37 protein-coding genes (1 of these 37 running past the window's edge) are annotated in these 57671 nt (G+C 63.3%); 30 read left to right on the top strand and 7 right to left on the bottom strand.

Annotation, left to right across the window (positions count from 1 at the left end):
- On the top strand, positions 1 to 706 hold the 3' portion of the coding sequence (locus tag ACF8Q6_RS25970; protein ID WP_392489803.1) for an aspartate aminotransferase family protein. The gene continues 686 nt to the left of window position 1, outside the view; only the last 706 of its 1392 coding nucleotides appear in the window; the start codon falls outside the window, past its left edge; the stop codon is at positions 704 to 706.
- A 74-nt stretch (positions 707 to 780) separates the two neighbouring features.
- Here the strand turns inward: ACF8Q6_RS25970 and ACF8Q6_RS25965 are convergent, their stop codons facing one another.
- The 3 genes from ACF8Q6_RS25965 to ACF8Q6_RS25955 all read right to left on the bottom strand — a co-directional run bounded on the left by ACF8Q6_RS25965 (position 781) and on the right by ACF8Q6_RS25955 (position 4619).
- The gene (locus ACF8Q6_RS25965) at positions 781 to 1902 is read right to left on the bottom strand and encodes a cupin-like domain-containing protein (RefSeq protein WP_392489802.1); all 1122 of its coding nucleotides are present in this window, start codon (positions 1900 to 1902) and stop codon (positions 781 to 783) included.
- Positions 1903 to 1966: 64 nt separating this feature from the next.
- Positions 1967 to 3256 (bottom strand): aminotransferase class V-fold PLP-dependent enzyme, encoded by a 1290-nt coding sequence (locus ACF8Q6_RS25960; protein ID WP_392489801.1) that lies wholly within the window; start codon positions 3254 to 3256, stop codon positions 1967 to 1969.
- A gap of 16 nt (positions 3257 to 3272) precedes the next feature.
- Entirely contained in the window at positions 3273 to 4619 is a 1347-nt protein-coding gene (locus ACF8Q6_RS25955) for a dipeptidase (RefSeq protein ID WP_392489800.1), read from the bottom strand.
- 182 nt (positions 4620 to 4801) lie between these two features.
- On the opposite strand from ACF8Q6_RS25955, the gene ACF8Q6_RS25950 reads away from it, so the two are divergent.
- From ACF8Q6_RS25950 to ACF8Q6_RS25925, 6 genes are all read left to right on the top strand, one after another.
- Positions 4802 to 6427 carry a twin-arginine translocation signal domain-containing protein gene (locus tag ACF8Q6_RS25950; protein WP_392489799.1) on the top strand — a complete coding sequence of 542 codons (1626 nt, stop codon included), beginning with the start codon at positions 4802 to 4804 and terminating at the stop codon, positions 6425 to 6427.
- Positions 6428 to 6548: 121 nt separating this feature from the next.
- The gene (locus tag ACF8Q6_RS25945; RefSeq protein WP_003254241.1) at positions 6549 to 7025 is read left to right on the top strand and encodes a sigma-70 family RNA polymerase sigma factor; all 477 of its coding nucleotides are present in this window, start codon (positions 6549 to 6551) and stop codon (positions 7023 to 7025) included.
- Between the two features lie 168 nt (positions 7026 to 7193).
- Positions 7194 to 7673, top strand: a complete 480-nt coding sequence (locus ACF8Q6_RS25940) for a hypothetical protein (RefSeq protein WP_012051716.1) — start codon at positions 7194 to 7196, stop codon at positions 7671 to 7673.
- 72 nt (positions 7674 to 7745) lie between these two features.
- Positions 7746 to 9071: an MFS transporter gene (locus ACF8Q6_RS25935; protein ID WP_004573659.1), complete on the top strand. Its 1326-nt coding sequence runs from the start codon at positions 7746 to 7748 to the stop codon at positions 9069 to 9071.
- 94 nt (positions 9072 to 9165) lie between these two features.
- The gene (locus ACF8Q6_RS25930) at positions 9166 to 9462 is read left to right on the top strand and encodes a type II toxin-antitoxin system MqsR family toxin (RefSeq protein ID WP_010954960.1); all 297 of its coding nucleotides are present in this window, start codon (positions 9166 to 9168) and stop codon (positions 9460 to 9462) included.
- Between the two features lie 2 nt (positions 9463 to 9464).
- Positions 9465 to 9866 carry a type II TA system antitoxin MqsA family protein gene (locus ACF8Q6_RS25925; protein WP_003254235.1) on the top strand — a complete coding sequence of 134 codons (402 nt, stop codon included), beginning with the start codon at positions 9465 to 9467 and terminating at the stop codon, positions 9864 to 9866.
- A gap of 71 nt (positions 9867 to 9937) precedes the next feature.
- Here the strand turns inward: ACF8Q6_RS25925 and ACF8Q6_RS25920 are convergent, their stop codons facing one another.
- Entirely contained in the window at positions 9938 to 11620 is a 1683-nt protein-coding gene (locus tag ACF8Q6_RS25920) for an electron transfer flavoprotein-ubiquinone oxidoreductase (RefSeq protein WP_392489798.1), read from the bottom strand.
- A 535-nt stretch (positions 11621 to 12155) separates the two neighbouring features.
- Here ACF8Q6_RS25920 and ACF8Q6_RS25915 point away from each other — a divergent pair.
- The 9 genes from ACF8Q6_RS25915 to ACF8Q6_RS25875 all read left to right on the top strand — a co-directional run bounded on the left by ACF8Q6_RS25915 (position 12156) and on the right by ACF8Q6_RS25875 (position 19040).
- A complete protein-coding gene (locus tag ACF8Q6_RS25915; protein ID WP_003254232.1) occupies positions 12156 to 12905 on the top strand; it encodes an electron transfer flavoprotein subunit beta/FixA family protein in 750 nt (249 codons plus the stop codon).
- Positions 12906 to 13835, top strand: a complete 930-nt coding sequence (locus ACF8Q6_RS25910) for an electron transfer flavoprotein subunit alpha/FixB family protein (protein WP_392489797.1) — start codon at positions 12906 to 12908, stop codon at positions 13833 to 13835.
- 75 nt (positions 13836 to 13910) lie between these two features.
- Positions 13911 to 14732, top strand: coding sequence for an ABC transporter substrate-binding protein (locus ACF8Q6_RS25905; RefSeq protein ID WP_012051719.1), 822 nt, complete (start codon positions 13911 to 13913; stop codon positions 14730 to 14732).
- Between the two features lie 9 nt (positions 14733 to 14741).
- Positions 14742 to 15095, top strand: coding sequence for a DUF4398 domain-containing protein (locus tag ACF8Q6_RS25900; RefSeq protein WP_003254227.1), 354 nt, complete (start codon positions 14742 to 14744; stop codon positions 15093 to 15095).
- A complete protein-coding gene (locus ACF8Q6_RS25895; RefSeq protein ID WP_392489796.1) occupies positions 15092 to 15904 on the top strand; it encodes an OmpA family protein in 813 nt (270 codons plus the stop codon). The genes ACF8Q6_RS25900 and ACF8Q6_RS25895 overlap by 4 nt, the downstream gene beginning before the upstream one ends.
- A 171-nt stretch (positions 15905 to 16075) precedes the next feature.
- The gene (locus tag ACF8Q6_RS25890; protein ID WP_003254223.1) at positions 16076 to 17518 is read left to right on the top strand and encodes a PLP-dependent aminotransferase family protein; all 1443 of its coding nucleotides are present in this window, start codon (positions 16076 to 16078) and stop codon (positions 17516 to 17518) included.
- A gap of 64 nt (positions 17519 to 17582) precedes the next feature.
- Positions 17583 to 18017 carry a hypothetical protein gene (locus ACF8Q6_RS25885; RefSeq protein ID WP_019750834.1) on the top strand — a complete coding sequence of 145 codons (435 nt, stop codon included), beginning with the start codon at positions 17583 to 17585 and terminating at the stop codon, positions 18015 to 18017.
- A gap of 129 nt (positions 18018 to 18146) precedes the next feature.
- Entirely contained in the window at positions 18147 to 18401 is a 255-nt protein-coding gene (locus ACF8Q6_RS25880; RefSeq protein WP_019437847.1) for a YkgJ family cysteine cluster protein, read from the top strand.
- Positions 18402 to 18434: 33 nt separating this feature from the next.
- Positions 18435 to 19040, top strand: coding sequence for an START domain-containing protein (locus tag ACF8Q6_RS25875; protein ID WP_180690147.1), 606 nt, complete (start codon positions 18435 to 18437; stop codon positions 19038 to 19040).
- Positions 19041 to 19257: 217 nt separating this feature from the next.
- On the opposite strand, the gene gltA is transcribed toward ACF8Q6_RS25875, so the two are convergent.
- The gene (gene gltA / locus ACF8Q6_RS25870; protein WP_003254218.1) at positions 19258 to 20547 is read right to left on the bottom strand and encodes a citrate synthase; all 1290 of its coding nucleotides are present in this window, start codon (positions 20545 to 20547) and stop codon (positions 19258 to 19260) included.
- 352 nt (positions 20548 to 20899) lie between these two features.
- Between gltA and sdhC the strand changes: the two genes are divergently transcribed.
- The 11 genes from sdhC (at position 20900) to ACF8Q6_RS25815 (ending at position 34938) form a co-directional block, all read left to right on the top strand.
- Positions 20900 to 21286, top strand: a complete 387-nt coding sequence (sdhC, locus tag ACF8Q6_RS25865; protein ID WP_008091902.1) for a succinate dehydrogenase, cytochrome b556 subunit — start codon at positions 20900 to 20902, stop codon at positions 21284 to 21286.
- Positions 21280 to 21648 carry a succinate dehydrogenase, hydrophobic membrane anchor protein gene (sdhD, locus tag ACF8Q6_RS25860; RefSeq protein ID WP_003254214.1) on the top strand — a complete coding sequence of 123 codons (369 nt, stop codon included), beginning with the start codon at positions 21280 to 21282 and terminating at the stop codon, positions 21646 to 21648. Before sdhC ends, sdhD begins: the two co-directional genes overlap by 7 nt.
- 3 nt (positions 21649 to 21651) lie before the next feature.
- Positions 21652 to 23424, top strand: a complete 1773-nt coding sequence (gene sdhA / locus ACF8Q6_RS25855; protein WP_003254213.1) for a succinate dehydrogenase flavoprotein subunit — start codon at positions 21652 to 21654, stop codon at positions 23422 to 23424.
- 11 nt (positions 23425 to 23435) lie between these two features.
- Entirely contained in the window at positions 23436 to 24140 is a 705-nt protein-coding gene (locus tag ACF8Q6_RS25850) for a succinate dehydrogenase iron-sulfur subunit (RefSeq protein WP_003254212.1), read from the top strand.
- A 246-nt stretch (positions 24141 to 24386) separates the two neighbouring features.
- On the top strand, positions 24387 to 27218 hold the full coding sequence (locus tag ACF8Q6_RS25845) for a 2-oxoglutarate dehydrogenase E1 component (protein WP_003254210.1): 2832 nt from the start codon (positions 24387 to 24389) through the stop codon (positions 27216 to 27218).
- Positions 27219 to 27260: 42 nt separating this feature from the next.
- Positions 27261 to 28484 carry a 2-oxoglutarate dehydrogenase complex dihydrolipoyllysine-residue succinyltransferase gene (gene odhB / locus ACF8Q6_RS25840; RefSeq protein ID WP_003254209.1) on the top strand — a complete coding sequence of 408 codons (1224 nt, stop codon included), beginning with the start codon at positions 27261 to 27263 and terminating at the stop codon, positions 28482 to 28484.
- 93 nt (positions 28485 to 28577) lie between these two features.
- Positions 28578 to 30014 carry a dihydrolipoyl dehydrogenase gene (lpdA, locus tag ACF8Q6_RS25835; RefSeq protein WP_010954949.1) on the top strand — a complete coding sequence of 479 codons (1437 nt, stop codon included), beginning with the start codon at positions 28578 to 28580 and terminating at the stop codon, positions 30012 to 30014.
- Between the two features lie 171 nt (positions 30015 to 30185).
- Positions 30186 to 31352 (top strand): ADP-forming succinate--CoA ligase subunit beta, encoded by a 1167-nt coding sequence (gene sucC, locus ACF8Q6_RS25830; RefSeq protein WP_003254205.1) that lies wholly within the window; start codon positions 30186 to 30188, stop codon positions 31350 to 31352.
- Positions 31352 to 32236 (top strand): succinate--CoA ligase subunit alpha, encoded by an 885-nt coding sequence (gene sucD / locus ACF8Q6_RS25825; RefSeq protein WP_003254203.1) that lies wholly within the window; start codon positions 31352 to 31354, stop codon positions 32234 to 32236. The genes sucC and sucD overlap by 1 nt, the downstream gene beginning before the upstream one ends.
- A 403-nt stretch (positions 32237 to 32639) precedes the next feature.
- Positions 32640 to 33953: a branched-chain amino acid transport system II carrier protein gene (gene brnQ / locus ACF8Q6_RS25820; RefSeq protein ID WP_392490201.1), complete on the top strand. Its 1314-nt coding sequence runs from the start codon at positions 32640 to 32642 to the stop codon at positions 33951 to 33953.
- 235 nt (positions 33954 to 34188) lie between these two features.
- A complete protein-coding gene (locus ACF8Q6_RS25815; protein WP_003254200.1) occupies positions 34189 to 34938 on the top strand; it encodes a DUF599 domain-containing protein in 750 nt (249 codons plus the stop codon).
- 27 nt (positions 34939 to 34965) lie between these two features.
- Here ACF8Q6_RS25815 and ACF8Q6_RS25810 read toward each other — a convergent pair whose 3' ends face one another.
- Entirely contained in the window at positions 34966 to 35508 is a 543-nt protein-coding gene (locus ACF8Q6_RS25810; RefSeq protein ID WP_004573639.1) for a hypothetical protein, read from the bottom strand.
- Positions 35505 to 36701 carry a PepSY domain-containing protein gene (locus ACF8Q6_RS25805; RefSeq protein ID WP_003254197.1) on the bottom strand — a complete coding sequence of 399 codons (1197 nt, stop codon included), beginning with the start codon at positions 36699 to 36701 and terminating at the stop codon, positions 35505 to 35507. The genes ACF8Q6_RS25810 and ACF8Q6_RS25805 overlap by 4 nt, the downstream gene beginning before the upstream one ends.
- A gap of 248 nt (positions 36702 to 36949) precedes the next feature.
- Between ACF8Q6_RS25805 and ACF8Q6_RS25800 the strand changes: the two genes are divergently transcribed.
- The 3 genes from ACF8Q6_RS25800 to ACF8Q6_RS25790 form a co-directional block, all read left to right on the top strand.
- The gene (locus tag ACF8Q6_RS25800) at positions 36950 to 52642 is read left to right on the top strand and encodes a non-ribosomal peptide synthase/polyketide synthase (RefSeq protein ID WP_392499695.1); all 15693 of its coding nucleotides are present in this window, start codon (positions 36950 to 36952) and stop codon (positions 52640 to 52642) included.
- On the top strand, positions 52642 to 56031 hold the full coding sequence (locus tag ACF8Q6_RS25795) for an amino acid adenylation domain-containing protein (RefSeq protein WP_392494256.1): 3390 nt from the start codon (positions 52642 to 52644) through the stop codon (positions 56029 to 56031). The genes ACF8Q6_RS25800 and ACF8Q6_RS25795 overlap by 1 nt, the downstream gene beginning before the upstream one ends.
- A gap of 12 nt (positions 56032 to 56043) precedes the next feature.
- Positions 56044 to 57671 (top strand): condensation domain-containing protein (locus tag ACF8Q6_RS25790; protein ID WP_392499693.1); only part of this gene is annotated, 1628 nt, incomplete at its 3' end.

Raw genomic sequence — 57671 nt, 5'->3', positions numbered from 1 at the left:
CGTGCCGCTGCCCGCCGCCGTGATCCTCGAAGTGGTACAGGGTGAGGGCGGGGTAATTCCGGCCGACATCGAATGGCTCAAGGGCGTGCGGCGCATTACCGAGCAGGCGGGCGTGGCGTTGATCGTCGATGAGATCCAGAGTGGCTTCGCCCGTACCGGGCGCATGTTCGCCTTCGAGCACGCCGGCATCGTGCCCGATGTGGTCACCTTGTCCAAAGCCATCGGTGGCAGCCTGCCGCTGGCGGTAGTGGTCTATCGCGACTGGCTGGACACCTGGAAGCCGGGTGCACATGCCGGTACCTTCCGTGGCAACCAGATGGCCATGGCGGCGGGTTCGGCGGTGATCCACTACCTGGTCGAGCATCGCCTGGCCGAGCATGCCGAGGCCATGGGGCTGCGCCTGCGTCAGCACTTGCAGCAATTGCAACGTGACTATCCGCAATTGGGTGATGTACGCGGGCGTGGCTTGATGCTTGGGGTCGAACTGGTGGAGCCGCAGGGCGAGCGGGATGCCTTGGGGTATCCACAGGCCAACCGAGAGCTGGCGGCCAAGGTGCAGCGCGAGTGCCTCAAGCGCGGGTTGATCCTGGAACTGGGCGGGCGGCATGGCGCGGTGGTGCGCTTCCTGCCGCCGTTGATCATCAGCGCTGAGCAGGTCGATGACGTGGCGCAGCGCTTTGCAGAGGCGTTGATCGCGGCAGTCTGAACCTTTGTCAGGGCCGCATTGCGGCCCATCGCCTGCGCCAATGGCCCATCAAGATCAGGTTGCCGTCACGCCGGTTACCAGCCGCGTCCGGAGTCTACCCAGAAGTTCACGGACAGCGACGTGGACACTGACTCTACCTGGTGGAACCAGCCCTCGGGCAGGAACAGCAAGTCGCCGGCCTGCAACACCACGCGCAGGAAGGGCACCTTAAGGGCTTCGGGGAAGCGCTCGTAGTCGGGGGCATCGGGGTTGAAATCGCAGCCGTCCAGGCCGCCCTTCGGGCTGGTTGACCAGGTGCCCAGTGCGGCGCGATGGTGCGGTGCTGCCAGAATGAACGATTTCTGCCCCCAGACCTGGGCGAACAGGTTATCGGTGTCATCCCGGTGCAGGGGTGTAAGGGTGCCTTTGGGACCGATCCAGATGCGCGGTGGAATGAAGCGCTGGCGATCGAAGTAGTCCGGGTAGCGGATCAGAGCCTGCAGCTTTTCCGGCACGATATTGTTGCCCATGTAGGCGGGCGGCTCGCCGGGCTTGGCCGGCTTGTCGAGCGAAACGATGAAGTCGGCCATGGAGGTGGCGCGGAAGTCGCGGTCGGTAGAGAAGGTCTTCTTCACGTAGTCACCATGCCGGGTGATGCCCTGTAGCTCGGCAAAGTGGGCCAGCGAAGCGTCACGGCCCATGGTGAACAGCGGCCAGTCGCCAAGGGCGTCGCTCAGCACCACTGGCACGCCCGTTGAAAGGTGTTCATGGTGAAACCGCGACGGCGGCATTTCGGCCCGTGACAGGCGTTGTACCTCATGCAGCACGGGTTGGGCTGCCGAGACCTCCTCGCTGTAGCGTCCTGGCGTGGGGTAGCGCTGGTTCATTGCTGCCTTGCTGGTGGTCGCGCCTTGCCGCGCGCTGCTGATAACCTGCGGCAGCAGGGTCGCCAGGCCCATGTTGCCGGTTATTTTCAGGCGTCCACTGGCGAAAAGCTCCTCTACGTCGACAGCGCCCGCCATGATGCCGAGGAAGTCATCTTGAGCCACTTCGATCGTGACATCCGGAGCCTCATGCCGGCCACCCCCCGTGCAGGGGTTGTCGCATACCTCGGACCAGTAGGCGAGTCCCTGGCCGAAGTCGAACTGGAACACGCCTTCGATGCCGACGGCATGGGCATTGACGAATAGTTTTTCGAGTATGCGCTGAAGGTCCACGGTAAGCCTCGTCGGTTGTCGTTGTGCAGGGTTGGCATGGGCGCGTGTGACCGGGCCCGGGTTGTCAGGCGCGCAGGCGTTGGCGCAGTACGTCGACCAAGCGGTCGATTTCCGCTTCGGTATTCAGCAAACCCGGCGCAGTGCGCACCACTGGCCCGGCATCGCGCGAGACGGCGTCGACGATGATGCGTTGGCTAGTCAGGTACCTGGCCAGCGCGTCGGCGTCCTGGCCTTTGCCGCGAAAGAAGGTGAAGCCCGCCGAATGGGTGCTGCTGCGCGGCGTCACCAACTCGATGGCAGGCAGGCTTTCCAGCTGTTGCTTCAGGTAGTCGTTCAGGGCGTGGATGCGTGCCTGCACGGCAGCCTTGCCGGTTTGCAGGTGCAGTTCGAACGCCTTGCCCAGGGCCCAGCGGTGCTCGAAGGCGTGGTAGCCGCCCGGGCTCATGATGGTGGCGAAGTCTTCGTTTTCCGAGAAGGTGGCGATGCTCGGTTGCAGCTGCCCCAGTGCCGAGGATGCGGCGCAGATGATGCCTGTCCCGCGGGGGCCGAACATCCACTTGTGGGTCCCGGATATGAAGTAGTCGCAGTTCAGGTCGGCGAAGCGCATGTCCTCGACGCCAAAACCGTGAACCCCGTCGATGACATACAGGATATGGTCGCGTTCGTCCCTGTTCTGATTGACCTCGCGTACGAGCGCACCGATTTCGCCAACCGGCAGTTTCACCCCGCTGCCCGAATGTACCCAGGTCATGCCCAGCACGCGCGTTTGTGGGGAAATGGCGGCCCGCACGGTACCCAGCACCTGGTCGGTGCTCACCTGCCAGGGTTGCTCGAACAGGCGTAGCCTGCGTACCGGGTTGCCATCGCGGGCGCTGCGGTAGTTCATGGTCTGCCGTGCGGCGGAATGCTCGTGCACCGTGGTCAGGATTTCCTGGCCGGGCGCCAGCTTGATGCCGCCATAAATCAAACCCAGGCCCTCGGTAGTGCTGCCCGTCAGGGCAATCTGGCGTGGCGCCACCTCCAGGTAGCGTGCCGCCCATTGGCGTACCTCAGCCTCATGCTTCCACTCCGACTGGGCATCCCAGTCGACCATCAGCGCCGGGTGACGGTCGAAACGTACACGCAGGGCCTCGATGGCTTCGCGTACCGGCCTTGGATGAGAGGTGATCAGAAAGTTGGCGAAGTGCGCATAGTTTGGGTCGAGTTCGAACAGGCGGCGAAAATCGGCCCATCGTTGGTTGCCGGCGCTCGGTATCGGCGTGGCGGCCTCGGCAACGGGTAGCAGATGGCTGGCGAGGGGCAGGCCGGCGGCGAGGATGCCGGCCCTTTTGAGAAAATTGCGGCGGTCGTTCATAAAGGTGCCCAATGGCTTAGCGCAGTGAAGTGTCGGTACCGCGGGCGGCGCTCTGTACCTGTGCCCAGACGCGCAGGAAGTTGCCACCCCAAAGCTTGGCGATATCGGCTTCGGAGTAGCCGCGGGTAATGAGTTCGGCCGTTACGTTGCGTGCTTCGCTGGCGTCGTGCCAGCCGTCGATGCCGCCGCCTTCGTTGAAGTCCGAGCTGATGCCTACGTGGTCTATGCCGATCTTGCGCACGGTGTAATCGATGGCATCACCGTAGTCCTTCAGGGTCGCTGGCGGCTCCTGTTCCAGGATTGCATAGAGTTCGTTGGCATATTGCCCGACCTTCTGCTCGGGCCAGCCGGCTATGACCGGGTCGCCAGGCATCAGCGCGTAGTTCAGGTCAGCCAGTGGCGGCAGCGCGTAGCGGGCACGCAAGGCATTGAGCTTTTCCTGGGTCTGCGCGCTGAGCGGCTTGAGGTAGCTGGAGAACGCGACCAGTTGCACGACCCCGCCGCCTTCCTTGATCAATTGCATTTCCTTGTCGGACAGGTTGCGGTTGATATCGACCATGGCCCGTGGTGCCGAGTGCGACGCCACCACCGGAGTACGGCTGAGCTGAATGACCTGGTTCAGCGCCTTGCTGGACATCTGCGAGACATCGATGATCACGCCCAGGTCATTGAGCCGCTGTACGGCGCGCTTGCCGATGGGGGACAGACCCTCGAGCGCATCGACAGTGTCATTGAAGAACGGCAAGGGGCGAGACGAGTCGGCCCAGCTGTTGTTGCCGACGTAGCTGAAGCCGAACATGCGCACCCCGCGCGCCGCCCAGCGGTCGAGCTGGTCGATATCGTCCCCCAGCGCATACGCATTGAGCATGCTCAGGAACACCGCGAACTTGCCTTCGCCGTGCAGGCGCCGCATGTCCTGTGGGGTGTAGGCGATGGCGACGCGTTCGGGGAAGTCGCGCACCATTGCGGTGATGGCGTTGTAGCGCACTTCCTGGGTGTGGCGGGCGGCCTCGACGAAGCCTGGTGTGGGGCGATGCGGGCTGTTTGCGCCCGTCCAGGATTCGGGCCAGGCAAAGATGGTCAGCGCCGCGCCAGACAACCGCCCTTGGGCAGCCTTGGCCAGGTCGAAGCGGCCCGGCCCGTCCTTGTCGGCTTCGCTGCCTTCGTTGCCGAAGTCCAGCGGCAAGGTGATATGGCTGTCGAACGAGATGATCCGTTCCTGCAAGTCGTTGGCTTGACGAACGACTTCCCGGGCGTAGCCGCCAGGGGCCGCGAAATGGTACCAGGCAGCCAGACCGGCACCCGCGGCGACTGCCGCAGCCAGGCTGATGTACAGGGCTTTTTTCCAGCGTGGTGTCGTCATCTTGGTCTCGGTAGGTTCGCCGTCGAAGGAGGGCACAGAGGCCGTCGCTACCTGGGGTGAACGAGTCGACGCGGAGGAAATTTAGCCGCCCCGGCCGCGGCGTTAAATTTCAGTGCAGGTACAACGTTCTAGCCTTGGACGGGCCGTGCTCCATGGCCGCAATGAAGGCGCAGGTAGTTGCAATGACGATTTCTCGACGCGGGTTCATCGCTGCTGTGGCATTGACGGGCGTAGCGGTACCCGGAGCGCTGTATATGCAGCGCCAGCGGGATGCCGAGGCGTTTCCGGAAACGCCTGGCGAGGCTGTTGTCGAGTTGGCCGATACCCGCCTGCAGCAGCTGGGCGACACCCTGCGGGGCATCTGGCGCTGGACTGCACATGGCAAGGATGCCCAACTGCTGGGTTTGCCCGACGGGGAGCTGGAATTGTTTCTGGATGTCGCCAGCAATGGCCGGGGGCTGCGAGGTTACCTGGACACCGCCGAACGCCTGCGCAGTGAGCAGGAACCCCGTTATCGGGTCATGGGTGACTTGCTGACGGACAAGCCCGGGACGTTGCGCTGGCGGCTGTTTTCAACCGAGCCCGGTGCAGGGCAGGCGCGCTATGAATGCCATGTGGTGCTCGATGAGGTCTGGGGTGCCTATGGCAATGCCGGGCCGGCAACGCTCAATGGTCGTATCTCGGCCCTGGACCGCGCCCTGTCTCTGCCTATTCTGGACAACGGCTTCCTGGCCTTGAAGCGGCCTTTCCCGGAGGCTCGCGAACGTACGCCGCTGTCGCCACAGCTGCTGGCTTGGCTCATTTCGCCGGAGCATCGGCTGTTCCACCAGCTATGGCACGCATCGCGGGACAAGTGGCACAAGCTGGAAGAGGACAAGCAATCCGCCCTGCGTGGCTTGGGCTGGCAACCCGGGCCGCGTGGCCAGGAGCGTGATGCGCGTGGCCGGCACAAGGATCGCAACGGTTCCGGAGAGGACTTCCTGTTCATGCACCGGCACATGCTCGGCAGTGCCAGGGCCCTGCAGGAACTGCCTTCGTGGACGCGGTTCCCGCTGCCTCAGCCGGAGCTCGAGCGTGACCGCATCGGTTTCGCCCGTTACTTCGACAACCACGACGGCAATGCCTTGCCACCGACCTGGCTGGCCCATGACGACCAGGAGTACACCCAGTGGGTACGCGACATCAAAAGCCCGGATACCTTCCACGGCAACTTTCAGGTCTGGGAGTCGCGCTACAGTGATCCGGAATACCTGAGCAAGCTGACCTTGGGGCAGTTCGGCTCAGAACTGGAGCTGGGCCTGCATGACTGGTTGCACATGCGTTGGGCGGCGGTGCCGCGCGACCCGTCCAACGGTATGCCGGTGCCTGCTGCACGTACCCCGGGTGATTTCGCTGAGCGCTGGTTCGAAGCACGCAACGATTTTCTCGGCGACCCCTTCTCGTCACATGTAAACCCGGTGTTCTGGCATTTTCATGGCTGGATCGACGACCGAGTCGACGATTGGTTTCGAGCCCATGAGCGGGTCCACCCGGGTGAGATCCGCCGCTTGCAGGTGAACGGCGTGCCCTGGTTCGCACCCGGGCGTTGGGTGGCGGTGGCTGACCCGTGGCTGGGTCCCGATACCCATGGCTGTTCGACGGTGCCGGGCTTGCGGCCCGGTCGAAGCGTCGAAATGGACCCGGAAACCATGAAGCTGGCGTTGCGCATCATTTATGGCAACGAAGACCTCTTTGCCCGGCTGCAACCACGGGTGCCGCAGCGCCCCTGGTATGCCCGCAATCTCAAGGTTGTGCGGGCGTCGGGCTGACGGTGAGCACAGCGCAGGTGTACGTTGCTGAGAATCATTATATTTTGTAAGATCGCACGCTGATATCACTCAGTTCTGCATCTGCCCCAGCGTGGGTGTGCAGACGATTCCAGGTGTGTTTGTGGAACGTTACTATCGTGAGTTGGTGAGTTTCCTGTCTGCGCGCTTGGGTAACCGTCAGGCGGCAGAGGATGTTGCCCACGATGCCTACCTGCGGGTACTGGAGCGAACGGACAACGGGCAGATCGAGCATCCGCGCGCATTCCTGTACCGTATCGCCCTGAACCTGGTGATCGACCGTCATCGTCGCCATCTGGTGCGTCAGGCCGAACCGCTTGAGATACTCGACAGTGATGAGGGCGGGCATGTGCCGGCGCTGGCGCAGGAACTGCAGCTCAACCAACGCCTGGCCCTCATGCAGCGGGCACTTGACGAACTGACCGGCCCCTGCCGCGAATGCTTCCTGCTGCGCAAGATCGAAGGCCTTTCACATCTGCAGATCGCCGAGCGGCTGGGCATCTCCCGCAGCCTGGTGGAAAAGCACATCGTCAATGCCATGAAGCACTGCCGGGTGCGCATGCGGCAATGGGAATCCTGATTGCCAGGTTAAAGGCAAATGCAAATTCCGTCAGTCAATCACTTGATTTATGCGGCTTTCCCGACTTCTATCAAAGAAGACCGTTGCCGGGCATGGCCTTGGCATTAGCCGTTACTGGCGCAGTAGGGTCATGGAGCGTGCCCATTTTCCAATGGCCCAGGTCCGACCATGGTAAACAAGACCCTGCGCATTCTCATCGCCGATACACACCCGTGCCAGCGCCTGCAGCTGGAGCGGTTGCTCAATGGTTTGGGCTATTACCGGATAGCCCCAGTGGCCAGCTTCGAGGAGCTGCAGCGCCTGGTGCAGTGCGCCTTGCAGCCCTTTCACCTGTTGCTGGGCAATATCGAGCTGGCCAGCCATTGTGGCGTCGATCTAGAGCGCTTCTGCCGTGTCAGCACACAGATCCAGCATGCCCTGCTTTACCATTCCAGCCAGTTGAAAGTGCCAGCAGTGCCGCAGGCCGAGCGCCAGGCGGTCAGCCTGAGCCTGCCTCAGGCGCCCGATAACGAGGCGCTGGAGACGTTCATGGCAATCATCGACGCACCGATGGTGGTCGGCAGGCTACCGCTGCCGGGCACCCTGCCGGCCAGTACAGCGCGGCCACGGCCGCGAGCCAACTTTGCGCATACGGTGTTCAACCGCTAGCGGTACCACCGGCGGGGCAATCGGGCAGCTATTTGTTATGCTCTTGCCCTTTGCCGATCTGCGGACCCTGCCATGACTGCCATCGATACCGCTCGCCCGCCCCGGTTCAGCCGCGGCGACCATCGGACCCTGGGCCTGGCGGCGCTGGGTGGCGCGCTGGAAATCTACGACTTCATCATTTTCGTGTTCTTCGCGCTGACCCTCAGCCAGCTGTTCTTCCCGCCCGAGATGCCCGAATGGCTGCGCTTGCTGCAAAGCTTCGGAATCTTCGTCACCGGCTATCTGGCGCGGCCGCTGGGCGGCATCCTGATGGCGCACTTCGCCGACCACCTGGGGCGCAAGCGGGTATTCAGCCTGAGCATCCTGATGATGGCCCTGCCGTGTCTGCTGATCGGGGTGATGCCGACCTATGCCGACATCGGCTATGCCGCCCCGCTGATCCTGTTGGCCTTGCGCATCCTCCAGGGGGCTGCCGTAGGCGGTGAAGTGCCAAGCGCCTGGACGTTCGTTGCCGAGCACGCGCCCAACGGGCGGCGCGGTTATGCCCTGGGCTTTCTGCAGGCCGGGCTGACTTTCGGCTACCTGCTGGGGGCGCTGACCGCCACCTTGCTGGCGCAACTGTTCACCCCGCAGGAAATCCTCGATTACGCCTGGCGCTACCCGTTCCTGTTGGGTGGGGTGTTCGGTGTGGTGGGTGTGTGGCTGCGCCGCTGGCTCAGTGAAACACCGGTGTTCCTCGCCCTGCGCGCGCGCCAGGAGCAACCTGTGAGTTTTCCGCTGCGGCGAGTGCTGGGTGAACACCGCCGGGCATTGATCCCTGCTGCGTTGCTGACCTGTGTGCTGACCTCGGCGGTGGTGGTGCTGGTGGTGATCACGCCGACGGTGATGCAGCAGCGTTTCGGCATGACTGCCGGGCATACCTTCGCCCTGAGCAGTGTGGGCATCGTCTTCCTCAACATGGGCTGCGTGCTGGCCGGGCTGCTGGTCGACCGTGTGGGTGCCTGGCGCGCGCTGATGCTGTATAGCCTGTTGCTGCCGCTGGGTATTGGCGCGTTGTACGCCAGCCTGGTGGGGCAGTGGGGCATGACCTGGCTGGCCTATGCGCTGGCGGGGTTGAGCTGTGGCGTGGTGGGGGTGGTGCCCTCGGTGATGGTGGGGCTGTTCCCGGCGCAGATCCGCGTATCGGGCATTTCCTTCACCTACAACGTGGCCTACGCAGTGTGGGCCAGTACCACGCCGCTGGCACTGATTGCGCTGATGCCGTGGAGCCCATGGGTGTGTGTCGGGTTTTGTCTGATCATGGGCGCGGTGGGGCTGCTGACGGCCTTGTATTTCGGGCGTCGTGAGCCATTGGTGTTTGCGGCGGAGCCGATGCCGGTCATGTGTGGCGACAAATGAGCCGGTAACGGCTGCGGGGCATTGGGGCAGACTTCCAGGTGGGGGCTATTGGAATAACCTATTAGCCAAATTTAACCTGGAAGGTTAATTTCTCATGGAAAAGAGAATGCCTCATTGCCCGCTGGAGCGGGTAAAAGCCCTGGCTGCGGCAAGGCGAATCCGCCCTACGGGTGCTGCATTGAAAGGCGCCAAGGCGCTGGGAATGGATTTTCCGGGCATGCTTGAGGTGATCACCAGCTTGAAGCGCACTGATTTCTACAAGAGCATGACCAGCCATATTGACCACCGGGTTTGGCAGGATGTGTATCGCCCGCTTACAGCAATTGGGTACGTTTATTTGAAATTGTCCGTGGTAGACGACGTGCTCATCGTGTCTTTCAAGGAGTTGTAACCATGAGATGTCCAATATGCGGCGGCTCGGAGCTTGCACCTGACATTCAGGGCATGCCCTATAGCTACAAAGGCGAGATGACAGTGATCCCTGAGGTAAGTGGCGATTACTGCTCCGCATGTGGTGAATGTGTACTGAGTCATGATGAAGCCATGCGCGTCAGTCACTTGATGACGGCATTCGAGCGCCAGGTCAACGCAAATGTTGTGGATCCTTCCTTTATTGCCTCCATACGCAGAAAGTTCGACCTCGACCAGCGTGAAGCGGGGGAAATTTTCGGTGGTGGGGTCAATGCGTTCTCCCGTTATGAAAACGGCAAGACCACCCCGCCAGTGGCGTTGGTGAAACTGCTCAAGCTGCTGGATCGCCATCCAGAACTCTTTGAGGAAGTGCGTACTGCCTGATAATGGCAGCCAACAAAAAGCCCCCGGCTCATGAGAACCGGGGGCTTTTTGTTGCCGCAAGGGCAGGGGCCTTACATGTTCGGGTAGTTCGGCCCGCCAGCGCCTTCAGGGGTGACCCAGGTGATGTTCTGGGCCGGGTCCTTGATGTCGCAGGTCTTGCAGTGCACGCAGTTCTGCGCGTTGATCTGGAAACGCTTGTTGCCGTCTTCCTGGGTGACCACTTCGTACACGCCTGCCGGGCAGTAGCGCTGGGCAGGCTCGTCGTACAGCGGCAGGTTGCTGGCGATCGGTACGTTCGGATCGGTCAGCTTCAGGTGGCAGGGTTGTTCCTCTTCGTGGTTGGTGCTGGAGAGGAATACCGAGCTGAGCTTGTCGAAGCTGAGCTTGCCGTCCGGTTTCGGGTAGTCGATCTTTTTCGAGTCGGCGGCCAGCTTGAGGCAGGCATAGTCCGGCTTGGTGTCGTGCAGGGTGAACGGCAGCTTGCCACCGAACCAGTTCTGGTCGACATAGTTGAACGCCGCGCCCAGCAGCGGGCCGAACTTGTGCATGGCCGGGCCGAAGTTGCGGCTGGCGAACAGTTCTTCGTACAGCCAGCTTGCCTTGAAGGCGCTGACATAGCTGTTCAACTGATCACCGCCTTCGCTACCGGCGATCAATGCGTCGGCCACTGCTTCGGCAGCAAGCATGCCGGACTTCATCGCGGTGTGGCTGCCCTTGATCTTGGCCACGTTCATGGTGCCCAGGTCGCAACCGATCAGCGCGCCACCTTTGAAGGCCATTTTCGGCAGCGAGTTGATGCCGCCCTTGGCCAAGGCGCGGGCGCCGTAGCTGATGCGCTTGCCGCCTTCGAGGTATTGGCTGATCACCGGGTGGTGCTTGAGGCGCTGGAATTCGTCGAACGGCGACAGGTAGGGGTTGGCGTAGGACAGGTCGACGATCAGGCCGACCACCACCTGGTTGTTTTCCAGGTGATAGAGGAACGAGCCACCGGTGTTTTCCTTGGCCACCACGTCCAGCGGCCAGCCGGCGGTGTGCACCACCAGGCCCTGTTCGTGCTTGGCCGGGTCGATTTCCCAGATTTCCTTCAGACCGATGCCGTAGTGCTGGACGTCGGACTCGCTGTCGAGGTTGAAGCGCTTGATCAGCTGCTTGCCAATATGGCCACGGCAGCCTTCGGCGAACAGGGTGTACTTGGCGCGCAGCTCCATGCCCGGGGTGTACAGGCCGTCCTTGGGGTTGCCTTCACGGTCGACACCGAGGTCGCCGGTAACGATTCCGCGGACCACGCCGTCGTCGTCGAACAGCGCTTCCTGGGCGGCGAAGCCCGGGTAGATCTCTACACCGAGGTTTTCGGCCTGCTGGGCCAGCCAGCGGCACAGGTTGCCCAGCGAGATGATGTAGTTGCCATGGTTGTGCATGGTCTTGGGCACGAACAGGTCAGGCACCTTGGTCGCGCTGCCGGCATCCTTGAGCACGTAAATGTCGTCGCGCTTCACTTCGGTGTTCAGCGGTGCGCCGAGTGCTTTCCAGTCGGGGAACAGCTCGTTCAGGGCGCGGGGCTCGAACACTGCGCCAGAGAGGATGTGGGCGCCGACTTCAGAGCCTTTCTCCACCACGCAGACGCTGATTTCGCTACCGGCTTCGGCGGCCTTCTGCTTCAGGCGGCAGGCGGCGGACAGGCCCGCCGGGCCGGCGCCGACGATGACCACGTCGAATTCCATGTATTCGCGTTCCACTGGTTCTCTCCTACTCATCAAGGCTCGTGCTGTTGCTTTGTCTTATGGGTGCGGGGCATTCGCAGCGGTTCTACGCAACGGCGGAACTGTAGCTGGGCAAATGACGGACTACACCGTTTTGTCTTGGCCGCGCATTATATCTACACCACTTGGCGGGTCCAATACAAACGTTTGTTTGAATTTGCCGCAGGCCAGTAAAATCACAGGAACGCGGCTGGAGGGTGACCGATTTGCCGTATTGACCGGAATGGGTGTTACGGTCAAGATACGAGCGGTTTTACGTTCGCCGTAGGCTTGCAGCCGGGCGCAGGTACACCTCTAAAGACCAGGTGTGGAGCAGGGTTTTGCGGGCTTAGGCCGGTTTGTAGTGGAGTTTACACGCCACGACAGGAAATGACCCGTGAGGATTTGTCGCAAGAGTCCGAACAAGACTGTTTGGTCACTGTGAAGTTGCTGCCTCCCGATACGTCTTTAGAGGTGCCCTTGTACCCACGCGCATCGCAGGGCTCTGCCCCAGGCGACTATCTATTCACCGGAGAGTAACGAGGAATCCATGAAGGTTCTTGTAGCTGTCAAACGAGTGGTCGACTACAACGTCAAGGTTCGCGTCAAAGCGGACAACTCCGGCGTCGACCTTGCTAACGTCAAGATGTCCATGAACCCCTTCTGCGAAATCGCCGTCGAAGAAGCCGTGCGCCTGAAGGAAAAAGGCGTTGCGACCGAGATCGTCGTCGTTTCCGTCGGCCCGACCACTGCCCAGGAGCAACTGCGTACCGCCCTGGCCCTGGGTGCCGACCGTGCCATCCTGGTAGAAGCCGCTGACGAACTGAACTCCCTGGCCGTGGCCAAGGCGCTGAAGGCCGTTGTCGACAAGGAGCAGCCGCAGCTGGTCATCCTCGGCAAGCAGGCCATCGACAGTGACAACAACCAGACCGGCCAGATGCTGGCCGCGCTGACTGGCTTCGCCCAGGGCACCTTCGCTTCCAAGGTCGAAGTCGCTGGCGACAAGCTGAATGTCACCCGTGAAATCGATGGCGGCCTGCAGACCGTTGCGCTGAACCTGCCCGCGATCGTCACCACCGACCTGCGCCTGAACGAGCCACGCTACGCGTCGCTGCCGAACATCATGAAGGCCAAGAAGAAGCCGCTGGAGACTGTTACTCCAGACGCACTGGGCGTTTCCCTCGCCTCCACCAACAAGACCGTGAAGGTTGAAGCCCCGGCTGCCCGCAGCGCGGGCATCAAGGTCAAATCGGTGGCCGAACTGGTCGAGAAGCTGAAGAACGAAGCGAAGGTAATCTAAATGACTATCCTGGTTGTCGCTGAATACGAGGCCGGCGCCGTAGCCCCGGCCACCCTGAACACTGTCGCTGCAGCCGCCAAGATCGGTGGTGATGTGCACGTCCTGGTCGCTGGCCAGAACGTCGGTGGCGTTGCCGAATCCGCTGCCAAGATCGCCGGCGTTGCCAAGGTGCTGGTGGCTGATAACGCCGCCTACGCCCACGTCCTGCCGGAAAACGTCGCGCCGCTGATCGTCGAGCTGGCCAAGGGTTACAGCCATGTGCTGGCCCCGGCTACCACCAACGGCAAGAACATCCTGCCACGTGTTGCCGCGCTGCTGGACGTGGACCAGATCTCCGAGATCATCTCGGTCGAGTCCGCCGACACCTTCAAGCGCCCGATCTATGCGGGTAACGCCATTGCCACCGTGCAATCGAGCGCGGCCATCAAGGTGATCACCGTGCGTACCACCGGCTTCGACGCCGTGCCCGCCGAAGGTGGCTCGGCTGCCGTCGAGGCTGTTGGCGCTGCGCACAACGCCGGCATTTCGGCTTTCGTTGGCGAAGAGCTGGCCAAGTCCGACCGCCCAGAGCTGACCGCTGCCAAGATCGTCGTTTCCGGCGGCCGTGGCATGGGTAACGGTGACAACTTCAAGCACCTGTACAGCCTGGCCGACAAGCTCGGCGCCGCTGTCGGTGCTTCGCGCGCCGCGGTCGACGCAGGCTTTGTGCCGAACGACATGCAGGTCGGCCAGACCGGCAAGATCGTTGCGCCACAGCTGTACATCGCCGTCGGTATCTCCGGCGCGATCCAGCACCTGGCCGGCATGAAAGACTCCAAAGTGATCGTGGCGATCAACAAGGATGAAGAAGCGCCGATCTTCCAGGTGGCTGATTACGGCCTGGTTGCTGACCTGTTCGAAGCGGTGCCGGAGCTGGAAAAGCTGGTCTGATCCGCCTGCTTCACTTATAAAGAACCCGGCCCTCGTTTTGAGGGTCGGGTTTTTTTATGGCTTGAGGGGTGAGGGATGACGTTGCGCGGAACGGGCAGGGTGCTGGCATGTGTGGCGCTGTTGGTGTCACCACTGGCCATGGCCGCAGGCAAGTGCGAGCGCCTGGTGGCGACCGGCAGCCCTGATGCGCCGCCCTATTCGTGGCAGGACCCGAAAGACCCGAAGCACCTGATCGGCGCCAACGTTGACCTGTTGCGCCAGGTGGCGGAAGAGCTGGGTGTGAAGGTCGAGGTGCTGAGTGCCGGTCGCCGTGATCAGGCGCTGGAAGAGGTGCGCAGCGGGCGCATGGACCTGCTGCTCGACACCCCCATGCAGGTGGAGCAACTGACCGCGCTGGACTACATCCATCCGCCGTTGCAGCTCAATGAGTACCTGGTGTGGACCCGCCATGATGCAGCGGTGACCTTTGATGGCCCGGCCGATCTGGCCAGGTACCAGGGCAGTTTGTCCGAGCGTGCGCGCCTGACCCCGGCCTTTACTGCGTTCGCCAAGGCCCAGCTCAAGCTGGTGCCGGCGCAGAACCTGACCCAGGCGTTCCAGAAACTGGTACTCGGCCAGGTGGATTATGTGCTGGCTGGCCGTTACTCCGGTATGGCCATGGCCCAGAGCCTGGGTATGAGCAATGACCTGATAGCCCGCGGCTTGCCGGTGGACAGGCCGGGCCTGTACCTGGCGCTGTCGCACAACTCGGCGTGCAATGACAGCTGGTTGCGTGGGCAATTGGCAAAAAAACTGACAGAATTGCCGATCTCTGGTGCATCCGAAGCTGTGCTGCAACGTAATGTCGAGCGCTGGAAAGCGCAGTTGCACGTGCCTGCGGACGCCCCCAAACACTAGGAAGATTGCGTGAGAACCCAACCACTAATCCTCGCCCTGGCCGTGCTCGGCTTGGCTGGCTGCGCCAATGATCCGGCCCCTGACGAGCAGATGCGCATTTCCGAACAGGCTCTGGACCAGGCCAAGGCCGTCGGCGCCACTGAGCAGGTAGAAACGCTGAAACTGGCTGAAGACAAGCTGGCCCGCGCCAAGGCCAACATGCTTACCCAGGACTATCGCGATGCGCGCATGCGCGCCGAGCAAGCCGAGCTGGATGCGCGCCTGGCCGAGGCCCAGGTGCTGAACCAGAAGAGCGAAGAGCAGCTGCAGGTGCTGCAGTCGCGGGTCAAGCGCTTGCGCAAGCAACTGGAGGTGCAGCCATGATCCGTCGTACGCCTTTGGCTGCACTGGCATTGTTGGCGCTGACGGCAGGATTGCAAGGTTGCGCCAGCCAGCGCAGCAGTGCCGCGCTGGATGAGGCCACCGTCGCCTTCCAGGGGGTCAAAGATGATTCCGATGTGCTGCGCAGCGCGCCGCGTGACGTGATTCGGGCGGGTGAATCGCTGGCTCGCGCCGAGCGCCTGTCCAGTTACATCGGCACCGGTTCTGATGTGCGGCATTATGCTTACCTCAGCCAGCGCTACAGCGAGATTGCCCGCGAGCATGCCAAGCTGGCGCTGAACCAGGAGCGCCAGGCCAAGCTCGACCTGGAGCGCCAGCGCCTGCAGTTGGCCTTGCGTGAGGCCAAGCTGGCCAGCGTGCAGCAGCAGGGCAAGTGGGTCGAGTCGCAGATTGCCGCGTTGGCGTCGGAGCAGGCCGATCGTGGCTTGGTGATGACCTTGGGCGATGTGCTGTTCGATACCGGCAGTGCCGACCTGAAGAACTCGGCCAGCCGTACTGTGCTCAAGCTGGTGCAGTTCCTGCAGCTCAACCCGCGCCGGGTAGTGCGTATCGAGGGCTATACCGACAGTACTGGCACGGGCGAGGAGAATCTCAAGCTGTCGCGCGACCGGGCGCAGTCCGTGGCCGACATGCTTGTGGACCTGGGCATCGATGAAAAGCGCCTGCAGGTTGAGGGCTATGGCGACCAGTACCCGATCGAGGCCAATGCTTCGGAGCGGGGCAGGGCGCAGAACCGTCGAGTGGAGATCGTATTCTCCGATGACAAGGGTCGGCTCGCGCCAGCGCGCTGAGTCTTGTCGAAACGGGCCGCTTTGCGGCCCGTTTTATGTCGGTTTAATCGTTTCGATAGCGGTCACGCTGTTGTATTGTCGACTATGTTGCAATCTGTCCCAGTACACTTTGCAACTGTTACGGTATTCTCTACCGTCAGTGACCCGTACAAGAATAACGAGCATGTCGACATGACCAACCTGCTGCTGTACCAGCGTATCGCCCAGCAACTGGCCGATGATATCCGTCGCGGTGTCTACCAGCCAGGCGAGCGGGTACCCTCCGTGCGCAAGATGAGCGCCCAGCTCAACGTCAGCCATGCCACGGTGTTGCAGGCCTATGCCAATCTTGAGGACCAAGGGCTTATCCGGGCGCGGCCGCAGTCTGGCTATTACGTGCACCAGACCCCTGCCTTGACCGCGCAAACCCCGGACATCGCCCGGGTGGAACGCCCCGGCCTGGTCACGCGCGCCAGCATCATCCAGCAGGTGCTGACTGAGGCGCGCCGCGATGGTGTGTTCCCGTTTGGCGCTGCAGTGCCGCATGTCGACTACCTGCCAGTGCGCGCCCTGCATCAGCAAATCGCCAAGGTGACGCGCTTCCACAGCCCGCGCGCCTTCAGCTACATGTTCAGCCCCGGTTTCGAGCCGCTGCGCCGACAGATTGCCATACGCATGCGCGATGCCGGCGTGCTGGTCGACCCGCGCGAAGTGATCGTGACCCATGGGTGTGTCGATGCCCTGCAGATGTCGCTGCGGGTGCTCACCCGCCCAGGTGACCTGATCGCCGCCGAGTCGCCGACCTATTACGGCTTGCTGCAGCTGGCTGACCTGCTGGGTTTGAAAGTGATCGAAATCCCCAGTGACCCGTCCACCGGTATCAGCCTCGAAGCCTTGCAACTGGCGGCTAACCAATGGTCGATCAAGGCGCTGGTGCTCACTGCGCGCTTGAGCAACCCGCTGGGCGGCACCGTTCCCGAAGAGCGGCAAAAGCAATTGCTGCGCCTGGCCTCGGACTTCGATATCCAGATCATCGAGGATGACATCTACGGTGAGCTGATGTTCGAGCAGGGCAAGACCAAGGCGCTGAAGGCGTTCGACCGGCTGGACCGGGTGATCTACTGTTCGAGCTTCTCCAAGACCCTGTCCCCTGGGGTGCGGGTGGGCTGGATGATCGCCGGGCGTTACCAGGACGAGATTCAGCGCCTGCAGACGTTTACCACCCACTCGGCCTGTAGCGTGACGCAGATGGGCGTGGCAGCCTACCTGGAGAATGGCGGCTACGATCGGCATCTGCGCTACATACGCCAGGAATATCGCAAGAACCTCAGTGCCTATCAGCTGGCAGTGCAGCAGCACTTCCCCGAGGGTACCCAGATGACCCGGCCGACAGGCGGCTTCATTCTCTGGGTGAGCCTGCCGGGTCGGGTCAATACCCAGGAGCTGCATGTGCGTGCGCTGGAGCAGGGCATCAGCATTGCGCCAGGACTGATATTCAGTAACACAGAGCAGTTCAACCACTGTGTCCGACTCAACTGCGGCATTCCTTGGAATAAGGAGGCCGAGCGGGCTGTGATTACGCTCGGTTTGCTGGCGCAGCAGTTGTGCAGGGAGACTGCGGTTACGCTTTTGTAAGGCTTGCAAGCTGCCTGTGGAACAGGGAGCATACGCATTTTTCCTGCCAGTCTGTCCATTTGCCATGAACGTTTTGCGCTGCTTTGTTCTGATCGTGTGCCTTTTGCCGTTTTGCTGCCCGGTCGCCCCTGCCTTGGCTGCGCAGCCGGCAAGCGAGGTTCAGGCGGCTCAGGGCAAGCACGTGCCAAAAAAGGCGACAGCCAAGCCCGCGCACAAGCCGGTCAGCAAAGCGGTTGCCAAGCCATTGCCCAAGACAGGGCTGGACCTTAGCTTGCCCGTCGAGATGGTCAACAACCTTGAGCCGAATGTGGGCACGCTTTCCCCAATCCAGCGGCGCAAACCTTTGTTGCCGCCCATGTTCACAGAAAAGCCAGAGACCAATGACAGCCCGTTCCAGCTCAATGGCCGGCTGATCAACAACGAAATGCAGCTGCAACTGCGCAATGATAGCCGTCGTGAGGTGGAGGGCGCTGCCATCGATTTCGAGTATCGCCAATAGGTGAGTACTGACTGCTGGGTCACAGCAGATTTCATCGTGCCAGCAATTTCAAACGACTGTTTGAGCGGTTACTATCCAGGGGCGTTCGTCCCGTTTTGTTCCAGGGAGTCCTGATTTTGGTGAATAGCCATGCAATGCCGTGAGGGCTGTGGTGCCTGCTGCATCGCCCCGTCCATCACTTCTGCGATGCCGCGAATGCCCAATGGCAAGCCGGCGGGTGAGCGCTGCCTGCACCTGACTGCGGCCAACCTTTGCGACCTGTTTGGCAAGCCTGAGCGGCCGGCGGTGTGCGGTGGTTTCAAGGCAGATGTCGAGGTGTGCGGCAGTGATCGTGACGAGGCAATCAGGATTCTTGGCTGGTGGGAGCAGATGACGGCGGCGTGACAGGCTGGATCTTCGACAACAAGGATAAACATGATGAGATCGTTCAAGCGTATTGCACTGCTGTGTGGCGTGGGTGTTCTGCTGTCGCCTGTGGCCTGGGCTGAGAACTGGCAGGTGGCCAAGGACGAGGACGGGATCAAGGTATCCCTCAGCGAAGTGGCCGGTTCCAAGTACAAGGCCTATCAGGGTGTTACCGTGATCAAGGCGCCGTTGGCCAAGGTGCAGGCGCTGCAGGAAGACGTGGCCGGTGCCTGTGCGTGGATTCACGAATGCAAGTCGCAGAAGCTGCTCAAGCACGAGGGCGACCAAAGCTGGACCTACACCCAGTTCAACACGCCTTGGCCGGTGACCCCGCGTGATTCCGTGCTGCATATCACCACGGTGAAGGGGGCTGATGGCAGCCTGACCCGTAACTTGGTCGAAGAGCCGACCTATGTCCCGGAAGAGAAGGGCTTTGTGCGGGTGGCAAAGGTCCAGGGCTTCTGGAAGCTGGTGCCCAAGGGCGACAGCACCGAAGTGACTTACCAGGTGCACACCGAGCCGGGTGGCAGCGTGCCGGCGATGGTGGCCAACAAGTTCGTGGTGGATGCGCCGTTCAATACCCTGAAAGGGCTGCGCGAGCGGGCTGAGAAAAACTGAGGTTTAACGCGGCGCGCGGTCTCTGTGGGAGCGGCCTTGCGTCGCGAATGGGGCGCGCAGCGGCCCCCAAATCTTAGGCTACCGCAATACTGCGTAGGCTGCTTTGCAGCCCTTTCGCGATGCAAGGCCGCCCCCGCAAAGATCGAACTGCTAACGGCAGGATTTACAATAAAAAAGGCTGCCCGAGGGCAGCCTTTTTGCGTTCGGCGATCAACGCTTACTTGCGGTCTTTCAGAGCAACGATGTCGCGCTTCTGCTCGCCGGTGTACAGCTGGCGCGGACGGCCGATCTTGTACGGGCTGGAGAGCATTTCTTTCCAGTGCGAGATCCAGCCCACGGTGCGTGCCAGGGCGAAGATCACGGTGAACATGCTGGTCGGAATGCCGATCGCCTTGAGGATGATCCCCGAGTAGAAGTCGACGTTCGGGTACAGCGAACGCTCGATGAAGTAAGGATCGGTCAGGGCGATCTCTTCCAGGCGCATGGCCAGTTCCAGCTGCGGGTCGTTCTTGATGCCCAGCTCGCGCAGGACTTCGTCGCAGGTCTGCTTCATCACTGTGGCGCGCGGGTCGCGGTTCTTGTACACGCGGTGACCGAAGCCCATCAGCTTGAACGGGTCGTTCTTGTCCTTGGCCTTGGCGATGAATTTGTCGATGTTCGAAACATCGCCGATTTCATCCAGCATGGTCAGTACGGCTTCGTTCGCACCGCCGTGGGCCGGGCCCCACAGTGCGGCGATACCGGCGGCGATACAGGCGAACGGGTTGGCACCCGACGAGCCGGCCAGACGAACGGTGGAGGTGGAGGCGTTCTGCTCGTGGTCGGCGTGGAGGATGAAGATCCGGTCCATTGCCTTGGCCAGTACCGGGCTGATCGGTTTGATCTCGCACGGGGTGTTGAACATCATGTGCAGGAAGTTTTCCGCGTACGACAGGTCGTTGCGCGGATACATCATCGGCTGGCCCATGGAGTACTTGTAAACCATCGCAGCCAGGGTCGGCATCTTGGCGACCAGGCGCACCGCGGAGATTTCGCGGTGTTGCGGGTTATTGATGTCCAGGGAGTCGTGATAGAACGCCGACAGGGCGCCGACTACGCCGCACATCACCGCCATCGGGTGAGCGTCGCGGCGGAAGCCGTTGAAGAAGGACTTCAGCTGCTCGTGAACCATGGTGTGGTTCTTGACGGTGCTGACGAACTGGGCCTTCTGCTCGGCATTCGGCAGTTCGCCGTTGAGCAGCAGGTAGCAGGTTTCGAGGTAGTCGGACTGTTCGGCGAGTTGCTCGATCGGGTAGCCGCGGTGCAGCAGGATACCTTTGTCGCCGTCAATATAGGTGATCTTCGACTCGCACGAGGCAGTCGCCATGAAACCTGGGTCGAAGGTGAAGTGACCAGTGGCCCCTAACCCGCGGACGTCGATTACATCAGGACCAACGGTGCCGGTTAAAATGGGCAGCTCGACGGGGGCAGCGCCCTCGATGACCAACTGCGCTTTTTTGTCAGCCATGTGGCCTCCTATTAATGCTTGAAATCATCAGACAGGCCCCCCACGCAGGGCCCGCACCACTATAGAGGGATAAATTCAGATGTCAATTTGCCTAAAGGCTTGTTGAATCAGGCATTCAAGCCTGATTTTTCCCGAAATTCTCGCCCATTTACGCCTTTTGTTCATTAAAGGCAATGCGCTATTTGGGCTACCCCGTCACGTTGTCATAAGCAGCCTAACTGTCTATACTCGGCACCCGACCGCCAGGGGCTTGCAAGCCCGAACTGCTGGGGGTCGCCGTTCCCTGGGTGGTGGGTACCTGACCAGTACACTTACCAACAACTTTGCCCTGATTCGCTAGGGGCTCTTCAGTGTGAAAAAAGCCGTGAAAAGCCAACGACCTGTAAACCTAGACCTAAGGACCATCAAGCTCCCCGTCACTGCGTACACGTCCATCCTGCACCGTATCTCCGGCGTCATCCTGTTCATCGGCCTTGCCATCATGCTTTATGCACTGGGCAAGTCGCTGGGTTCCGAGGAAGGCTTCGGTGAGGTGAAGGCGTGTCTGACCAGCCCGCTGGCCAAGTTCGTGACCTGGGGTCTGCTGTCCGCCCTGCTTTATCACCTCGTGGCAGGTGTTCGTCACCTGATCATGGACATGGGTATCGGTGAGACGCTGGAAGGCGGCAAGCTGGGCTCGAAAATCGTGATCGTCATCTCCGTGGTGCTGATCGTTCTGGTGGGAGTTTGGGTATGGTAACCAATGTCACGAACCTGTCGCGTTCGGGCCTCTATGACTGGATGGCGCAGCGCGTTTCTGCGGTCGTTCTCGCGGCTTACTTCCTCTTCCTGATCGGCTACGTGGTCGCCCACCCAGGCATCGACTACACCCAGTGGCATGGTCTGTTCTCCAACAACGCGATGCGGATCTTCAGTCTGCTGGCCCTCGTTGCCCTGGGCGCTCACGCCTGGGTCGGCATGTGGACCATTGCAACCGACTACCTGACGCCTATGTCGTTCGGCAAGTCGGCAACTGCGATTCGTTTCCTGTTCCAGGCGGTATGCGGCGTTGCGATGTTCGCTTACTTCGTCTGGGGTGTGCAGATTCTCTGGGGTATCTGATCCATGGCTAGCATTCCAACCATTTCCTTCGACGCCATCATCATCGGTGGTGGCGGCGCCGGCATGCGCGCAGCGCTGCAACTGGCTCAAGGCGGCCACAAGACTGCCGTAGTCACCAAGGTCTTCCCGACCCGTTCGCACACCGTATCCGCCCAGGGCGGCATCACCTGCGCCATCGCTTCGGCCGACCCGAACGACGACTGGCGCTGGCACATGTACGATACCGTCAAGGGTTCCGACTACATCGGTGACCAGGACGCTATCGAATACATGTGTCAGGAAGGCCCGGCTGCGGTCTTCGAACTGGACCACATGGGTCTGCCGTTCTCGCGCACTGAAACCGGCCGCATCTATCAGCGCCCGTTCGGTGGTCAGTCCAAGGACTTCGGTAAAGGTGGCCAGGCCGCCCGTACCTGTGCCGCTTCGGACCGTACCGGTCACGCGCTGCTGCACACCCTGTACCAGGGCAACCTGAAAGCGGGCACCACGTTCCTCAACGAGTACTACGCAGTTGACCTGGTGAAGAACCAGGACGGCGCATTCGTGGGTGTGATCGCCATCTGCATCGAAACCGGCGAAACCCTGTACATCAAGTCCAAGGCCACCGTACTGGCCACTGGCGGTGCAGGCCGTATCTACGCGTCCACCACCAACGCCCTGATCAACACCGGTGACGGTATCGGCATGGCCCTGCGTGCAGGCGTGCCGGTGCAGGACATCGAAATGTGGCAGTTCCACCCGACCGGTATCGCCGGCGCCGGTGTACTGGTCACCGAGGGTTGCCGCGGTGAAGGTGGCTACCTGATCAACGCCCACGGCGAGCGCTTCATGGAGCGTTACGCGCCGAACGCCAAAGACCTGGCCGGCCGCGACGTGGTTGCCCGCTCCATGGTCAAGGAAATCATCGCCGGCAACGGCGTGGGCCCGAACAAGGACCACGTACTGCTGAAGCTGGACCACCTGGGCGAGGAAGTGCTGCACAGCCGCCTGCCAGGTATCTGCGAGCTGTCCAAGACCTTCGCCCACGTCGACCCTGTGGTCGCGCCGGTGCCGGTGGTTCCAACCTGCCACTACATGATGGGCGGCGTTGCCACCAACATCCATGGCCAGGCCATCACCATGGACGCCGACGGTCAGGATCACATCATCCCGGGCCTGTTCGCCGTAGGTGAAGTGGCGTGCGTATCGGTTCACGGTGCCAACCGCCTGGGCGGCAACTCGCTGCTCGACCTGGTGGTGTTCGGCCGTGCTGCCGGCCTGCACCTGGAGAAGGCGCTGAGCGAAGGCGTGGAATACCGCGACGCCAGCGACACCGACGTCGATGTTGCCCTGAACCGCCTGAACAAGCTCAATGAGCGTACCAGCGGTGAAGACGTTGCCAGCCTGAAGCGTGAGCTGCAGAGCTGCATGCAGAACTACTTCGGTGTATTCCGTACTGGCGAATACATGCAGAAGGGTATCGAGCAACTGGCCGGTCTGCGTGACCGTATCGCCAACGTCAAGATCAACGACAAGTCCCAGGCCTTCAACACCGCGCGTATCGAAGCGCTGGAGCTGCAGAACCTGCTGGAAGTTGCCGAAGCTACCGCCATCGCGGCGGAAGCCCGTAAAGAGTCCCGCGGCGCTCACGCCCGTGAAGACTTCGAAGACCGTGACGACGAAAACTGGCTGTGCCACACCCTGTACTACCCGGGTGAGAAGCGCGTTGCCAAGCGCGGCGTCAACTTTGCGCCGAAGACTGTTCCAGCCTTCGAACCAAAAGTCCGGACTTACTAAGGGTGGCTGCTATGTTGAAAGTCGAAGTTTATCGTTACAACCCGGACACCGACTCGGCGCCAAAAATGGAGTCGTTCGACGTCGATACCGGCGGCAAGGACCTGATGGTGCTGGATGTATTGGCGCTGATCAAGGAAAAGGACGAGGGTTTCTCGTACCGTCGCTCCTGCCGTGAAGGCGTTTGCGGTTCCGACGGCATGAACATGAACGGCAAGAACGGCCTGGCCTGCATCACCCCGCTGTCGGCGGTCGTGAAGGGCGGCAAGCTGGTTCTGCGTCCTCTGCCAGGCCTGCCGGTCATTCGTGACCTGGTGGTCGATATGAGCATCTTCTACAAGCAGTACGAGAAGGTGAAGCCGTTCCTGCAGAACGACACCCCGGCCCCGGCCATCGAGCGCCTGCAGTCGCCGGAAGACCGTGACAAGCTGGACGGCCTGTACGAGTGCATCCTGTGCGCGTGCTGCTCGACTTCCTGCCCGTCGTTCTGGTGGAACCCGGACAAGTTCCTGGGCCCGGCAGCCTTGCTGCAAGCCTACCGCTTCCTTGCCGACAGCCGCGATACCAAGACTCAGGAGCGCCTGGCGTCCCTGGATGACCCGTTCAGCGTATTCCGCTGCCGCGGGATCATGAACTGCGTAAACGTTTGCCCGAAAGGTCTGAACCCGACCAAGGCAATCGGTCACGTACGTAACATGCTGCTGCAAAGCGGCACCTGATACAAAGCGTTGTACCTGCAGTAAGCCGAGGTGCGGGTGGTGAGCCCGCACTGAGGTAAAACCCGAACAAGGGCCCACAAAGCCCGCGTTCATTACCTATGAAGATATGAGACCAGCAGGGGCTTTCCGGGCTGGTACCCGGAAAATCAGCAGGATCCAGGTGGCGTGGTTCAGTCGCTGTTTTCGGACTTTTCCAGGTTTGCTGTGGCTCTCGCCGATCAGTCCCCTAATCGAGGGTGACCAAGCATGCAAGAAAGCGTGATGCAGCGCATGTGGGATAGCGCCCACCTTTCAGGTGGTAACGCTGCATATGTGGAAGAGCTCTACGAGCTCTACCTGCACGACCCTAACGCTGTGCCAGAAGAGTGGCGCACTTACTTCCAGAAGTTGCCAGCCGACGGCAGCACCGCTACTGATGTATCGCACTCGACAATCCGCGACCATTTCGTACTGCTGGCAAAGAACCAGCGCCGCGCTCAACCGGTTTCCGCCGGGAGCGTGAGCAGTGAACACGAGAAGAAGCAGGTTGAAGTTCTGCGACTGATCCAGGCCTATCGTATGCGCGGCCATCAGGCTGCCAAGCTCGACCCGTTGGGGTTGTGGCAGCGCCCTGCGCCCGTAGACCTGTCGATCAATCACTACGGCTTGACCAATGCCGATCTTGATACGACCTTCCGTGCCGGCGACCTGTTCATCGGCAAAGAGGAGGCGAGCCTACGCGACATCTTCGATGCACTCCAGAAGACATATTGTCGCACCATTGGCGCCGAATTCACCCACATCGTCGATTCCGAGCAGCGCAGCTGGTTCCAGCAGCGCCTGGAAAGCGTGCGCGGCCGTCCGGAATTTTCCGCTGACGTGCAGGCCCACCTGCTCGAGCGCGTGACCGCCGGTGAGGGCCTGGAAAAGTACCTGGGCACCAAGTACCCGGGCACCAAGCGTTTCGGCCTTGAAGGCGGCGAGAGCCTGATTCCGATGCTGGATGAAATGATCCAGCGTTCCGGCTCTTACGGCGCCAAGGAGGTCGTGATCGGCATGGCCCACCGTGGCCGCCTGAACGTGCTGGTGAACACCTTCGGCAAGAACCCGCGCGAGCTGTTCGACGAGTTCGAAGGCAAGAAGATGAACGAGCTGGGCTCGGGTGACGTGAAGTATCACCAGGGCTTCTCCTCGAACGTGATGACCCCGGGTGGCGAAGTGCACCTGGCCATGGCGTTCAACCCGTCCCACCTGGAAATCGTTTCGCCGGTGGTCGAGGGTTCGGTGCGCGCCCGTCAGGACCGCCGCAACGACACCGTTGGCGACAAGGTGCTGCCGATCTCGATCCACGGCGACGCTGCGTTCGCTGGCCAGGGCGTGGTCATGGAAACCTTCCAGATGTCGCAGACCCGCGGTTTCAAGACCGGCGGTACCGTGCACATCGTGATCAACAACCAGGTTGGTTTCACCATCAGCAACCCACTGGATGCGCGCTCCACCGAGTACGCGACCGACGTTGCCAAGATGATCCAGGCACCGATCCTGCACGTGAACGGCGATGACCCGGAAGCCGTGCTGTTCGTCACCCAGCTGGCCATCGACTACCGCATGCAGTTCAAGCGTGACGTGGTCATCGACCTGGTCTGCTACCGTCGCCGTGGCCACAACGAGGCTGACGAGCCGAACGGCACCCAGCCGCTGATGTACCAGCAAATCAGCAAGCAGCGCACTACCCGTGAGTTGTATGCCGAGCAGCTGATCCAGGCCGGTCGCATCGACGCCGAGCGCGCTCAGGCCAAGATCGACGAGTACCGCAACGCGCTGGACAATGGCCTGCACGTGGTGAAAAGCCTGGTCAAGGAGCCGAACCGCGAGCTGTTCGTCGACTGGCGTCCGTACCTGGGCCATGCCTGGACCGCGCGTCACGACACCCGTTTCGACCTCAAGACCCTGCAGGATCTGTCGGCCAAGCTGCTCGAGCTGCCGGAAGGTTTCGTGGTCCAGCGTCAGGTGTCGAAGATCTACGAAGACCGTCAGAAGATGCAGGCCGGTGGCTTGCCGATCAACTGGGGTTATGCAGAGACCATGGCTTACGCCACCCTGCAGTTCGAAGGTCACCCGATCCGCATGACCGGCCAGGACATCGGCCGTGGCACCTTCTCGCACCGTCACGCGGTGCTGCACAACCAGAAGGACGCCAGCACCTACATTCCGTTGCAGAACCTGTTCCCTGGCCAGCCACGTTTCGATCTGTACGATTCGTTCCTGTCCGAGGAAGCGGTACTGGCCTTCGAATACGGCTACTCCACCACCATGCCGAACGCGCTGGTGATCTGGGAAGCCCAGTTCGGCGACTTCGCCAACGGTGCGCAAGTGGTGATCGACCAGTTCATCACCAGTGGTGAGCACAAGTGGGGCCGCCTGTGTGGCCTGACCATGCTGCTGCCACACGGCTATGAAGGGCAGGGGCCGGAGCACTCCTCCGCGCGTCTGGAGCGTTACCTGCAGCTGTGCGCCGAGCACAACATCCAGGTCTGCGTACCGACGACGCCGGCACAGATTTACCACCTGCTGCGTCGCCAGGTCATTCGCCCGCTGCGCAAGCCGCTGGTCGTCCTGACGCCGAAGTCGCTGCTGCGCCACAAGCTGGCCATCTCGACCCTGGAAGACCTGGCAGAAGGCTCGTTCCAGACCGTGATCCCGGAAATCGACGCAATCGATCCGGCCAAGGTCGAGCGTCTGGTGCTGTGCAGCGGCAAGGTCTACTACGACCTGCTGGAAAAACGCCGTGCCGAAGGCCGCGAAGACATCGCCATCCTGCGTATCGAGCAGCTGTATCCGTTCCCTGAGGACGATCTGGTCGAAATCCTCGCCCCTTACACCAACCTCAAGCATGCGGTCTGGTGTCAGGAAGAGCCGATGAACCAGGGCGCCTGGTACAGCAGCCAGCACCACATGCGCCGTATCCTGGGCCGCCACAACAAGGCACTGGTCCTGGAATACGCCGGTCGCGACGCTTCTGCCGCGCCAGCCTGTGGTTACGCTTCGAAGCACGCCGAACAGCAGGAAAAACTGCTGCAAGACGCCTTCACTGTCTAACGCCTTCGCGCACCTGAAACCGAATTTAAGGAAACACAGATAATGGCTATCGAGATCAAAGCCCCAACCTTCCCGGAATCGGTTGCCGATGGCACCGTTGCCACCTGGCACAAGAAGCCGGGCGAAGCCGTCAAGCGTGACGAGCTGATCGTCGACATCGAGACTGACAAGGTTGTCCTGGAAGTACTGGCGACTGCCGATGGCGTGCTGGGCGACATCGTCAAGGGCGAGGGCGACACCGTCCTGTCCGACGAATTGCTGGGTTCGATCGTTGAAGGCGGTGCTGCCGCCGCGCCTGCCGCGGCCGCCGCACCTGCAGCTGCTCCGGCCGCTGCCAGCGCTGACGCCGGCGAAGATGACCCGATCGCTGCCCCGGCTGCGCGCAAGCTGGCTGAAGAAAACGGCATCGACCTGGCTACCGTGGCAGGCACCGGTAAAGGCGGTCGCGTCACCAAGGAAGACGTGGTTGCTGCTGTTGCCAACAAGAAGTCGGCTCCTGCCGCTGCACCGGCTGCCAAGCCTGCCGCTGCTGCCGCTGCCCCGGTTGTCGTCGCTGCTGGCGACCGTACCGAGAAGCGCGTGCCGATGACCCGCCTGCGTGCCAAGATCGCCGAGCGTCTGGTCGAAGCCCAGTCGAACATGGCGATGCTGACCACCTTCAACGAAGTGGACATGACCGAAGTCATGGCCCTGCGTTCGAAGTACAAGGACCTGTTCGAGAAGACCCACAATGGCGTGCGCCTGGGCTTCATGTCGTTCTTCGTCAAGGCTGCCACCGAAGCGCTGAAGCGCTTCCCGGCTGTCAACGCCTCGATCGACGGCAACGACATCGTCTACCACGGCTTCGCCGACGTCGGTGTTGCCGTGTCCAGCGACCGTGGCCTGGTGGTGCCGGTGCTGCGTAACGCCGAGTCGATGAGCCTGGCTGAAATCGAGAACGGCATCGCTACCTTCGGCAAGAAGGCCCGTGACGGCAAACTGTCCATCGAAGAGATGACCGGTGGTACCTTCACCATCACCAACGGTGGCACCTTCGGTTCGATGATGTCGACCCCGATCGTCAACCCGCCGCAGGCTGCCATTCTCGGCATGCACAACATCATCCAGCGCCCGATGGCCATCAATGGCCAGGTCGTGATTCGCCCGATGATGTACCTGGCGCTGTCGTACGATCACCGCCTGATCGACGGCAAGGAAGCGGTAACCTTCCTGGTCACTATCAAGAACCTGCTGGAAGATCCGTCCCGCCTGCTGCTGGACATCTAACCCTCTGGCTGCGTACCGTGCCGGGCCTGGCTTCGCGAGAAGCCATGCCGCGCGGTTCGCGGCTTGTAGCTTGTAGCTGATAAGGAATCTTTTATGACCCAGAAATTCGACGTAGTGGTAATCGGTGCAGGCCCAGGCGGCTATGTGGCTGCCATCAAGGCCGCACAACTTGGTCTGAAGACTGCCTGTATCGAGAAGTACACCGACGCCGAGGGCAAGCTGGCCCTGGGCGGCACCTGCCTGAACGTAGGTTGCATTCCTTCCAAGGCGCTGCTGGACAGCTCCTGGAAATACAAGGAAGCCAAAGAGAGCTTCAACGTCCACGGTATCTCCACTGGCGAAGTGAAGATGGACGTGGCCGCGATGGTTGGCCGCAAGGCGGGCATCGTCAAGAACCTGACCGGTGGCGTTGCCACCCTGTTCAAGGCCAACGGCGTCACTTCGATCCAGGGCCACGGCAAGCTGCTGGCCGGCAAGAAAGTCGAAGTTACCAAAGCTGACGGCACCACCGAAGTCATCGAAGCCGAGAACGTGATCCTGGCTTCCGGCTCGCGCCCGATCGACATTCCGCCGGCCCCGGTCGACCAGAACGTCATCGTCGACTCCACCGGCGCCCTGGAATTCCAGGCCGTACCGAAGCGCCTGGGCGTTATCGGTGCAGGCGTGATCGGCCTGGAGCTGGGCTCGGTATGGGCTCGCCTGGGTGCTGAAGTGACCGTCCTGGAAGCCCTGGACACCTTCCTGATGGCTGCCGACACCGCCGTGTCGAAAGAAGCCCAGAAGACCCTGACCAAGCAAGGCCTGGACATCAAGCTGGGCGCTCGCGTCACCGGCTCGAAAGTCAACGGCAATGAAGTCGAAGTGACCTACACCAACGCCGAAGGCGAGCAGAAGATCACCTTCGACAAGCTGATTGTTGCCGTCGGCCGTCGCCCGGTGACTACCGATCTGCTGGCATCCGACAGCGGCGTGACCATCGACGAGCGTGGCTACATCTTCGTCGACGATTACTGCGCCACCAGCGTTCCGGGCGTGTACGCCATCGGTGACGTGGTACGCGGCATGATGCTGGCCCACAAGGCTTCGGAAGAGGGCATCATGGTCGTCGAGCGCATCAAGGGCCACAAGGCCCAGATGAACTACGACCTGATCCCATCGGTCATCTACACCCACCCGGAAATCGCGTGGGTCGGCAAGACCGAACAGGCCTTGAAGGCCGAGGGCGTTGAGGTTAACGTGGGCACCTTCCCGTTCGCGGCCAGCGGCCGTGCGATGGCTGCCAACGACACCGGTGGTTTCGTCAAGGTCATCGCCGATGCCAAGACCGACCGCGTTCTGGGTGTTCACGTGATTGGCCCATCGGCTGCCGAACTGGTGCAGCAGGGCGCAATCGCAATGGAATTCGGCACCAGTGCCGAGGATCTGGGCATGATGGTCTTCAGCCATCCAACCCTGTCCGAAGCGTTGCATGAAGCAGCGCTGGCGGTGAATGGCGGCGCCATTCACGTGGCCAACCGTAAGAAGCGTTAATTATAAGAAACCACGGCGGGCTGCCCGTCGTGAGTCTTGCGTGCATGACTCACCGCGGAAAGTCCGCCGGACCGGATCACACGGGAAACCCGGGGTCAACGGTCACAGGTGGTGCGGCGCCACTGATGGCGCAGCGCCGAAGCGCAGTACCTAACGAAGACGGTAAAAAGCATGAATCTTCACGAGTATCAGGGTAAGCAGCTGTTCGCTGAGTACGGCCTGCCAGTTTCCAAGGGTTTCGCAGTCGATACCCCTGAGCAAGCTGCAGAAGCCTGCGACAAGATCGGCGGGAACGAGTGGGTTGTAAAAGCCCAGGTTCACGCGGGTGGTCGCGGTAAAGCGGGCGGCGTAAAGCTGGTTCGCAGCAAGGAAGACGCCAAGGCGTTCGCTGCACAGTGGTTGGGCAAGAATCTGGTTACCTACCAGACCGATGCCAACGGTCAACCCGTCTCCAAGATTCTGGTCGAATCCTGCACTGACATCGCCAAAGAGCTGTACCTGGGCGCTGTAGTCGATCGTTCGAGCCGCCGTATCGTGTTCATGGCTTCCACCGAAGGTGGCGTGGACATCGAGAAAGTCGCTCACGAAACGCCTGAGAAAATCCTCAAGGCCACCATCGACCCACTGGTCGGCGCTCAGCCGTTCCAGGGTCGCGAGCTGGCTTTCCAGCTGGGCCTGGAAGGCAAGCAAGTTCAACAGTTTGCCAAGATCTTCGTTGGCCTGGCCAAGCTGTTCAAGGATCATGACCTGGCGCTGCTGGAAGTGAACCCGCTGGTGATCAAGGCCGATGGCGACCTGCACTGCCTCGATGCCAAGATCAACATCGACGCCAACGCCATGTACCGTCAGCCGAAGCTGAAAACCTTCCACGACCCGTCGCAGGACGACGCCCGTGAAGCCCACGCTGCCAAGTTCGAACTGAACTACGTTGCCCTTGAAGGCAACATCGGCTGCATGGTCAACGGTGCCGGCCTGGCCATGGGTACCATGGACATCGTCAACCTGCACGGCGGCAAGCCGGCCAACTTCCTCGACGTTGGCGGTGGTGCTACCAAAGAGCGCGTTACCGAAGCGTTCAAGATCATTCTGTCCGACAGCAATGTCGCGGCCGTTCTGGTCAACATCTTCGGCGGCATCGTTCGCTGCGACATGATTGCCGAAGGCATCATTGGTGCAGTGAAAGAAGTCGGCGTTAAAGTTCCGGTCGTCGTTCGCCTCGAAGGCAACAACGCCGAACTGGGCGCTAAAGTACTGGCAGAAAGCGGTTTGAACATCATTGCGGCAACCAGCCTGACCGACGCTGCTCAACAAGTTGTCAAAGCTGCGGAGGGCAAGTAATGAGCGTCCTGATCAATAAAGATACCAAAGTCATCTGCCAGGGCTTCACCGGCTCGCAGGGTACTTTCCACTCCGAACAGGCCATTGCCTACGGCACCAAGATGGTCGGCGGCGTAACCCCAGGCAAGGGTGGCACCACCCACCTGGGCCTGCCGGTGTTCAACACCGTCAAGGAAGCCGTGGAAGCTACCGGCGCTGACGCTTCGGTCATCTACGTACCGGCTCCGTTCTGCAAAGACTCGATCCTGGAAGCTGCCTTTGGCGGCATCAAGCTGATCGTCTGCATCACCGAAGGCATTCCTACCCTGGACATGCTGGATGCCAAGGTCAAGTGCGACGAGCTGGGCGTGACCCTGATCGGCCCTAACTGCCCAGGTGTCATCACCCCGGGCGAGTGCAAGATCGGCATCATGCCAGGCCACATCCACTTGCCAGGCAAGGTCGGTATCGTTTCGCGTTCCGGCACCCTGACCTACGAAGCTGTGAAGCAGACCACCGACGCCGGCTTCGGCCAGTCGACCTGCGTCGGCATCGGCGGTGACCCGATCCCAGGCTCCAACTTCATCGACATCCTGAAGCTGTTCCAGGAAGACCCGAAGACCGAAGCGATCGTGATGATCGGTGAGATCGGCGGTTCGGCTGAAGAAGAAGCCGCGGCCTACATCAAGGCCCACGTCACCAAGCCTGTCGTTTCCTACATCGCCGGTGTTACCGCACCTGCGGGCAAGCGCATGGGCCACGCTGGCGCCATCATCTCCGGTGGCAAGGGTACTGCGGACGAGAAGTTCGCCGCCCTGCAGGACGCGGGTGTGAAAACCGTGCGTTCGCTGGCTGACATCGGCAAGGCCCTGGCCGAGCTGACTGGCTGGGAAGCCAAGAAGTAATACTGCTACACCCCCCACGCGCACAGAGGCCACCTTCGGGTGGCCTTTGTCGTATGTGGGGTTCGTAGGAGCGGGTTTACCTGCGAAGAGGCCGGTGCTGGCGATAGAGATTCTTCGACAGGTTTAATAGGAATTTTCACGCATACGAATGTTTCAATCCGAGGATAATACCTGCCGTCCTCGGTCGCGCAGACGACAAACATGTACGCACATCGGACAAGCAGCACTGTGCCAGTGCGTTTGACTGACAAAACAGTTACATTACGCGTTCACTCTGTGCCCGTACCCCAAAAGGGAACGACACGCTAAACGGGTCTGGCCTATCAAGCCGGGCAGCATTTCCCCTTACCCAAAGGGAAATCCCCTCTCGAATCCCGATTTCAGCAGTGTGGTACTACCTTAAATGAAAGTTCTCAAAGGCCAGGATATCCTGGCGCTTGGCTTTATGACGTTTGCGCTTTTCGTGGGTGCAGGCAATATCATCTTCCCGCCTATCGTCGGCCTGCAGTCTGGCCCGCATGTATGGATGGCTGCACTGGGCTTCCTGGTGACTGCTGTCGGCCTGCCGGTCATCACCGTGGTCGCCCTGGCCAAGGTCGGTGGCGGCATGGATGCCCTGAGCAGCCCGATCGGCAAGTTCTTCGGTGGCTTGCTGGCGGCCGTGTGCTACCTGTCGGTAGGCCCACTGTTCGCCACCCCGCGTACCGCGACCGTGTCGTTTGAAGTGGGCGTTGCACCGCTGACCGGTGAAAGCCCGCTGGCGCTGTTCATCTACAGCCTGGTGTACTTCATCGTCGTGCTGGCCGTGTCCATGTACCCTGGCAAGTTGCTCGACACCGTGGGCCGCTTCCTGGCACCGTTGAAGATCATTGCCCTGGCCGTCCTGGGCATCGCTGCCTTCGCCTTGCCCGCCGGTACCATCGGTGACGCACAGCCTGCCTATGCCGCCGCTGCGTTCTCCAAGGGCTTCTCCGATGGCTACCTGACCATGGATACCCTGGGTGCCCTGGTGTTCGGTATCGTCATTGTCAATGCCATTCGCTCGCGCGGTGTCGAGTCGCCGAGGCTGATTACCCGCTACGCCATCATCGCCGGCCTGATCGCCGGTGTCGGCCTGGCCCTGGTTTACATCAGCCTGTTCCGCCTGGGTGCCACCAGCCACGACATCGCGGCGGACGCCACCAACGGTGCGGCGGTGCTGCATGCCTACGTACAGCACACCTTCGGCTCCCTGGGCAGCGGCTTCCTGGCCGTGCTGATCGCGCTGGCCTGCCTGGTGACCGCGGTTGGCCTGACCTGTGCCTGCGCCGAGTACTTCAGCCAGATCCTGCCGCTGTCGTACCGCGCGCTGGTGGTGATCCTCGCCGGCTTCTCGCTGCTGATTTCCAACCTTGGCCTGACCAAGCTGATCATGTTCTCGATCCCGGTGCTCACCGCCATCTATCCGCCGTGCATCGTGGTGGTTGGCCTGAGCTTCGTGAAAGACCTGTGGAACTCGCCAGCGCGCATCCTGGCACCGGTGATGCTGGTATCGCTGTTGTTCGGCATGGTCGATGCGATCAAGGGCAGCAGCCTTGCCCACGTGTTGCCAGACTTCATGGCGCACCTGCCATTGAGTGATGCCGGCATGGCCTGGCTGGTACCTTCGGTGGTGACCCTGGTGGGTGCCGTGGCCTGCGACCGCATGCTCGGCAAGCCGCGCGAGGCGCTGGCCTGACCGCACAAGTCGAAGCCTGAGGGCGGCACCGGCCACAAGCCGAAGGGTGCCCGCCAAGGGTGAAAACAAGAGAGCCCCGTCTCCGAAAGGATGCGGGGCTTTTTGCTGTTTGCCTGTTTCGGCCGCTTCGCAGCAGGTAATGCATTTTTCAGTGTGCAGGTGTGCCTTTTGCCGCTTGCCAGCGTCGAAATCCGGTCCCTATCCTTTAGGCACATGGCCCTTTCGGTAACCCTGCATGAACTTCATCCAAAGCAACCTCAACAACCTGCTGGCCATCGCCTGGTTCGCCCTGTGCTGGGGTGGCTATACCCGCTATGCGATCTGGAAGGGGCGTGACACCGCGTGCCTGGCCAGTGTGCTGCACTTGTACCGCGAAGACTGGATGCGCCGCATGCTGCTGCGCGACAACCGCATCGCCGATGCCAGCGTGATCGGTAACCTGGAGCGCAACGCTTCGTTCTTTGCCTCCAGCACCCTGATCATTCTGGCTGGCATCCTCACCGTGCTCGGTGCCTCCGACCGGGCACTGTCGTTGCTGGCCGACCTGCCGCTGGTTCAGCAAACATCCCAGGGCATGTCGGAGATCAAGCTGCTGTGCCTGGCCATGGTATTTGTCTATGCCTTCTTCACGTTCAGCTGGTGCATGCGCCAATACAACTTTGCCGCCGTGCTGGTGGGGTCGGCGCCGATGATCGGCGAACGGCTGGTCAATGAGCTGGAGCGCAAGGCGTTCGCCTCCCGCGCGGCGCGGGTGCTGTCACTGGCCGCCAACCAGTTCAACTTCGGCCTGCGCTCGTATTACTTCGGCATGGCCATGCTGACCTGGTTCATCAGCCCTTGGCTATTCATGGTGGTGAGTGTGGGCGTGGTATTGATTCTGTACCGCCGTGAGTTCCATTCCGATGTACTGGAAGTGATGGTCTTCACGCCCACTGAAAGCGCCCCCACGGACGCGGGCAAGGAAAGCGCCGCTGGCAACGCTTGACCCGATCAGGGGGCGCCGCCGGGTTGTCTAGCGGCTGCCAACCTGCGCCTGCAGCCAGGCAACTGTCGCCGGCGAGGCCTGGCTGAGGGGAATCGAAGCCTGGTGCACGCTGCCATCCCAGCCTTCCATGGTGATCCACAATTCAGCGTTGGGTCGGGTCTTGGCCGGAACCGGGACGGAAGCGCCCATGCTGTAGGGTGAACCGAAGAAGATGCTCCCGGCCGCGCGCAGGCTGCGTGGCTTACCCACCCGCAGGTAGGTGGCCTTCACTTCGCCGATACAGTGGTTGCACAGCGCCGCACTGAAACTCTTGAAATACCCGGCCGGGCCTTCCTGGCGGGGCGCCGACGCACGGAATTCGGCCAGGCGCAGGCTCCATGGGCCCACTGCGACCACACCCGCCTCACGCTCACCCAGCCCGGCTTCACCTTTGAACAACGCCTGGTCGGCAAAATACCGGGGCATGAACCCCAGGGGGATGAGTATCAGCAGGATGTTCAGGTGAAAGCGCCATTTCAGCCACAGGCGGCGTGAGGCCGAAGGTGCGTCGGTGGTGGTGGCTCGGCTCATCGGGCGGTCTCCGGCAGGTGGGCGTCTTGCGCGGCGTTGGCCGTTGGTGCGCTGCGCGGCTTGCGTTTCAGTGCGGCTGCAGTGGCCTGTGCGGTGCGCTTGCTCCAGATCAACAGGCCGCTGAGCACCATCAAGGTCAGCACCAGGCCAAAAACGAACCAGATCATCTTGACCCACAGTCCGCCGAAGTCGCCTGTGTGCAACGGGCGCATGGATTCGGTGACGAACTCCAGCGACGTGCGATCATCCAGGGTGTGCGAGGTGGCGACCACGCCTGTGTACGGGTTGATGCTGGCGCTCTGGAACATCAGCGGGTACCAGCCGCGGCCACGGATGTTGAAGGTGTCATAGGCATTGCCGGGCAGGCGCACGAAGGAGGCCTCGAAGCCGGGGATCTGCGCCTTCACCGTTTCGATGGCATGCTCCAGGCTGACCAGCCGGGGCGCTTCGCCAGCCTGCAGCAGCGGTACGTCCTCGCGGGCCACCACGGCGGGGACGTCGCGGCTTGAGATCGAGATGTGGTTGTCGGCCAGCAACGCCTGGATCAGGAACCAGGTGCCGGTGATCGCGATCACGGCAATGAACCAGATCGACCAGATACCGCTCAGGCGATGGAAGTCACCCCAGAAGATGCGCGCACCTTGGCGAAAGCGCAGGGTAGGTTTCAGAAAGCCTTTCCAGAAGCGCTTGTAGACGACCAGGCCGGTGACCAGCGAGGCAAGCATCGGCAAGCCCAGCAGCGAGACCAGGTACCACCCCCACGGGTAGCCGTTGCCGAAAGGTACCAGCCACCAGCCATGCAAGGCGCGAGTGAACTGGCGGAAGTCGAAGGAAGGGCTGATGCCCTGGATCTTGCCTGTATAGGGGTTCACGTAGAGGTTCTGGGTGGTGTTGTCCGGTTGCACCACCTGCACCTGCAGCGCGAAGTGCGACTCGTCCGGGCGCATGATGTATTGCACATCCAGATCGGGGCGGGCTTCACGCAGGGCCTTGAGCACCTGGTCGTAAGTCAGCAGTGGCGCATCATCGCTCGGCTTCGCCGCGCGTATCTCCGGTTTGGCCAGCCACACCAGTTCCTGGCTGACCACTGCCAGGGTGCCGGTGAAGCAGACGATCAGCACGAAGAACCAGATGGGCAGGGCCAGCCAGCTGTGAACCAGGAACCAGAGTTTCGAGCGTGACTTTTTGGACATAGGGGCCGGTGCCTTGTGGTTTGGGTGGCTTGCGCGTCGATCCCTCGCGGTATGAGGAAAATCCCGCCGGTACCCTTATGACGCGCGAGGGCAGGCAAACCGGAAAACCGTCTGTCATGGCGAACCCCAGACCCCCGCTGAGCCTGCCTTTGCCGGTGGCCGTGACGGGTTAATTTTCCCGGTGTTCCATCCGTTTTGTAGGGATAGCCGAGTTGTTACTCGAAACCCATGTGCACGGATGAAACCCGATGAATGTTGAGAAGTCCCTGAAGCTCGCCCGCCGTTTCATTGAGCTGCCGGTGGAAAAGCGGCGGCTGTTTCTCGAAACCCTGGCCAGCGAGGGTATCGACTTTTCACAATTCCCGATCCCTGCGGACGTCGCCGTCGACGATCGCCATGCACTGTCCTATGCCCAGCAGCGCATGTGGTTTCTGTGGCAACTGGACCCGCACGGTGCCGCCTACAACCTGCCCAGTGCGGTGGTGCTGAAAGGGGCGCTGGACACCTCGGCGGTACAGCGCGCGTTCGAGCAGGTACTGCAGCGTCACCAGGCCCTGCGTACTGTGTTCCAGACCCAGGGTGACGAAGTGGTGCAAGTGGTGCAGCCAGCGGCCATCGTCATTGAAGAACACGACCTTCAGGCGCTGGCCGCCGAGGCCCGCGACGCCGCCGTCGCGCAGGCGGTGCGGGACGAAGCCGGTTTGCCCTTCGACCTCCAGCAGGGCCCGCTGTTTCGCGTACGCTTGTTGAAGCTGGCGGCACAGGAGCATGTGCTGCTGTTGACCCTGCACCATATCGTCGCCGACGGCTGGTCGATGAACGTGCTCATCCAGGAATTCGTCCACGGCTACGACGCCTTGGTTCGCGGGCAGGTGCCGGTGCTGCCTGAGTTACCGATCCAGTACAGTGACTATGCGCTGTGGCAGCGGCGTTGGCTGGAGGCCGGGGAGCAGGCGCGACAGCTGGCTTACTGGCAGGCCAAGCTGGGCGACCAGCACCCGGTATTGCAGTTGCCTGCCGACTACCCGCGCCCGCTGCATGCCAGCCGCCAGGGCCAGCGCCTGCCCATCGCGGTGCCTCAGGGCCTGAGCGAGCGCCTGGCGGGCCTGGCGCGTCAGCAAGGGGTCACCTTGTTCAGTGTGCTGTTGGCCGGTTTCAAGCTGCTTTTGCAACATTACAGTGGCCTGCAGGACATCCGTGTCGGGGTACCGGTCGCCAACCGTAATCGCGAAGAAGTCGAGGGGCTGATTGGCGTATTCGTCAACACCCAGGTGTTGCGCACCGAGCTCGACCCGCAGATGTCTGTCGCCCAATTGCTGGCCGATGTCCGCGAAACCACCCGCGCGGCCCAGAGTCACCAGGATTTGCCGTTCGAGCGTTTGGTCGAAGGCCTGCAAGTCGAGCGCAGCCTCAGCCATACGCCGTTGTTCCAGGTGTTGCACAACCATCAGGCGAACGTCGCCGACATCGGCGCCTTGCGCAGCGAATCAGGCCTTGAGCTGCACGTGCTGGAGCGCCACGAGCGCAGTGTCCAGTTCGAGCTCACCCTCGATACCGTGGAGCGCGACGGCCAGGTGCAGGCAGCCTTCACCTATGCCCGCGAATTGTTCGCCCCGGCCACCATCGAACGTATGGCGAGCCATTGGCTGAACCTGTTGCAGGCCATGGCCGCCGACCCGCTGGCGGCCATCGGCGATTTACCGCTGCTGGGTGCCGGCGAGCGGCAGCGGCTGCTACAGGCCAGCCAACCGGTCGCCAGCGAGTTCGCCGTCGACAACATACTTGCGCTGTTCGCCGCGCAGGTGGCGCAGCAGCCGCAGGCCCCGGCACTGGTGTTCGGCGACCGGCAGCTGAGCTATGCCGAACTCGATGCCGATGCCAACCGGCTGGCACACCAACTGATCGAGTGGGGCGTCGGGCCTGAAGTACGGGTGGGAATTGCAGTCGAACGGTCGGTGGAGATGATCGTTGGCCTGCTGGCCATCCTCAAGGCCGGCGGTGCCTATGTGCCGTTCGACCCCGAATACCCGCAAGAGCGGCTTGCCTACATGCTCGACGACAGCGGTGTTCAACTGCTGCTGACCCAGCAGGCGCTGCTGCCCCGTCTACCGCAGGACACACAAGTGCGCTACCTGGTGCTCGACCAGGCAGCAGAGGAACTGGCGCGCTTCAGTACGACGGCTCCACCTGCACAGCTGAATGCCGATAACCTGGCCTATGTCATCTATACCTCGGGCTCTACTGGGCGTTCGAAGGGTGTCACCATCAGCCATGGCGCCCTGGCCAACTATGTGCAGGCGGCCTTGCAGCGCCTGGCGCTGGGCCGGGTCGCGAGCATGGCGGTGGTTTCCACGCTGGCGGCCGACCTTGGCCATACCACCCTGTTCGGCGCACTGTGCAGCGGCAGCTGCCTGCATGTGATTGCCCTGGACATCAGCCTGGACGCCGAGCGTTTCGCCGCCTACATGCACGCACACGCCGTGGACGTGCTGAAAATTGTCCCTTCCCACCTGCAGGCATTGCTCGATGGTCCGCACCCGTCCCGGGCACTGCCGCAGCGTGCGCTGGTGCTGGGCGGCGAGGCTTGCCCCGCCGGGCTGATGGCACAACTGGCGCAGCTGGCCCCGCACTGCACGCTGTTCAACCATTACGGCCCAACCGAAACCACCGTGGGCGCGCTCGCTGATGCGGTCGAGGCGCCACCGGCGACGGGGCGTGCGCCGCTTGGGCGGCCGTTGGCCAACATGCAGGCTTATGTGCTGGACGCTTCGCTGCAACCGCTGAGCACCGGCTGCCAGGGCGAGTTGTATCTTGCCGGCGCAGGGGTGGCGCGAGGCTATCACCGCCGCGCGGCGATGACCGCCGAACGCTTCGTGCCCAACCCGTTCGGGGCCGCCGGTAGCCGCGTGTACCGAACCGGCGATCTGGCGCGGCAGTTGGCGAACGGCCAGGTCGATTACCTGGGGCGGGTCGACCATCAGGTGAAGATTCGCGGTTACCGCATCGAACTGGGTGAAATCACCGACACCCTCAAGCGCCAGCCCCGTGTGCACGACGCCGTGGCCGTTATCCACGGCACCGGCAGCGCGGCCCGTATCGTCGCCTACGTGGTGCCCGACAGCCAGGCCGAGGCCCCGCAGGTGCTTGCCGACGTACAAGCGGCGCTGGCCAGGCAGTTGCCGGACTACATGCTGCCGAGCCGCTTCATGGCATTGCCCGGCATGCCACTGACACTCAACGGCAAGCTCGATTTACGCGCCTTGCCGGTGCCTGACGAAGGCCCGGCACAGGCCTACCGTGCCCCGCAGACCACCTTGCAGCAGCAGCTGGCGCTGATCTGGCAGGACGTGCTGAACGTCGCCCAGGTAGGGCTTGACGACAACTTCTTTGCCCTGGGTGGGCATTCCCTGCTGGCGACGCAGATCATCGCCCGGGTCCGGCGCATTCTGGGGCGTGACGTACCGTTGCGCAGCCTTTTCGAAAGCAACTCGCTACAGGGCTTTGCCGAACAGGTACTGGGCGCTGGCGCCCAGCACGTCGAGCCGATCGCAGCGGTGCCGCGTGACCAGCCCCTGGTCGCGTCGCACGCCCAGCAGCGGCAATGGCTGTTCTGGCAGATGCAGCCGCACAGCACCGCCTACCACACACCTATGGTCGTGCGCCTGCGTGGCGAACTGGATCGTGCCGCATTGACCCAGGCCTTCGCGACCCTTTGCGAGCGCCATGAAGCCTTCCGCACGACGTTCGTCGAGCGCGATGGCGTGTTGCTGCAGCGCATCCAGCCTGCGGGTCAACTACCGCTGACCTGGGGCCGACTGCCGGCAACGGCCGAGCTGGCACAGATACAGGCTCAGGTACTGGCCGAGACCCAGCGGCTGTTCGACCTGGGCACCGGCCCGTTGTGGCGCGCCAAGGTGCTGCAGTTGGGCGAGCAGGACCAGTTGCTGGTGGTCACCTTGCACCACATCATTTCCGATGGTGGTTCGATGAGCGTGATGGTGCGTGAGTTCGTTGCCCTGTACCAGGCCTTGCACCGGGGCGAGGCGCCGGCATTGGCCAAGCTGCCGATCCAGTACGCCGATTACGCCGCCTGGCACAAGCACTGGCTCGACCAGGGCGAGCTCCAGCGCCAGCTGGACTACTGGCGCGGGCAGCTGGGAAGCGAGCAGCCCATCCTGGAGCTGCCAGTCGACCACCCGCGCAGCGCGCTGAAAGACCACCGTCTGGGGCGCGTCGCGTTCGCCCTGGACAGCGAACTGGCGCAGCGCTTGCGGCAGTTGGCACGTGAGCATGAGCTGACCCTGTTCCAGCTGTTCCTCGGCGCTTTTGCCCTGTTGTTGCAACGCTACTGCGAACAACCCGATGTGCGCATCGGCATACCGGTGAGCAACCGTAGCCGGCAAGAGCTGGAAAACGTCCTGGGCTTTTTCGTCAATACCCTGGTCATGCGCGTCGAAGTCGACCCGGCGATGAGCGGCGCGGCGCTGCTCAGCCAGGTCAAGGCCACGGCGCTGGCCGGCCAGGCGCATCAGGACCTGCCGTTCGACCGCCTGGTCGAAGCCTTGAACCCGCAACGCTCGCTGGACCGCAACCCGCTGTTCCAGGTGATGTACAACCACCTCAGCATTGCCGGCCAGCAGGTTGGCAGCTCCAGCCTGGCAGGTTTGCATGCCGAGGAAATGACCCTGCAGGGTGGCACCGCGCAATTCGACCTGACCCTGGAAACGCTAGAGACCGACGCGGCGATCAACGTGTCGTTCCTCTACGCTGCCGAGCTGTTCGAAGCCGCTACCCTGCAACGCATGGCTGAGCACTGGTGCAACTTGCTGCGCGGCCTGGCCGCCGACCCAGGCCAGGCTGTCGGCGAGCTGCCGTTGCTGGCGCCGCAGGAGCAGGCGGCCCTGTTGCAGGGCTGGCAACAGGCGGGGCTCGCGGCCGCGCCAGCGGCGGTCCACCAGCTGATTGCCGAACAGGCCCTGCGCCAACCGCAAGCGGTAGCGTTGCTGGTCGGCGACCAGCAACTGAGCTACGGCCAGCTCGAGGCCCGGGCCAACCAGCTGGCACACCGCCTGCGGGCGCTGGGTGTCGGCCCCGACGTGCTGGTGGGCATCGCCCTGGAGCGTTCGCTCGACATGGTTGTCGGTTTGCTGGGCATCCTCAAGGCCGGTGGCGCGTTCCTGCCGCTTGATCCTCAGTACCCGGCAGAGCGCCTGGCCTACATGATGCAGGACAGCGGCATCGACCTGTTGCTCAGTCACAGCCGGGTGCTCCCGGGCCTGGACGTGCAGGCCGGCATTCGTACGCTGCTGCTCGACCAACGGGTTGAGCAGCCGGGCGCCGACCATGCGCCCACCGTGGCATTGAGCCCGCAAAACCTGGCCTACGTGATCTACACCTCGGGTTCTACCGGCCAGCCCAAAGGCGTTGCGGTCGCACACGGGCCGCTGGCCATGCACTGCCTGGCCACTGGCCAATGGTACGAAATGACCCCGGCGGACCGTGAGCTGCATTTCCTGTCGTTTGCTTTCGACGGTGCCCATGAACGCTGGCTGACTTCGCTGGTCATGGGTGGCAGCCTGCTGCTGCGCGACGATGAGCTGTGGAGCCCCGAGCGCACCTACGAGGAGATACGCCGGCATGGGGTGACCATGGCCGGATTCCCGCCGGCCTACCTGCAACAGCTGGCCGAGCATGCGGCGCATGCCGGTAACCCTCCACCGGTTCGTCTTTACAGCTTTGGCGGCGATGCCATGCCGCGGGCGACTTACGAGCGGGTGCAGCAAAGCCTGCAACCCCAGGTGATGATCAATGGGTATGGCCCCACCGAGACCGTGGTCACGCCGATGGTCTGGCGTACCCGCGCCGGGGATCATTGCGACAGCGCCTATGCACCGATCGGCCAGCCTGTCGGCGAGCGCAGCGCGTGTGTGCTGGACGCCGCTCTGGGCCTGCTGCCAGCAGGCGTGGCCGGGCAGCTGTACCTGGGCGGTGCCGGCCTGGCCCGCGGCTACCTGGGGCGCCCGGGGCTGACGGCCGAGCGCTTCGTGCCCGACCCGTTTGGCACCGAGGGTGCGCGCCTGTACCGCACCGGTGACCAGGTTCGCCTGCGCGCCGACGGGCAGTTCGATTACCTGGGGCGGATCGATAACCAGGTAAAAATCCGCGGCTTCCGCGTCGAGCTGGGCGAAATCGAGGCGTGCCTGCTGGCCTGCGCCGAGGTGCGCGAGGCCGTGGTGGTCGCCGTCGACGGCCCAAGCGGCAAGCAGCTGGCGGCTTACCTGGTGCTGGCCTATAGCATTGCCGCACACGGGCCGGCCGAGCAGCGCGAGCAGCTGAAGGCGGCGCTGCGCCAGAGCCTGCCGGACTACATGCTGCCGACCCACTGGCTGGTGCTTGAGCAACTGCCGTTGCTGCCCAACGGCAAGCTCGACCGCAAAGCACTGCCGGCACCCGACTTCAGCGCCCTGCAGCAGGCCTACGTGGCGCCACGCAATGCCATGGAGCAGCGTCTTGCCGCGTTGTGGCAGCGCGTGCTGAAGCTGCCGCAGGTGGGCGTAAGTGACAACTTCTTCGAGCTCGGGGGCGACTCGATCATCTCGATCCAGCTGGTCAGTCGGGCGCGTCAGGACGGCCTGCTGTTCAGTGCCCGTGATCTGTTCGAGCATCAGACCGTGGCAGCACTGGCCAGCGTTGCCCAAGTCGGCGCATGCGAGGTGCAAGCCGACCAGGGGCCGCTCAGTGGCGAGCAGGTGTTGCTACCGGTGCACCAGCTGTTCTTTGCCCAGGAGATCCCGGCACGTCACCACTGGAACCAGTCGATCCTGCTTGAACCACGGCAGCCTTTGAACGCTGCTGACCTGGACCAGGCCCTGCACGCCCTGGTCGAGCACCATGATGCCTTGCGCCTGAGCTTTGCGCCCGCCGATGACGGCTGGAAGGCGCACTACCGCAGCCCTGCCCAGTGCGCCCAGGCGGCACTGCTGTGGCAGGCCGCGGTGGATGATGAAGGTGGGTTGCACACTTTGCTCGAGCAAGCGCAGCGCAGCCTTGACCTGGAAAACGGGCCATTGCTGCGTGCCTTGCTGGCAACGCTGGCGGACGGCAGCCAGCGCTTGCTGTTGGTCGTTCATCACCTGGTGGTGGACGGGGTGTCATGGCGCATCCTGCTGGAGGACCTGCAACAGGTCTACGCTGCCGTGCTTGCGGGTAACCAGCCGAACCTGCCCGCCAAGAGCCATTCCATGCAGGCATGGGCCAAGCGCTTGCAGGGGCATGCAGCGCACATGCAGGGCCAGCTTGGCTACTGGTGCGAGCAGTTGCAGGGGCGCGCCGCACTGCCACGTCGGCAGGTCAGCGACCTGGCCGCAGCCAATCAGCAGTGCCACGCCCACACGGTTTACAGCCGCCTGGACCGGGCATGGACCGAGCGGCTGCTGCGCGAGGCGCCGGCCGCTTACCGCACACGGGTCAACGACCTGCTGCTGGCAGCCTTGGTGCGGGTGATTGCCGGCTGGACCGGACGCGACGAAGTGTCGGTGCTGCTGGAAGGTCATGGCCGTGAAGCACTGTTCGACGACCTGGACCTCAGCCGCACGCTCGGCTGGTTCACCACGGTGTTCCCGCTGACGCTGGCGGTGCCCAGTGAGCGTTCCCACACCTTGAAGCAGGTCAAGCAGCACCTGCACAGCATTCCCGACAACGGCATCGGTTTCGGGGTGCTGGGCCAATGGGGCAGCGCCGAGGCGCGCCAGCAGTTGGGCCATGCGCCGCTGCCGGAAATCACCTTCAACTACCTGGGCCAGTTCGATGGCAGCTTCGATCAGGCCGAAGCGCTGTTCGTGCCGGCCAGGGAAGACAAGGGCGCCGATCACGACGCGCAGGCGCCGCTGGGCAACCTGTTGAGCCTCAATGGCCAGGTGTACGGCGGTGAGCTGAGCCTGGGCTGGACGTTCAGTCGCGAGCTGTTCGATAGCGCCACCCTTGAGCGCCTGGCCGCAGATTACACCCGCGAGTTGCAGGCGTTGATCGAACACTGCTGCACACCGGGGGTGTGCGGTGTGACGCCGTCCGACTTCCCGCTGGCGCGCCTGTCGCAGGCCCAGCTGGACCAACTGCCAGTGCCCGCGGCCGAGATCGCCGACCTTTATCCGCTGGCGCCGATGCAGCAGGGCATGCTGTTCCACGCCTTGTACGAGCAGCAGGCGGGGGATTACGTGAACCAGATGCGCGTCGATGTCGACGGCCTGGATGTCGAGCGTTTCCGCCGTGCCTGGGAGGCTGTACTGCAGCGCCACGATATCTTGCGCACGCAGTTCCACTGGGAACACGAGCAGGCCCTGCAGGTGGTACGCAAGCACGTTGAACTGCCGTTCGTGGTGCACGACTGGCAGGGGCGCGAAGGCCTTGAGGCTGCCCTTGAGCAGCTGGCACTCGACCAGCGCCAGCAGGGCTTCGACCTCAGCCAGGCGCCGTTGCTGCGCCTGGCGCTGGTGCGCACCGGTCCGGCCCGACAGCACTTGCTCTATACCAGCCATCACATCCTCATGGACGGCTGGAGCAACTCCCAGCTGTTGGGTGAAGTGCTGCACCAGTACGCCTTGCTGGGCGACGGGCAGCCCTCGGCATTGCCACCGGTCACCAGCCGCTACAGCGATTACATCGGCTGGCTGGGCCGGCAGGACGCCGCTGCCGGTGAAGCGTTCTGGAAAGACTGCCTGCGCGACCTGCAAGGGCCCACCCGCCTGGCGCAGGCCATTGCCTACGAGGCCCAGGCCGAAGCCGGGCAGGGCTACGCCGAGCATGTGCAGGTGATCGATGCCGCCACCACCGGGCAGCTGGTGGCACTGGCGCGTCAACACAAGGTCACCCTCAACACCTTGCTGCAGGGTGCCTGGCTGTTGCTGCTGCAACGCTATACCGGGCAGGACAGCGTCACGTTCGGGGCCACGGTTGCCGGGCGCCCGGCGGCGCTCAAGGGCATCGAGCAGCAGGTGGGCCTGTTCATCAACACCTTGCCGGTCACTGCCAGCCCGGCCCCGCAGCTGCCGTTCGCGCAATTCCTGCAGCAGTTGCAGGCGCAGAACGTGGCCATGCGCGAGTTCGAGCACACCCCGCTGTTCGACATCCAGCGCTGGAGCGGGCAGGGCGGCGAGGCCCTGTTCGACAACATCCTGGTCTTCGAGAACTACCCGGTTTCTGAAGCGCTGCAGCAGGGTGCCCCGGCAGGCTTGAGCTTCGGCGAGGTCTACAGCCGCGAACAGACGCATTACCCGCTGACCTTGTCGATCAGCCAAGGGCAGACCTTGCAGTTGCACTACAGCCATGCGCTGGAGCATCTGCAGCGCCCGGCGCTGGCTGCGCTGGCGGACAACTTCCAGCATGTGCTGCAACAGTGCCTGAGCTTGCCGCTGGACAGCTGCCTGGGCACGTTCTGCCTGGTAGCCCCTGCCACCCGCGAAGGGCTGTTGCAGCACGTCAACCAGACGGCTGCCGATTACCCGCTGCAGCACAGTTATGCCGAGCTGTTCGAAGCGCAGGTGGCCCGTACCCCGCAGGCGGTCGTTGCGCGCTGCGGCGACCGGCAGTACAGCTACAGCGAGCTCAACCGCCGTGCCAACCGTGTGGCCCATGGGCTGATTGCGCTGGGGGTCGGGCCTGACCAGCCAGTGGCATTGCTGGCGCCGCGTAGCCTTGAGCTGCTGGGCATGATGGTGGGCACCTTCAAGGCCGCCGCCGGCTACCTGCCACTGGACCCTGGCCTGCCACAACAACGCCTGAGCCATATCGTCGCCTTGAGCCGCACCCCGGTGCTGCTCTGCACCGAGGCGTGCCAGGCGCAGGCCGAGGCCTTGCTGGACGCACTGGACGAAGCACGGCGGCCGCAGCTGCTGGTGCTGGAAACCCTCGACCGGCCTGACAGCGCCGAGCACGACCCGCAGCGCTACAGTGGCCCGCAGCACCTGGCGTACGTGATCTACACCTCGGGCTCGACCGGGCAGCCCAAAGGGGTGATGGTCGAGCAGGCGGGCATGCTCAACAACCAGCTGAGCAAGGTGCCTTACCTGGGCCTGGGGCCGGACGACGTGATCGCCCAGACTGCGTCGCAGAGCTTCGACATCTCCGTGTGGCAGTTCCTTGCAGCGCCACTGTTTGGCGGCTGTGTACAGATTGTGCCAAACGAGCTGGCCCATGATCCCGAAGCCTTGCTGCAGCAGGTGCGCGAGCAGCGCATCAGTGTGCTCGAGAGCGTGCCGTCGTTGATCCAGGGTATGTTCCAGGCCCCGGCCATTGCGGTGCCGTCGCTGCGCTGGATGCTGCCCACTGGCGAAGCGCTGGCGCCGGAAACCGCACGTCAATGGTTGCAGCGCTATCCCGATGTCGGGCTGGTCAATGCCTATGGGCCGGCCGAATGTTCCGATGACGTGGCGTTCTTCCGCGTCGACCTGGCGAGCACGCAAGGCGTGTACCTGCCCATTGGCAGCCCCACCGACAACAACCGCCTGTATGTGCTGGACGCCGCGCTGGAGCTGGCGCCGCTGGGCGTCACCGGAGAGCTGTGCGTGGCAGGAACCGGCGTGGGCCGTGGCTATGTCGGCGACCCACTGCGTACTGCCCAGGCCTTTATTCCGCACCCTTGCGGGGCGCCCGGCGAGCGCCTGTACCGCACTGGCGACCTGGCCCGGCGCCGTGCCGACGGCGTGCTGGAGTACGTCGGCCGGGTCGATCACCAGGTCAAGATCCGCGGTTTCCGTATCGAGCTGGGCGAAATCGAAGCCGCGTTGCTCGACAGCGATCAGGTACGCGAGGCGGTGGTGATGGCCCAGCCCGGCGCCAACGGGCCGCAGTTGGTGGCCTATTGCGTGGCGGATGACGCTGTGGCTGCCGACGCGCTCAAGCAGCAGCTCAAAGCCAGCCTGAAAGCCCGTCTGCCCGACTACATGGTACCCGTGCACTGGGTGCTGATGGCGCGCCTGCCGCTGACGCCGAATGGTAAGGTAGACCGTAAGGCGCTGCCGTTGCCGGACATGAGTCAGGCACGCCAGGCCTATGTTGCCCCGCGCAGTGAACTGGAGCAGCAGCTGGCCGCGATCTGGCAGGACGTGCTCAAGCTTGAGCAGGTGGGGCTGGACGACAACTTCTTCGAACTGGGTGGCGATTCGATCGTTTCCATCCAGGTGGTCGGGCGCGCCCGCCAGGCCGGCATCGCCTTCAGCCCCAAGGATGTTTTCGAGCAGCAGACGGTGCAGGGCCTGGCGCGTGTCGCTCGGCTGGGGGCCGCTCAGCAGCAGATCGACCAGGGCCCGGTCAGCGGTGAGCTGCACCTGCTGCCGGCCCAGGCCGAATTCTTCGCGCTGGCTATTCCCGAGCGCCATCACTGGAACCAGTCGGTGCTGCTGGACGCCCTGCAGCCGCTGGATGCCGACCGGCTGGAACACGCCCTGCACCAGTTGGTGGTACACCATGACGGCTTGCGCCTGAAGTTCGACGAAAGCGAACAGGGCTGGCGCGCCAGCTTCGGCGAAGCGCACGTGCGCCACGCGCTGTTGTGGCAGCGTGACTGTGCCGATGCGCAGGCGCTGGAGGCACTGTGCGACCAGGCCCAGGCCAGCCTGTGCCTGGGCAGCGGCGATCTGGTGCGTGCGGTGCTGGTAACGCAACCGGGCGAGTGCCAGCGCTTGTTGCTGGTGATCCATCACCTGTTGGTCGACGGGGTGTCCTGGCGAATTCTGCTGGAAGACTTGCAGCGTGCCTATCGTCAATGCGTGGCGGGCCAAACGGTGGTGCTGCCGGCCAAGACCAGTTCGCTCAGGGACTGGGCCGGGCAGTTGCAAGCCTATGCTGGCAGCGAAGGGCTTGGCAGCGAGTTGGCGTACTGGCAGGCGCAGTTGCAGCACGACCACGCCGAGCTGCCCTGCGACCACCCGGGCGCCGGGCAACAACGCCGACGTGCGCGCACGGTCAGCACGCAACTTGACCGCGAAGTGACCCGGCAGCTTCTGCAAGAGGCGCCCGCCACCTATCGTACTCAGGTCAACGACTTGCTGCTGACTGCGCTGGCGCGCGTGGTGGGTCGCTGGAGCGGCCAGGCCGCGACGCTGATTCAGCTGGAAGGGCATGGCCGCGAAGAACTGTCCGCCGACCTTGACCTCAGCCGAACCGTCGGCTGGTTCACCAGCCTGTACCCGGTGTGCCTGCGCGTCGAGGGCGAGCTGGGCGCGTCGATCAAGCAGGTCAAGGAGCAGTTGCGCGCCATCCCCAACAAAGGCCTGGGTTACGGTGTGCTGCGTTACCTTGGCAGTGATGACCAGCGTCAGGCCCTGCAAGGCCTGGCAACACCACGCATCACCTTCAACTACCTGGGGCAGTTCGACGCCAGCTTCGATGGCGCCGGTGATGCCTTGCTGCAACCTTCCCGGCTGGGCGTCGGCGCCGAACAGAGCGCTGACGCGCCGCTGGAAAACTGGCTCAGCCTCAATGGCCAGGTCTATGGCGGCGAGCTGCGCATGGGCTGGACGTTCAGTCTCGACCTGTTCGACGAACAGACCGTGCAACGCCTGGCGGACGATTACGGGCGCGAGCTGCGCAGCCTGGTCGAGCATTGCCTGCAGGCCAACGAGGCCGGTGAACAGGGCATGACACCTTCGGACTTCCCGCTGGCGGGCCTGAGCCAGGCCCAGCTCGATGCGTTGCCGGTACCGGCGGCGCAAGTCGAAGACATCTACGCGCTGTCGCCGATGCAGCAAGGCATGCTGTTCCACTCGCTGTACGAGCAGGGCAGCGGTGACTACATCAACCAGATGCGTGCCGATGTGCAGGGGCTGGATGCCGAACGCCTGCGGGCCGCCTGGCAGGCAGTCTACGAACGCCACGAGGTGCTGCGCGCCAGTGTGCTGTGGCAGGGCCAGCAGCAACCGTTGCAGGTGATCCACAAGCACCTGGCCGTGGCGCTGGTGTACCAGGATTGGCGCGAGCGGCGGGAGCTGCCCACCGCGCTTGACCAGTTGGCCAGCGCCGAACGCCTGCGCGGGTTCGACCTGGGCAAGGCGCCGCTGCAGCGCATCCAGGTCATCCGCATTGGCGACGATCGCTACCACCTGATCGATACCAACCACCACATCCTCATGGACGGTTGGAGCTATTCGCAGCTGCTGGGGGAGGTACTCGAACAATACGGTGCCCAGGCCCGCGGCGAGCCTCGCCCAGCGGCGCCGGCAGGGCGTTACCGCGATTACATCGGCTGGTTGCAGCGCCAGGACGCGCAGGCCAGCGAGCAGTTCTGGAAAGCCCGCCTGGCGGACCTGGAGCAGCCCACACTGCTCAGCCGCAGCCTGGCGACCGGCCAGCCATTGGCCGAAGCCGACGTGGCCGGGCAGGGGCAGGTTGTCCTGCTGCGTGATCGCCAGCAAACCCGCCAGCTCAGCGATTTTGCCCGGCAGCACAAGGTCACGCTCAACACCTTGATGCAAGGGGCCTGGTTGTTGCTGTTGCAGCGTTATACCGGGCAGGCGGCGGTCGCATTCGGTGTCACCGTCGCGGGCCGTCCTGCCGAGCTGCGCGGCGTCGAAGCGCACATCGGGCTGTTCATCAACACCTTGCCGGTGGTTGCCAGCCCGCGCCCGGAACAACCCGTGGTGCAATGGCTGCAAGCGTTGCAAAGCCTCAACCTGCAATTGCGTGAACATGAACACACGCCGTTGTTCGAGATCCAGCGCTGGGCCGGTCACGGCGGCGAGGGGCTGTTCGACAGCATCATGGTGTTCGAGAACTACCCGGTCTCGGAGATCCTCCAGCAAACGGCACCCGAGGGGCTGCGTTTCGATGCGGTGCACAACCATGAGCAGGCCAACTACCCATTGACCCTGGCGGTCAACCAGGGCGAGACGCTGTCGGTGACCTTCGGCTACGACCGTGGCTGCTTCGCTGCCGTGCAGGTCGAGCAACTGGCTGGGCACCTGCGACAGTTGCTGGAGCAGATTGTCGAGGCCTCGGCGCACCAGGCGCTGGGCAGCCTGACGCTGCTCGATGCGCAACAGCAGCAGGTCACCTTCGCCGAGTGGAACCCGGCCCCCGCCGAGCACCCGGCCGATCAGGCCCTGCACAGCCGCATCGAAGCCCAGGTGCAGCGCACCCCCGATGCTATCGCCGTCACCTGCGAGGGCCAGGCCCTGAGCTATGCCCAGCTCAACCAGCGTGCCAACGCCCTGGCCCGGCGCCTGGTCGACGACGGGGTCGGGCCCGACGTGCTGGTCGGCCTGGCTGCCGAGCGCTCGCTGGACATGGTTGTTGGTATCTTCGCCATCCTCAAGGCTGGCGGTGCCTACGTGCCGCTGGACCCGGCCTACCCGGCCGACCGTTTGGCCTACATGATCGAAGACAGCGGCCTGCAGCGCCTGCTGGCCCAGCCCCAGGTGCTGGCCAGCCTGCCGGTGCCGGCAGGCGTGCGCGTGCTCAGCCTGGAAAGCAACGATGACAGCAGCCAGGCCGACCCGCTGGCCTGCTCGCCGGTCACGGTCAGCCCGGACAACCTCGCCTATGTGATCTACACCTCCGGTTCCACCGGCAAGCCCAAGGGCGTGCTGCTGCCGCAGCGCAACGTGCTGCGCCTGTTCACGGCCACCGACGCGGACTTCCGCTTCGGAAGCGACGACGTGTGGAGCCTGTTCCACTCCTATGCCTTCGACTTCTCGGTGTGGGAAATCTTCGGCGCCCTGCTGTACGGCGGGCGCCTGGTGATCGTGCCGCAGCACACCAGCCGCTCGCCCGAGGCCTTCTACCAGCTGCTGGCCGATGAACAGGTCACGGTGCTGAACCAGACCCCGTCGGCGTTCAAGCAACTGATGGCGGTGGCCACCACGGCTGAGCCGCAGCGGCCACTGGCATTGCGCAGCGTGGTGTTCGGGGGCGAGGCGCTGGACGTCAACAGCCTGGCACCGTGGTTCGAACGCTTCGGCGACCGCCAGCCGCAGCTGGTGAACATGTACGGCATCACCGAAACCACCGTGCATGTCAGCTACCGGCCGCTGTCGCGGGCCGACCTGGGCAAGGCGGCCAGCAGCCCGATGGGCGTGCCGATCCCCGACCTGTCCTGGTATGTGCTCGACGGCGACCTGAACCCGGTAGCCAAAGGCTGCATCGGCGAGCTGTACGTGGGCCGCGCCGGCCTGGCGCGCGGCTACCTCAAGCGCAGCGACCTGAGCGCCACGCGCTTCGTGCCGGACCCGTTCGGTGCCCCTGGCGGGCGCCTGTACCGCACCGGTGACCTGGCGCGCTACCACGCCGACGGGGTGATCGAGTATGTGGGACGCATCGACCACCAGGTGAAGATCCGCGGCTTCCGCATCGAGCTGGGGGAAATCGAAGCCCGCCTGCAGGCCCAGCCGCAGGTGCGCGAGGCCCTGGTGCTGGCCCAGGAAGGCGCGACCGGCCAGCAGCTGGTGGCCTACCTGATCCCCGCTGCCGAGGTAGCGCTGGAGCAGCAGGCCGGGCTGCGCGCGCAACTGCGCGAACAGTTGAAGGAAGCGCTGCCGGACTACATGGTCCCGGCGCACCTGCTGCTGCTCGACCGGTGGCCGCTGACAGCCAACGGCAAGCTCGACCGCAAGGCCCTGCCCAAGGCCGATGCCAGCCTGTTGCAGCACGGTTATCGCGCCCCACGCAGCGAGCTTGAACAGCAGCTGGCAGCCATCTGGCAGGACGTGCTCAAACTTGAGCAAGTGGGCCTGGACGACCACTTCTTCGAACTGGGCGGCCATTCATTGCTGGCCGTGAGCGTGGTATCGCGGGTGCAACTGGAACTCGGCCTGAGCCTGACCCCGCAACTGATTTTCCAGCACCCGACCCTGGCGAGCTTCGCCGAACAGCTGGCCCAGGCATCTGCGCCGGCGGACACACAAACACTCAGCAAGCTGTCGGCTCTGCTGGACGAAATGGAGGAGGTGTGATGGACACCGCAGTCGCCACGAAAATTGCTCAGCGCTTCATCAATCTGCCGCTGGAAAAGCGTCGCCAATACCTGCAGAAAATGCTTGAAGAGGGCGTGTCCCCGGCCAACCTGCCCATTCCGCTGGTGCGCGACGACACCACCGTGGTGCCGTTGTCGTTTGCCCAGGAGCGCCAATGGTTCCTGTGGCAGATGGAGCCTCAGGGCACTGCCTACAACATCGGGGTCAGCCTGCGCCTGCATGGCCCGCTGAACCTGCAGGCCTTGCAAGGCAGTTTCGATGCGCTGCTGGCGCGGCACGAGAGCTTGCGCACCACGTTCACCCATGACAGCCGCGACGGTGGCCCACGCCAGCAAATCGCCCCACAGCTGACGGTAGCGATTGAATGCCGTGAGCGCGGTGTGGGCGATGAGCAGGCGCAGATTCAGGCCTTCGTCGAAGCCCATCGGGAGCAGCCGTTTGACCTGCAACACGGCCCCGTGTTGCGCGTGGCGTTGCTGCGCCTGGCGGCCGAGGACCATGTGCTCAGCCTGGTGGTGCACCACATCGCCGCTGACGGCTGGTCGCTGAAGGTAATGGTCGATGAACTGCTGCAGGGTTACAGTGCCTGCTGCCAAGGGCATGCCGTGGCTGTTCGGCCGCTGCCCATCCAGTACGCCGACTATGCCATCTGGCAACGGCGCTGGATGGAGGCCGGTGAGCGCGAGCGGCAGCTGGCCTATTGGCAAGCGCAACTGGGTGGCCAGCAGCCGGTGCTGGAACTGCCGACCGATCGGCCCCGCCCGGGGCTGATGAGCTACCGCGGCGCACGGCACGACTTCAGCTTGCCGGCCGAACTGTGCCAACGCCTGCAAGACCTGGCCCGCCACGAAGGGGTGACCTTGTTCGTGCTGTTGCTGGCCGCGTTCCAGGCCTTGCTGCAGCGCTACAGCGGGCAGCAGGATATTCGCGTCGGTGTGCCCATCGCCAACCGCAACCGGGTAGAAACCGAAGGGTTGATCGGGTTTTTCGTCAACACCCAGGTGCTGCGCGCGCAAATCGAGCCGCAGCAGACCTTCCGCGCGCTGTTGCAGCAAGCCCGCCAGGCCGCCAGCGACGCCCAGGCCCATCAAGAGCTGCCGTTCGAACAACTGGTCGAAGCCTTGCAGCCGGGGCGTAGCCTGAGCCACAGCCCGTTGTTCCAGGTCATGTTCAACCACCAGCGCCAGGGCAATGGCCAGCAGGCCGCCAGCGACACAGCGCTGCGTATCGAGGCTTTGCCTGGTGAAACGCGCACCGCGCCGTTTGACCTCACCCTGGAAACCTTCGAAGCGCCAGGGCAGATCGGCGCTTCTTTCAACTACGCCACCGATCTGTTCGATGCCACCACCATAGCGCGAATGGCCGGGCACTGGCTGCAATTGCTGGACGGCATCGTGGCCGACGCGGGTCAGCGAATCGCTGCGTTGCCACTGCTCAGCGACCGCGAGCTGGACGTGATCGGCCAGGCCTGGAATGACACGGCGGTGCCGGTTGCCGACGCCTGTATCCAGCACCTGATCGAGCAGCGTGCCCATGCCACACCGCATGCACCGGCCGTGCAGTTCGAAGACCAGACGTTGAGCTACCAGCAACTCAACGAACACGCCAACCGCCTGGCCTGGCGCCTGATCGAAGGCGGCGTGGGGCCGGACGTCAACGTCGGGGTGGCCCTCGAACGCTCGCCACAGATGCTCGTCGCCTTGCTGGCCGTGCTCAAGGCCGGGGGTGCCTATGTACCGCTGGACCCCCACTACCCGGACGAGCGGCTGGCCTACATGATGGAGGACAGCGGCATCAGGCTGCTGCTGACCCAGCCGTCGCTCCAGGCACGCCTGCCGATACCGGCCACGGTCCAGTGCCTGTTGCTGGCGCCCGAACACCCGCTGGGCAGTGGCTGCAACGCGGCAGCCTACGGTGTGCACAACCCGCAGCCGCAGCTGTCGGCCGAGCACCTTGCCTACATGATCTACACCTCGGGCTCCACCGGGAGGCCAAAAGGGGTGATGGTGCCCCACGGCGCGCTGGTCAACTTCATCGCCAGCATGGCCAAGGCGCCGGGGCTGGCTACCGGCGACCGCCTGTTGTCCTTGACTACGTTCTCGTTCGATATCTTCGGGCTGGAGGTGTACTTGCCGCTGGTGCAGGGCGCCTGCGTGGTCCTGGCCGGTCCGGATACCGCACAGGACCCGCAGCGGGTGCTGGAGCTGGTAGCGCAGCAGTCAGTGACCGTGCTGCAGGCCACCCCTTCGACCTGGCGCATGCTGCTAGACAGCGGCCGCGGCGAGGTGCTGGCCGGCTGCACGAAGCTGTGTGGCGGCGAAGCGCTGAGCGATGACCTGGCCCAGCGGCTGCTCGCCCTGGGCGGGCCGTTGTGGAACCTGTACGGGCCGACCGAAACCACCATCTGGTCGGCGCTGCACCGCTTGCAGCCCGCCAGGCCGCAGGCGTTGCTAGGCAGGCCGTTGGACAATACCCGGCTCTACCTTTTGGGTGAGGACCTGGCGCCAGTCCCTGTTGGCGTTGCTGGCGAGCTGCTGATTGGCGGGGCGGGGCTGGCGCGCGGGTATTACCAGCGGCCAGGGCTGACCGCCGAGCGTTTCGTCCCCGACCCGTTCGCCGGGAACGGTGAACGGCTTTACCGCACCGGCGACCTGGCGCGTTACCGGGCCGAGGGTGTGGTGGAATACCTCGGGCGAATCGACCAGCAAGTGAAGATGCGTGGCTATCGTATCGAACTCGGTGAAATCGAGGCACAACTGGCGCGTCATCCCGCCATTCGCGAAGCGGCGGTAGTCGCCCGGCCGGGGCCTGGTGGCCAGCAGCTGGTGGCTTACCTGGTGCCGCAGGACGTGGCCGTGGTCGACGATGCGCAAACGCGGGAGGCACTGGGCGAGGCGCTGAAGCGGCAACTGCGCAGCGTGTTGCCGGAGTACATGGTGCCGACCTGGACGACGTTCGTCGCAACCTTCCCCCACACCCCCAATGGCAAGCTTGACCGCAACCGGCTGCCTGCTCCTGACCTGAGTGTCGCCCGGGTGGCCTACCTGGCACCCCAGAGTGAGCTGCAGCAGCAAGTGGCGCAGATCTGGCAGGAGGTGCTGCACGTCGATCAGGTCGGCCTTGCCGACAACTTCTTCGACCTCGGCGGGCATTCACTGCTGGCCACCCAGGTCACCGTGCGCCTGCGTGAGCAGTTGAAGCTGGAAACAGCGGTCAAGGCGCTGTTCACCACCCACGACCTGCAAGCCTACTGCGCCGAGATCGCTGGTGCTCAGCCGCACACCCAGGCGGTCAACGATGCCTTGGCTAAATCCTTGGAGGCCCTCAAACGTCTATCAGCCGAAGATCTGGAAAATCTGATCTCTTGACAGGGGAAGGGCGTGCAAAAGTTAATCGAATCGGTAGCAACACTGTCGGCAAAGCAACGCAAGGCGCTGGCGGTGCTGCTCAAGCAGCAAGGTGTCGATCTGTACAGCGTGGCACCTGTTTTTCGACGCGATCCGACCGAGCCGCTTTCGCTGTCCTTCGCCCAGGAGCGGCAGCTGTTTCTTTGGCACCTTGAGCCAGACAGCGCCGCCTATCACCTGCCCAGTGCGCTGAACCTGCGTGGCACACTGGACCTGGCTGCCCTGCAGCAAAGCTTCGATGCGCTGGTGGCGCGCCACGAGTCGCTGCGCACCACCTTCGCCACTGACGGTGAGCGCACTACGCCAGTGATCCATGCCCCCGCGCCGGTGAGCATTGCCAGGCACACCCTGGCCCTGGCGCCTGGCGAGGACCGGGCGGCGCGGCTGCGCACCTGTATCACCGAAGAAATCCGCCAGCCGTTCGACCTGGCCCAGGGCCCGCTCCTGAGGGCCAGCCTGCTGTGCCTGGGGCCGGACGATCATGTGTTGCTGATCACCCAGCACCACATTGTCTCGGATGGCTGGTCGCTGGCGCTGATGGTGCAGGAGCTGGTGCACCTGTATCGCGCGTACAGCAGCGGCCAGCCTGCCAGCCTGCCGGCGTTGCCGATCCAGTACGCCGACTATGCCGCCTGGCAGCGCCAATGGATGGATGGCGGCGAACGGCAGCGCCAGCTAGCCTACTGGACCGCCCAGCTGGGCGGTGAACAGCCTGTGCTGGCGTTGCCCAGCGACCGCCCGCGGCCGTTGCACAGCAGCTACCGTGGCGCCCGCATCGACCTGCCACTGAGCCCGGCACTGGCCGATGGCCTGCGGCAACTGGCACGGCGCGAAGGGGTGACCCTGTTCATGCTGTTGCTGGCGACCTTCCAGTGCCTGTTGCACCGCTATACCGGGCAGTCGGACATCCGCGTCGGCGTGCCGGTCGCCAACCGCACGCGCAAGGAAACCGAAGGCCTGATCGGCTTCTTCGTCAATACCCAGGTGCACAAGGCCGACATCGATACGCACCAGCCGTTCGTCCGCCTGTTGCAGCAGGTCAAGGCCACTGCGCTGGAGGCCCAGGCGCACCAGGACTTGCCCTTCGAGCAACTGGTGGATGCGCTGCAGGTCGAACGGAGCCTGAACCGCAGCCCGTTGTTCCAGGTCATGTTCAACCATCGCAGCGCCGAGCGCCGGCTGCCAGGGGCCACACAGCTGCCAGGCTTGAGCGTGGAAGTGCTGGCGTGGGAAGAAGTGAACGCCCAGTTCGACCTGACCCTGGACACGGTCGAGACCGCGGATGGCCTGTGGGCATCGCTGACCTACGCTACCGACCTGTTCGACGCGCCAAGCGTCGAGCGCATGGGGCAGCATTGGCAGCACCTGCTGCACAGTGTGGTAGCCCAGCCGCAACAGCCGGTGGGCGAGTTGCCGATGCTGAGCCCGCAGCAGACGCAAGCGGTGCTGCACGACCTTAACGACACCGCCACCGACTACCCCGGCGACTGGCGCGTGCACCAGCTGTTCGAGGCGCAGGCGCGTCGCCAGCCGGACGCCACGGCACTGCTGTTCGGCGACCAGCGCATGAGCTACCGGGCGTTGAGCGAGCTGTCCAGCCA

This window comes from Pseudomonas sp. GLN_2, from assembly GCF_043106005.1.
In the GTDB taxonomy this organism is placed as follows: Bacteria; Pseudomonadota; Gammaproteobacteria; order Pseudomonadales; family Pseudomonadaceae; genus Aquipseudomonas; species Aquipseudomonas alloputida.
Note: the sequence above shows the minus strand (reverse complement) of the source record. Positions and strands in the feature narration are given on the sequence as shown.

Excerpts from the sequence above, each read along its gene's own strand:
- ACF8Q6_RS25960 (WP_392489801.1), bottom strand. The coding sequence starts at position 3,256 with ATGAACGACCGCCGCAATTTTCTCAAAAGGGCCGGCATCCTCGCCGCC.
- ACF8Q6_RS25955 (WP_392489800.1), bottom strand. The coding sequence starts at position 4,619 with ATGACGACACCACGCTGGAAAAAAGCCCTGTACATCAGCCTGGCTGCG.
- ACF8Q6_RS25950 (WP_392489799.1), top strand. The coding sequence starts at position 4,802 with ATGACGATTTCTCGACGCGGGTTCATCGCTGCTGTGGCATTGACGGGC.
- ACF8Q6_RS25940 (WP_012051716.1), top strand. The coding sequence starts at position 7,194 with ATGGTAAACAAGACCCTGCGCATTCTCATCGCCGATACACACCCGTGC.
- ACF8Q6_RS25935 (WP_004573659.1), top strand. The coding sequence starts at position 7,746 with ATGACTGCCATCGATACCGCTCGCCCGCCCCGGTTCAGCCGCGGCGAC.
- ACF8Q6_RS25930 (WP_010954960.1), top strand. The coding sequence starts at position 9,166 with ATGGAAAAGAGAATGCCTCATTGCCCGCTGGAGCGGGTAAAAGCCCTG.
- ACF8Q6_RS25925 (WP_003254235.1), top strand. The coding sequence starts at position 9,465 with ATGAGATGTCCAATATGCGGCGGCTCGGAGCTTGCACCTGACATTCAG.
- ACF8Q6_RS25920 (WP_392489798.1), bottom strand. The coding sequence starts at position 11,620 with ATGAGTAGGAGAGAACCAGTGGAACGCGAATACATGGAATTCGACGTG.
- ACF8Q6_RS25915 (WP_003254232.1), top strand. The coding sequence starts at position 12,156 with ATGAAGGTTCTTGTAGCTGTCAAACGAGTGGTCGACTACAACGTCAAG.
- ACF8Q6_RS25910 (WP_392489797.1), top strand. The coding sequence starts at position 12,906 with ATGACTATCCTGGTTGTCGCTGAATACGAGGCCGGCGCCGTAGCCCCG.
- ACF8Q6_RS25905 (WP_012051719.1), top strand. The coding sequence starts at position 13,911 with ATGACGTTGCGCGGAACGGGCAGGGTGCTGGCATGTGTGGCGCTGTTG.
- ACF8Q6_RS25895 (WP_392489796.1), top strand. The coding sequence starts at position 15,092 with ATGATCCGTCGTACGCCTTTGGCTGCACTGGCATTGTTGGCGCTGACG.
- ACF8Q6_RS25890 (WP_003254223.1), top strand. The coding sequence starts at position 16,076 with ATGACCAACCTGCTGCTGTACCAGCGTATCGCCCAGCAACTGGCCGAT.
- ACF8Q6_RS25885 (WP_019750834.1), top strand. The coding sequence starts at position 17,583 with ATGAACGTTTTGCGCTGCTTTGTTCTGATCGTGTGCCTTTTGCCGTTT.
- ACF8Q6_RS25880 (WP_019437847.1), top strand. The coding sequence starts at position 18,147 with ATGCAATGCCGTGAGGGCTGTGGTGCCTGCTGCATCGCCCCGTCCATC.
- ACF8Q6_RS25875 (WP_180690147.1), top strand. The coding sequence starts at position 18,435 with ATGAGATCGTTCAAGCGTATTGCACTGCTGTGTGGCGTGGGTGTTCTG.
- gltA (WP_003254218.1), bottom strand. The coding sequence starts at position 20,547 with ATGGCTGACAAAAAAGCGCAGTTGGTCATCGAGGGCGCTGCCCCCGTC.
- sdhD (WP_003254214.1), top strand. The coding sequence starts at position 21,280 with ATGGTAACCAATGTCACGAACCTGTCGCGTTCGGGCCTCTATGACTGG.
- sdhA (WP_003254213.1), top strand. The coding sequence starts at position 21,652 with ATGGCTAGCATTCCAACCATTTCCTTCGACGCCATCATCATCGGTGGT.
- ACF8Q6_RS25850 (WP_003254212.1), top strand. The coding sequence starts at position 23,436 with ATGTTGAAAGTCGAAGTTTATCGTTACAACCCGGACACCGACTCGGCG.
- ACF8Q6_RS25845 (WP_003254210.1), top strand. The coding sequence starts at position 24,387 with ATGCAAGAAAGCGTGATGCAGCGCATGTGGGATAGCGCCCACCTTTCA.
- odhB (WP_003254209.1), top strand. The coding sequence starts at position 27,261 with ATGGCTATCGAGATCAAAGCCCCAACCTTCCCGGAATCGGTTGCCGAT.
- lpdA (WP_010954949.1), top strand. The coding sequence starts at position 28,578 with ATGACCCAGAAATTCGACGTAGTGGTAATCGGTGCAGGCCCAGGCGGC.
- sucC (WP_003254205.1), top strand. The coding sequence starts at position 30,186 with ATGAATCTTCACGAGTATCAGGGTAAGCAGCTGTTCGCTGAGTACGGC.
- sucD (WP_003254203.1), top strand. The coding sequence starts at position 31,352 with ATGAGCGTCCTGATCAATAAAGATACCAAAGTCATCTGCCAGGGCTTC.
- brnQ (WP_392490201.1), top strand. The coding sequence starts at position 32,640 with ATGAAAGTTCTCAAAGGCCAGGATATCCTGGCGCTTGGCTTTATGACG.
- ACF8Q6_RS25815 (WP_003254200.1), top strand. The coding sequence starts at position 34,189 with ATGAACTTCATCCAAAGCAACCTCAACAACCTGCTGGCCATCGCCTGG.
- ACF8Q6_RS25810 (WP_004573639.1), bottom strand. The coding sequence starts at position 35,508 with ATGAGCCGAGCCACCACCACCGACGCACCTTCGGCCTCACGCCGCCTG.
- ACF8Q6_RS25805 (WP_003254197.1), bottom strand. The coding sequence starts at position 36,701 with ATGTCCAAAAAGTCACGCTCGAAACTCTGGTTCCTGGTTCACAGCTGG.
- ACF8Q6_RS25800 (WP_392499695.1), top strand. The coding sequence starts at position 36,950 with ATGAATGTTGAGAAGTCCCTGAAGCTCGCCCGCCGTTTCATTGAGCTG.
- ACF8Q6_RS25795 (WP_392494256.1), top strand. The coding sequence starts at position 52,642 with ATGGACACCGCAGTCGCCACGAAAATTGCTCAGCGCTTCATCAATCTG.